This is a genomic window from Pontibacillus sp. ALD_SL1, assembly GCF_017355605.1.
The window spans coordinates 775,240-825,886 of the sequence record NZ_CP062975.1 but is presented as its reverse complement, the minus strand read 5'-3'; the positions used below and the strand labels follow the sequence as shown (position 1 = coordinate 825,886).

At 43.5% G+C, this 50,647-nt stretch carries 80 protein-coding genes (1 of these 80 cut by a window edge); 24 read left to right on the top strand and 56 right to left on the bottom strand.

Going from position 1 to position 50,647, the window contains the following annotated elements; genetic code table 11:
• A protein-coding gene (locus IMZ31_RS23815) for a DNA cytosine methyltransferase (protein WP_207530936.1) crosses the window boundary here: on the top strand, window positions 1-667 show its 3' portion. It extends 671 nt beyond the left edge of the window; the window shows 667 of its 1,338 coding nt (coding positions 672-1,338); its start codon lies beyond the left edge, outside the window; the stop codon is at window positions 665-667.
• Between the two features lie 47 nt (window positions 668-714).
• Here the strand turns inward: IMZ31_RS23815 and IMZ31_RS23810 are convergent, their stop codons facing one another.
• Window positions 715-870 (bottom strand): hypothetical protein, encoded by a 156-nt coding sequence (locus IMZ31_RS23810; RefSeq protein ID WP_207530935.1) that lies wholly within the window; start codon window positions 868-870, stop codon window positions 715-717.
• Between the two features lie 180 nt (window positions 871-1,050).
• Between IMZ31_RS23810 and IMZ31_RS23805 the strand changes: the two genes are divergently transcribed.
• Window positions 1,051-2,826 carry a LamG-like jellyroll fold domain-containing protein gene (locus IMZ31_RS23805; RefSeq protein ID WP_207530934.1) on the top strand — a complete coding sequence of 592 codons (1,776 nt, stop codon included), beginning with the start codon at window positions 1,051-1,053 and terminating at the stop codon, window positions 2,824-2,826.
• A gap of 31 nt (window positions 2,827-2,857) precedes the next feature.
• Here the strand turns inward: IMZ31_RS23805 and IMZ31_RS23800 are convergent, their stop codons facing one another.
• Entirely contained in the window at window positions 2,858-3,475 is a 618-nt protein-coding gene (locus IMZ31_RS23800) for a YczE/YyaS/YitT family protein (protein ID WP_207530933.1), read from the bottom strand.
• Between the two features lie 216 nt (window positions 3,476-3,691).
• On the opposite strand from IMZ31_RS23800, the gene IMZ31_RS23795 reads away from it, so the two are divergent.
• Window positions 3,692-4,039: a ParB N-terminal domain-containing protein gene (locus IMZ31_RS23795; RefSeq protein WP_207530932.1), complete on the top strand. Its 348-nt coding sequence runs from the start codon at window positions 3,692-3,694 to the stop codon at window positions 4,037-4,039.
• A 70-nt stretch (window positions 4,040-4,109) separates the two neighbouring features.
• Here the strand turns inward: IMZ31_RS23795 and IMZ31_RS23790 are convergent, their stop codons facing one another.
• The 3 genes from IMZ31_RS23790 to IMZ31_RS23780 all read right to left on the bottom strand — a co-directional run bounded on the left by IMZ31_RS23790 (window position 4,110) and on the right by IMZ31_RS23780 (window position 5,637).
• Entirely contained in the window at window positions 4,110-4,346 is a 237-nt protein-coding gene (locus IMZ31_RS23790) for a hypothetical protein (RefSeq protein ID WP_207530931.1), read from the bottom strand.
• 24 nt (window positions 4,347-4,370) lie between these two features.
• Window positions 4,371-4,748, bottom strand: coding sequence for a hypothetical protein (locus IMZ31_RS23785; protein ID WP_207530930.1), 378 nt, complete (start codon window positions 4,746-4,748; stop codon window positions 4,371-4,373).
• A gap of 103 nt (window positions 4,749-4,851) precedes the next feature.
• Window positions 4,852-5,637, bottom strand: coding sequence for a menaquinone biosynthesis protein (locus tag IMZ31_RS23780; RefSeq protein WP_207530929.1), 786 nt, complete (start codon window positions 5,635-5,637; stop codon window positions 4,852-4,854).
• Between the two features lie 78 nt (window positions 5,638-5,715).
• Between IMZ31_RS23780 and IMZ31_RS23775 the strand changes: the two genes are divergently transcribed.
• Entirely contained in the window at window positions 5,716-6,015 is a 300-nt protein-coding gene (locus tag IMZ31_RS23775) for a hypothetical protein (RefSeq protein WP_207530928.1), read from the top strand.
• Between the two features lie 30 nt (window positions 6,016-6,045).
• Window positions 6,046-6,258, top strand: coding sequence for a hypothetical protein (locus IMZ31_RS23770; protein ID WP_207530927.1), 213 nt, complete (start codon window positions 6,046-6,048; stop codon window positions 6,256-6,258).
• 345 nt (window positions 6,259-6,603) lie between these two features.
• Here the strand turns inward: IMZ31_RS23770 and IMZ31_RS23765 are convergent, their stop codons facing one another.
• The 16 genes from IMZ31_RS23765 to IMZ31_RS23690 all read right to left on the bottom strand — a co-directional run bounded on the left by IMZ31_RS23765 (window position 6,604) and on the right by IMZ31_RS23690 (window position 15,094).
• Window positions 6,604-7,542, bottom strand: a complete 939-nt coding sequence (locus IMZ31_RS23765) for a DUF2268 domain-containing putative Zn-dependent protease (protein ID WP_207530926.1) — start codon at window positions 7,540-7,542, stop codon at window positions 6,604-6,606.
• A 445-nt stretch (window positions 7,543-7,987) separates the two neighbouring features.
• Window positions 7,988-8,221, bottom strand: a complete 234-nt coding sequence (locus tag IMZ31_RS23760; RefSeq protein ID WP_207530925.1) for a hypothetical protein — start codon at window positions 8,219-8,221, stop codon at window positions 7,988-7,990.
• A gap of 146 nt (window positions 8,222-8,367) precedes the next feature.
• The gene (locus IMZ31_RS23755; RefSeq protein ID WP_207530924.1) at window positions 8,368-8,577 is read right to left on the bottom strand and encodes a hypothetical protein; all 210 of its coding nucleotides are present in this window, start codon (window positions 8,575-8,577) and stop codon (window positions 8,368-8,370) included.
• 53 nt (window positions 8,578-8,630) lie between these two features.
• Window positions 8,631-8,876 (bottom strand): hypothetical protein, encoded by a 246-nt coding sequence (locus IMZ31_RS23750; protein ID WP_207530923.1) that lies wholly within the window; start codon window positions 8,874-8,876, stop codon window positions 8,631-8,633.
• Between the two features lie 149 nt (window positions 8,877-9,025).
• Entirely contained in the window at window positions 9,026-10,351 is a 1,326-nt protein-coding gene (gene iscB, locus IMZ31_RS23745) for an RNA-guided endonuclease IscB (protein WP_207530922.1), read from the bottom strand.
• Window positions 10,352-10,629: 278 nt separating this feature from the next.
• Complete coding sequence (locus IMZ31_RS23740; protein ID WP_207530921.1) at window positions 10,630-10,824, bottom strand: hypothetical protein; 195 nt, start codon at window positions 10,822-10,824, stop codon at window positions 10,630-10,632.
• A 36-nt stretch (window positions 10,825-10,860) separates the two neighbouring features.
• Window positions 10,861-11,040, bottom strand: coding sequence for a hypothetical protein (locus tag IMZ31_RS23735; protein ID WP_207530920.1), 180 nt, complete (start codon window positions 11,038-11,040; stop codon window positions 10,861-10,863).
• 28 nt (window positions 11,041-11,068) lie between these two features.
• The gene (locus IMZ31_RS23730; RefSeq protein ID WP_207530919.1) at window positions 11,069-11,350 is read right to left on the bottom strand and encodes a hypothetical protein; all 282 of its coding nucleotides are present in this window, start codon (window positions 11,348-11,350) and stop codon (window positions 11,069-11,071) included.
• Between the two features lie 41 nt (window positions 11,351-11,391).
• Window positions 11,392-11,595: a hypothetical protein gene (locus IMZ31_RS23725; protein WP_207530918.1), complete on the bottom strand. Its 204-nt coding sequence runs from the start codon at window positions 11,593-11,595 to the stop codon at window positions 11,392-11,394.
• A 108-nt stretch (window positions 11,596-11,703) separates the two neighbouring features.
• On the bottom strand, window positions 11,704-12,129 hold the full coding sequence (locus IMZ31_RS23720; protein ID WP_207530917.1) for a hypothetical protein: 426 nt from the start codon (window positions 12,127-12,129) through the stop codon (window positions 11,704-11,706).
• 125 nt (window positions 12,130-12,254) lie between these two features.
• On the bottom strand, window positions 12,255-12,419 hold the full coding sequence (locus IMZ31_RS23715; RefSeq protein WP_207530916.1) for a hypothetical protein: 165 nt from the start codon (window positions 12,417-12,419) through the stop codon (window positions 12,255-12,257).
• The gene (locus tag IMZ31_RS23710) at window positions 12,416-12,736 is read right to left on the bottom strand and encodes a hypothetical protein (RefSeq protein WP_207530915.1); all 321 of its coding nucleotides are present in this window, start codon (window positions 12,734-12,736) and stop codon (window positions 12,416-12,418) included. Before IMZ31_RS23710 ends, IMZ31_RS23715 begins: the two co-directional genes overlap by 4 nt.
• A gap of 19 nt (window positions 12,737-12,755) precedes the next feature.
• Window positions 12,756-13,187, bottom strand: a complete 432-nt coding sequence (locus IMZ31_RS23705) for a hypothetical protein (RefSeq protein ID WP_207530914.1) — start codon at window positions 13,185-13,187, stop codon at window positions 12,756-12,758.
• Window positions 13,188-13,375: 188 nt separating this feature from the next.
• Window positions 13,376-14,113: a DUF4352 domain-containing protein gene (locus IMZ31_RS23700; RefSeq protein WP_207530913.1), complete on the bottom strand. Its 738-nt coding sequence runs from the start codon at window positions 14,111-14,113 to the stop codon at window positions 13,376-13,378.
• Between the two features lie 83 nt (window positions 14,114-14,196).
• Entirely contained in the window at window positions 14,197-14,436 is a 240-nt protein-coding gene (locus tag IMZ31_RS23695; protein ID WP_207530912.1) for a hypothetical protein, read from the bottom strand.
• A 250-nt stretch (window positions 14,437-14,686) separates the two neighbouring features.
• Window positions 14,687-15,094 (bottom strand): ParB N-terminal domain-containing protein, encoded by a 408-nt coding sequence (locus IMZ31_RS23690; protein ID WP_207530911.1) that lies wholly within the window; start codon window positions 15,092-15,094, stop codon window positions 14,687-14,689.
• Between the two features lie 561 nt (window positions 15,095-15,655).
• On the opposite strand from IMZ31_RS23690, the gene IMZ31_RS23685 reads away from it, so the two are divergent.
• On the top strand, window positions 15,656-15,910 hold the full coding sequence (locus tag IMZ31_RS23685; RefSeq protein WP_207530910.1) for a hypothetical protein: 255 nt from the start codon (window positions 15,656-15,658) through the stop codon (window positions 15,908-15,910).
• 80 nt (window positions 15,911-15,990) lie between these two features.
• Here IMZ31_RS23685 and IMZ31_RS23680 read toward each other — a convergent pair whose 3' ends face one another.
• The 4 genes from IMZ31_RS23680 to IMZ31_RS23665 all read right to left on the bottom strand — a co-directional run bounded on the left by IMZ31_RS23680 (window position 15,991) and on the right by IMZ31_RS23665 (window position 17,907).
• On the bottom strand, window positions 15,991-16,596 hold the full coding sequence (locus IMZ31_RS23680) for a PDDEXK family nuclease (RefSeq protein ID WP_207530909.1): 606 nt from the start codon (window positions 16,594-16,596) through the stop codon (window positions 15,991-15,993).
• A gap of 110 nt (window positions 16,597-16,706) precedes the next feature.
• The gene (locus IMZ31_RS23675; RefSeq protein WP_207530908.1) at window positions 16,707-16,961 is read right to left on the bottom strand and encodes a hypothetical protein; all 255 of its coding nucleotides are present in this window, start codon (window positions 16,959-16,961) and stop codon (window positions 16,707-16,709) included.
• Window positions 16,962-17,076: 115 nt separating this feature from the next.
• Window positions 17,077-17,592, bottom strand: coding sequence for a hypothetical protein (locus tag IMZ31_RS23670; RefSeq protein ID WP_207530907.1), 516 nt, complete (start codon window positions 17,590-17,592; stop codon window positions 17,077-17,079).
• Window positions 17,593-17,733: 141 nt separating this feature from the next.
• A complete protein-coding gene (locus IMZ31_RS23665) occupies window positions 17,734-17,907 on the bottom strand; it encodes a hypothetical protein (RefSeq protein WP_207530906.1) in 174 nt (57 codons plus the stop codon).
• A 150-nt stretch (window positions 17,908-18,057) separates the two neighbouring features.
• On the opposite strand from IMZ31_RS23665, the gene IMZ31_RS23660 reads away from it, so the two are divergent.
• Window positions 18,058-18,423: a hypothetical protein gene (locus IMZ31_RS23660; protein WP_207530905.1), complete on the top strand. Its 366-nt coding sequence runs from the start codon at window positions 18,058-18,060 to the stop codon at window positions 18,421-18,423.
• A 28-nt stretch (window positions 18,424-18,451) separates the two neighbouring features.
• Here the strand turns inward: IMZ31_RS23660 and IMZ31_RS23655 are convergent, their stop codons facing one another.
• Complete coding sequence (locus IMZ31_RS23655; RefSeq protein WP_207530904.1) at window positions 18,452-18,832, bottom strand: hypothetical protein; 381 nt, start codon at window positions 18,830-18,832, stop codon at window positions 18,452-18,454.
• 149 nt (window positions 18,833-18,981) lie between these two features.
• Between IMZ31_RS23655 and IMZ31_RS23650 the strand changes: the two genes are divergently transcribed.
• Complete coding sequence (locus IMZ31_RS23650; protein ID WP_207530903.1) at window positions 18,982-19,350, top strand: hypothetical protein; 369 nt, start codon at window positions 18,982-18,984, stop codon at window positions 19,348-19,350.
• A 61-nt stretch (window positions 19,351-19,411) separates the two neighbouring features.
• Here the strand turns inward: IMZ31_RS23650 and IMZ31_RS23645 are convergent, their stop codons facing one another.
• The 3 genes from IMZ31_RS23645 to cas9 all read right to left on the bottom strand — a co-directional run bounded on the left by IMZ31_RS23645 (window position 19,412) and on the right by cas9 (window position 23,594).
• Window positions 19,412-19,798 carry a hypothetical protein gene (locus IMZ31_RS23645; RefSeq protein ID WP_207530902.1) on the bottom strand — a complete coding sequence of 129 codons (387 nt, stop codon included), beginning with the start codon at window positions 19,796-19,798 and terminating at the stop codon, window positions 19,412-19,414.
• A 186-nt stretch (window positions 19,799-19,984) separates the two neighbouring features.
• Window positions 19,985-20,467, bottom strand: a complete 483-nt coding sequence (locus IMZ31_RS23640) for a hypothetical protein (RefSeq protein WP_207530901.1) — start codon at window positions 20,465-20,467, stop codon at window positions 19,985-19,987.
• 67 nt (window positions 20,468-20,534) lie between these two features.
• Window positions 20,535-23,594 (bottom strand): type II CRISPR RNA-guided endonuclease Cas9, encoded by a 3,060-nt coding sequence (cas9, locus tag IMZ31_RS23635; RefSeq protein ID WP_207530900.1) that lies wholly within the window; start codon window positions 23,592-23,594, stop codon window positions 20,535-20,537.
• 285 nt (window positions 23,595-23,879) lie between these two features.
• Here cas9 and IMZ31_RS23630 point away from each other — a divergent pair, with 285 nt between their 5' ends.
• Window positions 23,880-24,218 carry a hypothetical protein gene (locus IMZ31_RS23630; RefSeq protein WP_207530899.1) on the top strand — a complete coding sequence of 113 codons (339 nt, stop codon included), beginning with the start codon at window positions 23,880-23,882 and terminating at the stop codon, window positions 24,216-24,218.
• A 144-nt stretch (window positions 24,219-24,362) separates the two neighbouring features.
• Window positions 24,363-24,728, top strand: a complete 366-nt coding sequence (locus tag IMZ31_RS23625) for a hypothetical protein (RefSeq protein ID WP_207530898.1) — start codon at window positions 24,363-24,365, stop codon at window positions 24,726-24,728.
• Window positions 24,729-24,778: 50 nt separating this feature from the next.
• Here IMZ31_RS23625 and IMZ31_RS23620 read toward each other — a convergent pair whose 3' ends face one another.
• Both IMZ31_RS23620 and IMZ31_RS23615 read right to left on the bottom strand, forming a co-directional pair.
• A complete protein-coding gene (locus tag IMZ31_RS23620) occupies window positions 24,779-25,024 on the bottom strand; it encodes a hypothetical protein (RefSeq protein WP_207530897.1) in 246 nt (81 codons plus the stop codon).
• Between the two features lie 79 nt (window positions 25,025-25,103).
• Window positions 25,104-26,240, bottom strand: a complete 1,137-nt coding sequence (locus tag IMZ31_RS23615) for a DNA-methyltransferase (protein WP_207530896.1) — start codon at window positions 26,238-26,240, stop codon at window positions 25,104-25,106.
• A 144-nt stretch (window positions 26,241-26,384) separates the two neighbouring features.
• Here IMZ31_RS23615 and IMZ31_RS23610 point away from each other — a divergent pair, with 144 nt between their 5' ends.
• Window positions 26,385-26,717, top strand: a complete 333-nt coding sequence (locus tag IMZ31_RS23610) for a hypothetical protein (protein ID WP_207530895.1) — start codon at window positions 26,385-26,387, stop codon at window positions 26,715-26,717.
• Window positions 26,718-26,784: 67 nt separating this feature from the next.
• On the opposite strand, the gene IMZ31_RS23605 is transcribed toward IMZ31_RS23610, so the two are convergent.
• From IMZ31_RS23605 to IMZ31_RS23590, 4 genes are all read right to left on the bottom strand, one after another.
• Window positions 26,785-27,072: a hypothetical protein gene (locus IMZ31_RS23605; protein ID WP_207530894.1), complete on the bottom strand. Its 288-nt coding sequence runs from the start codon at window positions 27,070-27,072 to the stop codon at window positions 26,785-26,787.
• 77 nt (window positions 27,073-27,149) lie between these two features.
• On the bottom strand, window positions 27,150-27,569 hold the full coding sequence (locus tag IMZ31_RS23600; protein WP_207530893.1) for a helix-turn-helix domain-containing protein: 420 nt from the start codon (window positions 27,567-27,569) through the stop codon (window positions 27,150-27,152).
• Window positions 27,570-27,633: 64 nt separating this feature from the next.
• A complete protein-coding gene (locus IMZ31_RS23595; protein ID WP_207530892.1) occupies window positions 27,634-27,870 on the bottom strand; it encodes a hypothetical protein in 237 nt (78 codons plus the stop codon).
• Window positions 27,871-28,093: 223 nt separating this feature from the next.
• Window positions 28,094-28,264, bottom strand: coding sequence for a hypothetical protein (locus IMZ31_RS23590; protein WP_207530891.1), 171 nt, complete (start codon window positions 28,262-28,264; stop codon window positions 28,094-28,096).
• Window positions 28,265-28,356: 92 nt separating this feature from the next.
• Between IMZ31_RS23590 and IMZ31_RS23585 the strand changes: the two genes are divergently transcribed.
• On the top strand, window positions 28,357-28,629 hold the full coding sequence (locus IMZ31_RS23585) for a hypothetical protein (RefSeq protein ID WP_207530890.1): 273 nt from the start codon (window positions 28,357-28,359) through the stop codon (window positions 28,627-28,629).
• A gap of 44 nt (window positions 28,630-28,673) precedes the next feature.
• On the opposite strand, the gene IMZ31_RS23580 is transcribed toward IMZ31_RS23585, so the two are convergent.
• The 5 genes from IMZ31_RS23580 to IMZ31_RS23560 all read right to left on the bottom strand — a co-directional run bounded on the left by IMZ31_RS23580 (window position 28,674) and on the right by IMZ31_RS23560 (window position 33,250).
• The gene (locus IMZ31_RS23580; RefSeq protein ID WP_207530889.1) at window positions 28,674-29,159 is read right to left on the bottom strand and encodes a hypothetical protein; all 486 of its coding nucleotides are present in this window, start codon (window positions 29,157-29,159) and stop codon (window positions 28,674-28,676) included.
• Between the two features lie 107 nt (window positions 29,160-29,266).
• Entirely contained in the window at window positions 29,267-29,491 is a 225-nt protein-coding gene (locus IMZ31_RS23575) for an NINE protein (protein ID WP_207530888.1), read from the bottom strand.
• Between the two features lie 120 nt (window positions 29,492-29,611).
• Window positions 29,612-30,061, bottom strand: a complete 450-nt coding sequence (locus tag IMZ31_RS23570; RefSeq protein ID WP_207530887.1) for a Dps family protein — start codon at window positions 30,059-30,061, stop codon at window positions 29,612-29,614.
• A 1,456-nt stretch (window positions 30,062-31,517) separates the two neighbouring features.
• Window positions 31,518-32,108 (bottom strand): S-layer homology domain-containing protein, encoded by a 591-nt coding sequence (locus tag IMZ31_RS23565; protein ID WP_207530886.1) that lies wholly within the window; start codon window positions 32,106-32,108, stop codon window positions 31,518-31,520.
• A gap of 806 nt (window positions 32,109-32,914) precedes the next feature.
• Window positions 32,915-33,250, bottom strand: a complete 336-nt coding sequence (locus IMZ31_RS23560; RefSeq protein ID WP_207530885.1) for a hypothetical protein — start codon at window positions 33,248-33,250, stop codon at window positions 32,915-32,917.
• A gap of 1,291 nt (window positions 33,251-34,541) precedes the next feature.
• On the opposite strand from IMZ31_RS23560, the gene yyaC reads away from it, so the two are divergent.
• Window positions 34,542-35,126: a spore protease YyaC gene (gene yyaC / locus IMZ31_RS23555; protein WP_242705742.1), complete on the top strand. Its 585-nt coding sequence runs from the start codon at window positions 34,542-34,544 to the stop codon at window positions 35,124-35,126.
• Window positions 35,127-35,194: 68 nt separating this feature from the next.
• Here the strand turns inward: yyaC and IMZ31_RS23550 are convergent, their stop codons facing one another.
• The 3 genes from IMZ31_RS23550 to IMZ31_RS23540 form a co-directional block, all read right to left on the bottom strand.
• On the bottom strand, window positions 35,195-35,398 hold the full coding sequence (locus tag IMZ31_RS23550) for a hypothetical protein (protein ID WP_207530884.1): 204 nt from the start codon (window positions 35,396-35,398) through the stop codon (window positions 35,195-35,197).
• A gap of 64 nt (window positions 35,399-35,462) precedes the next feature.
• Entirely contained in the window at window positions 35,463-36,791 is a 1,329-nt protein-coding gene (iscB, locus tag IMZ31_RS23545; protein WP_207530883.1) for an RNA-guided endonuclease IscB, read from the bottom strand.
• A 259-nt stretch (window positions 36,792-37,050) separates the two neighbouring features.
• Entirely contained in the window at window positions 37,051-37,536 is a 486-nt protein-coding gene (locus IMZ31_RS23540) for a hypothetical protein (RefSeq protein WP_207530882.1), read from the bottom strand.
• Between the two features lie 90 nt (window positions 37,537-37,626).
• Between IMZ31_RS23540 and IMZ31_RS23535 the strand changes: the two genes are divergently transcribed.
• From IMZ31_RS23535 to IMZ31_RS23520, 4 genes are all read left to right on the top strand, one after another.
• Window positions 37,627-37,905 (top strand): hypothetical protein, encoded by a 279-nt coding sequence (locus IMZ31_RS23535; RefSeq protein WP_207530881.1) that lies wholly within the window; start codon window positions 37,627-37,629, stop codon window positions 37,903-37,905.
• An 87-nt stretch (window positions 37,906-37,992) separates the two neighbouring features.
• Window positions 37,993-38,232 (top strand): hypothetical protein, encoded by a 240-nt coding sequence (locus IMZ31_RS23530; RefSeq protein WP_207530880.1) that lies wholly within the window; start codon window positions 37,993-37,995, stop codon window positions 38,230-38,232.
• Window positions 38,233-38,328: 96 nt separating this feature from the next.
• Entirely contained in the window at window positions 38,329-38,529 is a 201-nt protein-coding gene (locus IMZ31_RS23525; RefSeq protein WP_207530879.1) for a hypothetical protein, read from the top strand.
• A 28-nt stretch (window positions 38,530-38,557) separates the two neighbouring features.
• Window positions 38,558-38,722, top strand: a complete 165-nt coding sequence (locus tag IMZ31_RS23520) for a hypothetical protein (protein WP_207530878.1) — start codon at window positions 38,558-38,560, stop codon at window positions 38,720-38,722.
• A 12-nt stretch (window positions 38,723-38,734) separates the two neighbouring features.
• Here IMZ31_RS23520 and IMZ31_RS23515 read toward each other — a convergent pair whose 3' ends face one another.
• From IMZ31_RS23515 to IMZ31_RS23480, 8 genes are all read right to left on the bottom strand, one after another.
• Window positions 38,735-39,130 carry a hypothetical protein gene (locus IMZ31_RS23515; RefSeq protein WP_207530877.1) on the bottom strand — a complete coding sequence of 132 codons (396 nt, stop codon included), beginning with the start codon at window positions 39,128-39,130 and terminating at the stop codon, window positions 38,735-38,737.
• A 472-nt stretch (window positions 39,131-39,602) separates the two neighbouring features.
• Window positions 39,603-39,794: a hypothetical protein gene (locus IMZ31_RS23510; protein ID WP_207530876.1), complete on the bottom strand. Its 192-nt coding sequence runs from the start codon at window positions 39,792-39,794 to the stop codon at window positions 39,603-39,605.
• Between the two features lie 150 nt (window positions 39,795-39,944).
• Window positions 39,945-40,241 (bottom strand): DUF6509 family protein, encoded by a 297-nt coding sequence (locus IMZ31_RS23505; RefSeq protein ID WP_207530875.1) that lies wholly within the window; start codon window positions 40,239-40,241, stop codon window positions 39,945-39,947.
• Between the two features lie 101 nt (window positions 40,242-40,342).
• Window positions 40,343-40,936 (bottom strand): hypothetical protein, encoded by a 594-nt coding sequence (locus IMZ31_RS23500; RefSeq protein ID WP_207530874.1) that lies wholly within the window; start codon window positions 40,934-40,936, stop codon window positions 40,343-40,345.
• Window positions 40,937-41,038: 102 nt separating this feature from the next.
• The gene (locus tag IMZ31_RS23495; RefSeq protein ID WP_371825516.1) at window positions 41,039-41,944 is read right to left on the bottom strand and encodes an SPFH domain-containing protein; all 906 of its coding nucleotides are present in this window, start codon (window positions 41,942-41,944) and stop codon (window positions 41,039-41,041) included.
• The gene (locus IMZ31_RS23490; protein WP_207530873.1) at window positions 41,941-42,402 is read right to left on the bottom strand and encodes an NfeD family protein; all 462 of its coding nucleotides are present in this window, start codon (window positions 42,400-42,402) and stop codon (window positions 41,941-41,943) included. Before IMZ31_RS23490 ends, IMZ31_RS23495 begins: the two co-directional genes overlap by 4 nt.
• Window positions 42,403-42,612: 210 nt before the next feature.
• Window positions 42,613-43,083, bottom strand: a complete 471-nt coding sequence (locus tag IMZ31_RS23485) for a hypothetical protein (protein ID WP_207530872.1) — start codon at window positions 43,081-43,083, stop codon at window positions 42,613-42,615.
• Between the two features lie 162 nt (window positions 43,084-43,245).
• Window positions 43,246-43,812, bottom strand: coding sequence for a nucleoside/nucleotide kinase family protein (locus IMZ31_RS23480; protein WP_207530871.1), 567 nt, complete (start codon window positions 43,810-43,812; stop codon window positions 43,246-43,248).
• A 158-nt stretch (window positions 43,813-43,970) separates the two neighbouring features.
• Between IMZ31_RS23480 and IMZ31_RS23475 the strand changes: the two genes are divergently transcribed.
• The 3 genes from IMZ31_RS23475 (at window position 43,971) to IMZ31_RS23465 (ending at window position 45,183) form a co-directional block, all read left to right on the top strand.
• The gene (locus IMZ31_RS23475; RefSeq protein WP_207530870.1) at window positions 43,971-44,300 is read left to right on the top strand and encodes a hypothetical protein; all 330 of its coding nucleotides are present in this window, start codon (window positions 43,971-43,973) and stop codon (window positions 44,298-44,300) included.
• Window positions 44,301-44,487: 187 nt separating this feature from the next.
• Window positions 44,488-44,850, top strand: a complete 363-nt coding sequence (locus tag IMZ31_RS23470) for a hypothetical protein (protein WP_207530869.1) — start codon at window positions 44,488-44,490, stop codon at window positions 44,848-44,850.
• 135 nt (window positions 44,851-44,985) lie between these two features.
• Window positions 44,986-45,183: a hypothetical protein gene (locus IMZ31_RS23465; RefSeq protein ID WP_207530868.1), complete on the top strand. Its 198-nt coding sequence runs from the start codon at window positions 44,986-44,988 to the stop codon at window positions 45,181-45,183.
• Between the two features lie 35 nt (window positions 45,184-45,218).
• Here IMZ31_RS23465 and IMZ31_RS23460 read toward each other — a convergent pair whose 3' ends face one another.
• A complete protein-coding gene (locus IMZ31_RS23460; protein ID WP_207530867.1) occupies window positions 45,219-46,037 on the bottom strand; it encodes a uracil-DNA glycosylase family protein in 819 nt (272 codons plus the stop codon).
• Window positions 46,038-46,212: 175 nt separating this feature from the next.
• On the opposite strand from IMZ31_RS23460, the gene IMZ31_RS23455 reads away from it, so the two are divergent.
• Complete coding sequence (locus IMZ31_RS23455; RefSeq protein ID WP_207530866.1) at window positions 46,213-46,794, top strand: hypothetical protein; 582 nt, start codon at window positions 46,213-46,215, stop codon at window positions 46,792-46,794.
• 152 nt (window positions 46,795-46,946) lie between these two features.
• The gene (locus IMZ31_RS23450) at window positions 46,947-47,243 is read left to right on the top strand and encodes a hypothetical protein (RefSeq protein ID WP_207530865.1); all 297 of its coding nucleotides are present in this window, start codon (window positions 46,947-46,949) and stop codon (window positions 47,241-47,243) included.
• Between the two features lie 49 nt (window positions 47,244-47,292).
• On the opposite strand, the gene IMZ31_RS23445 is transcribed toward IMZ31_RS23450, so the two are convergent.
• Together IMZ31_RS23445 and IMZ31_RS23440 are read right to left on the bottom strand one after the other, a co-directional pair.
• Complete coding sequence (locus IMZ31_RS23445) at window positions 47,293-48,081, bottom strand: hypothetical protein (protein ID WP_207530864.1); 789 nt, start codon at window positions 48,079-48,081, stop codon at window positions 47,293-47,295.
• A gap of 43 nt (window positions 48,082-48,124) precedes the next feature.
• The gene (locus IMZ31_RS23440; RefSeq protein WP_207530863.1) at window positions 48,125-48,652 is read right to left on the bottom strand and encodes a helix-turn-helix domain-containing protein; all 528 of its coding nucleotides are present in this window, start codon (window positions 48,650-48,652) and stop codon (window positions 48,125-48,127) included.
• Between the two features lie 158 nt (window positions 48,653-48,810).
• Here IMZ31_RS23440 and IMZ31_RS23435 point away from each other — a divergent pair, with 158 nt between their 5' ends.
• The gene (locus IMZ31_RS23435; RefSeq protein ID WP_207530862.1) at window positions 48,811-49,557 is read left to right on the top strand and encodes a metallophosphoesterase family protein; all 747 of its coding nucleotides are present in this window, start codon (window positions 48,811-48,813) and stop codon (window positions 49,555-49,557) included.
• 14 nt (window positions 49,558-49,571) lie between these two features.
• On the opposite strand, the gene IMZ31_RS23430 is transcribed toward IMZ31_RS23435, so the two are convergent.
• Window positions 49,572-49,862: a hypothetical protein gene (locus IMZ31_RS23430; RefSeq protein WP_207530861.1), complete on the bottom strand. Its 291-nt coding sequence runs from the start codon at window positions 49,860-49,862 to the stop codon at window positions 49,572-49,574.
• Between the two features lie 189 nt (window positions 49,863-50,051).
• On the opposite strand from IMZ31_RS23430, the gene IMZ31_RS23425 reads away from it, so the two are divergent.
• Complete coding sequence (locus IMZ31_RS23425; protein WP_207530860.1) at window positions 50,052-50,273, top strand: hypothetical protein; 222 nt, start codon at window positions 50,052-50,054, stop codon at window positions 50,271-50,273.
• A 152-nt stretch (window positions 50,274-50,425) separates the two neighbouring features.
• Here the strand turns inward: IMZ31_RS23425 and IMZ31_RS23420 are convergent, their stop codons facing one another.
• Window positions 50,426-50,617, bottom strand: coding sequence for a hypothetical protein (locus IMZ31_RS23420; RefSeq protein ID WP_207530859.1), 192 nt, complete (start codon window positions 50,615-50,617; stop codon window positions 50,426-50,428).
• Window positions 50,618-50,647 lie beyond the last annotated feature (30 nt).

Sequence of the window (50,647 nt, the reverse complement as noted above, 5' to 3'; positions counted from 1 at the left end):
GCGCCTGTTCTGGGAACGTCCGAAAGTCGACAGACCACAAGCTGTCCTGCTTGAAAATGTACCTGAATTTGAGAAAGTGGCAGGAAACGCGCTTAAGCTCTGTTTCGAGGAAGAAGGGTATACGGTTCAAACCGCCGTAATCGACAGCCTGGAGCACGGAAGCCGAACAAAACGGAAGCGGTTCTTCTTATCTGCCACGGTTCATGATGGGTTTCAGTTTCCTGAACCAACTGGTGTCCTGGCATCTCCGATTGCAATCGACGGTGAGGTGACAACAGAAACCCTCGAGTGGATCACGCCTGATGAGAGCAAAACGCTTCAGTATTTCAGGGAGCGCGAGAAAAAAGGGATGAAACACAATCACTATATGACGGTGTTTGACGTCACGCGTGATGCCTATGTCGGGACCATCACGAAAAGCCATCATAAAATCCAGCCTGAAAACTGGATCAAGCATCCATTCCTAGAAAACACCTTTGCCTACCTGAAAGCGGAACACATTCGCTCGATTCAGGGGGTTCCAAAACATTTATACCTTGGAGACAGCAACAAAAAGAAAGTCGAAAGTATGGGGCAGGCGGTGTGTTATACGTCGTTTAAACGTATTGCCCAGTCCCTTTACGCCTTTTTACGAGAAAACCAAGCTATGCACGCCTGTGCTTCCTGATGCAAAAAGCCACCTAGCAAGGTGGCTTTTCTTTTGGTCTCTTATTCCTATTTCCCCTTTGTAATCGTGGTCGATTCCAATAACCGTTTGACGAGCTTTTGGACGTCTAATTTCCCATACTCTCTGACCGTTCCAACACCCTCGATCCTTGTTTCTGACGTTAATTCTTTGCCATGTTTTTCGCCTTTTTGCCTATCACTCATGCTGGTCCCTCCTTTTATGGAATTCGTAGAGTAGTGCCAAGTATATCCTTTATCGTGATGTCCAACAACTTTGCTTCGTGGATAGGGTAACCCTTCTGTTAGACCTTCTTTATTGAAGGATGGGAGTTTCTTCCCGTTGAATAGCTTGATAAACGAGCTCCACGAAAAGGAGGCGAGGTGATGAAACGGTTATGGATCTTTGCGGTAGGAACGGTTTTCCTTCTGGCCCTTAGCGGTTGTTTACCTTTTGATAATGACGAGTACGCCGTCCTTCCTCATTCACCGCTCATCAATAAAGACGGACCATTCCTTGAAAAAACGGTTGAAATTGGGTTTAGATTTGGTTCAGGTACGAGCTCCACTAGTGTGCTCTATGAAGAAGGGGATGAAACAGTCGGATTTTCGATTTATATTAGAGATACGACCCTTTATGCGACAGCCTATTCTCTCTTGTCGGACGGAAGCCATACGCCGTGGGGGCCTGTAACCGTGAGCGCACCTGTTCCTATAAACGGGGATATTCGCCTGTCGCTGACGATGAGCGCCTTGACATCAGATATGAACCTCTATATCGATGGAACGTTAGCTGATAGCACTTCGGGTATCGGACCATTCCCTGAACATGACCACGGAGTACTGGCCGCTGCGCTTAATGGCACACGCATTGACACGGGCCCTTTTTATGGAAACCGTTTTACAGGCTTATATATAGCAGAAATGCGCTACTGGAATACCGTACGTGCGCAACCTGAAATTGCATCATATCAGAACAAATTTGACTTAAGCGGAGATGAGGAAGGCTTGGTTGGTCTTTGGAATTTCGATGATACAACGACTTTTCGTGTCTACGACCAAACCGATAACGGACACGACCTATTAGTATATCATTCACCCGAACATTATCAGCTAGGTCTTTCTGAAGCCAACGGTACGGAAAACAATGGTGTTATTACATTCGAACCAATTTTCTTTCCTCAGTCTATGGAAATGGATGATAGCGGTGCGTTCGTTCTTTTTCGAGATGGCTTAGAAACGTACAGAGGCTCCGCGCCATCTTTTCCTAAGGAAGCCCCTATCACTGCGCCAGACAGAATTTTATTCGACCTGATTTTAACAAGCTCTTACGGGATATCAAGACCCGTTACTCGTCCTTTTGATGCTTCAACTATCCCGTACATTCAAAAAGAAGCTTTTAATTTTTCTGCTACTGCCAATGAAACGTCTGTTGTGTTGTTTTGGGAATGGCCAGATTCAGATGAATACAGCGAATTTAAGGCATTACATGTATACAGAGATGGTGATTACATAGGAGAGTTCCCACTTCCAAACACTTCGTTGTATTATGATACAAAAGACACCAACCTCATCCCTTCCACTACCTACACCTACACCTTTGTATCAGAAAACACGGACGGAACCCTCTCCCCGCCAACCTCCATCGATGTGACCACGTGGGATGCGGACTATTCCGTTACCCCACCTGCTGTTAATCCGCCCGATGCCCCCGTGCTTGATGTACCGTCTGGCATTACTTTCCCAGAAGTCACCTATTCCTATGGCAACCCAGCAACCGCCTCGTTCGCATCTCCTATATCCATCACCCTGCCTTCTGCAACTGATTTCACTCTATCCGTCTCGGCCGAACCGTTTAGAGAGACAGGAGGGCTCGGATATAGTTTCCCTTCCTCCTCTCTAACCCTCACGCCGCCCTTGTTCACATCAGGGCCTCTAGCACCCGTGATTCCAACTGATTCTATCCCTGTTGACGACGGAGGAACGCATACAATCGCTTCGTTAACAGGAGGGGATACTGGAACGTACATCCTCACCTTCCCGCCAGACGCTCTGTCCCTTACGATTCCATTTGATCGTCCACTAGTGGATCACATTCATTACGACGGAGTCCCTACCCCCTACACCACCACACTGAACTGGGAGTTATCCGCAGGGCCGTAACAAAAAAGCTACCGTAAAGGGCAGCTTTTTCTTATGACACAATCGTGGCTGTATGATCTTTTTTTCTTCTTCCCTTCATCACCGTATCCACGATCTGGATCGTTGGCCCTGTTGCGAACAATAAAATGAGCGTGGCAACAGAAATCGGCCCACCGAGTAGGAGGGCAGCAAGGATCACGATTGTTTCGAAAAGGGTACGGGACCAGAGGTAATTCCACCCCCACCGCTTCATTACGCCGAGCATAAAATCATCAATCGGATGAACGCCGAACATAGCTTTCAAATAAAGGACAATGCCAATGGCTGAAAGAAGCAACCCCAGTGCAAACAAAAGATAAGCTACAATGCCTGTTGTAGGAATCGGCATGTGCTGGAGCATTCCGTACAAACTCACATCAACAAGCACTCCTGATAACAAAATCGTAAACACGATCGTCGGATCGGGCCATTTCCTGTGAAGAAGGCTATTGATGCCTGCCAAAACCACACACATCAGAATCATCCACACGCCTTCTGTCGCGCCAATCGTTTCACTTAATCCGACAAGCATCGCATACCACGGCGACGCTCCGAGATCGAGCTCAATATGAAGGGCGCACCCGAATGACAGAATCCATAACCCGCCCACGTAGATCAGTTGTCGTTTCACCTATTTTCCTCCTGTCCATTTCTGCTTGAAAACCTTTCTTATTGTAGCCTGCTTTTTTGGGATGGGTACCGTTCTTTCTGAGTTTTTTCATGGAAACGGGGACAGCGAGGTTCTCCCTCATTTTCTCCGCTTCTTTGAAAACGAGCGTATAATATTCACAGAGATAGCGAGAATGGAACATGATACCTGGACTAGAAAAGAATGGAGGAAACACTCATGATGTATACGTGGGATAGGATTGTCGCGGAAACGAAGAACGCAGGAGGCCGAATTTATTCCCTTCCTCATGGGAACTACGAAAACAAAACGTTCCTCCTGAAATCGGTTCGTTTAGAAGATTTGGGAGGAAAGGGTTTTTTCACGCTGAGAGAATGTGAGGAACTCGATTTAGACGAAGATTATTACGTGATTAAGAGGTTAATGAGGGCGTATCAAAACGGAGCGAACATTCCTCCTGTCATCCTGGATAGCAACTATGATGTGATCGATGGTTCTCATCGTCTTGGGGCGATGTTTGAGCTTGGTACAACGTTCTTCGGAGCTTATGTGATGAGAGGGGAATGAGATTCTTGAGGGCCCATGCTAGAAAATCGATGAAAAAAAGATCTGGAGCTATCCAGATCTTTTATAAATGTTATTTATGTTTTTCGTATTCTTCAAAATCACAGGTCAATCCAATATCATATTTCTCGTTATAGTTTTCGATGATTTCTTCTGCTTTCTCCATCTCACTCTCTGGAACAATGTGGACCATATCCCCCTCAAGTTCATGGGGAGTAAAGTGTTGATCGAACAGCGGCAACACTTGACTATGTTTCACCTCGAGTGCAAGCGGAATATCATATCCGACAAATACAGTATAATTTTTCATGGTTTCTCCTCCTACTTTCATTTTTTAACTCATCAGCGTATGGAGATAGGATTGTAGCGCTTTTTCCTCGCCAGAATCGTAATCCACAACATCAATCAATCCTTCTTTTTCGTGACGTTCCTCCACAGAATAACAGGACGTGAATCCGTTTTGTTCCTCGTCATACGTTCTCGTGAGAACCAGGGTGTGCGTCACGCGTCCCTCTCTTATTTCGAGAAGCGGAACCTCGTCGATTTCATTGAATACAGCATCGGCAAACCTATCGCCTGAAAAGTGCTTCTGCTGCTCAATGACAACGTTTTGCAGCTTACGATCATAGTCTAGCAGTTTTCCGTTCAATCGTTCCAAGTCCAATTCCTGGATATTGTCAACATCACGATCACAATACACGACGTGTTTCATTGTACATCGCCCTCTCTGCTTTTTCTTATTGTACAACGGAATGGAGGAGAAGAAGAGAAAAAGAATGGCCAAAAATAAAAACGTGCCAGGAGGCACGTTTGGTTCACATTTTTTCTTGTTTTGTTGGGAAAGCCGCGAAGGTTTTGTACAGGTTGATCGATTCGACATGTCGAGGCGTAAGTTCATAGGATAGCGCATTCTGGAAATAGTTTTCCCAGAATAAACGATCCAGGGAAGCATCCTCTATCTCGTTAATCAGCCTATGAAACGAATCTTTATAACACGCCGCCAAACTTTGTTCCATTTCCTGTACCAAAACGGGCGGAATGTTCACGTTTTTTTGTTTCGCAAGCACCGCAAACACCATGGGCAGTCCTGTTTGTTCTTTCCACAGGGACCCGAGGTCATACTGATAATAGTTCGTATCTTTACGATGTTTTATAGCGTCGTCGCCGATCAAGAGAGCTGCGTCATGATGTTTCATCATGGTCGGAAGGCATGGATCTGAAACGGTAAATGCGTTCTCGAATTGAAAAAACGTTTTCAATATGATTTTCAGCAGTCCGACGGATGTTGCTGATGTGTTGGTTACAGCTACCCTTTTATGATCAAGGGATCTTAAGGGGAACTTAGAGAACAGCGTGATCGACCCAACCCCCCCGTCACTTCCCACGCAAAAAGGAGAAATCAGTTCATATTGCTCTTCGTTTTCCAGATAGGCATATAAGGACATTCCGCTCACGTCCAATTGTTTCTCTTTCATTTTTTTATTCAAAACAGCTGGCACCCCTTTCACGAAGGAAATGCCGTGCTCTCTTTCTAGCTTCACTCTATTGACTCCGTGAAAGATCGGTAAAAAATTGGTATAGCTGATTTCGCCTACTTTCATCCAACATCTTCCTTTCCGATTTTTCCTATTATACAATGAGAGGGAGAAAGGTTGAGAAAAAAAGGGAGGATGGCAGATATGAAGCAAGGTACCATCACGTTTAAAGACGGAAGAACAGAAAAAGTAAACCTGAACTCGTTTTCTGATCTGGATAAACGGGTAGATAAAGAAAATATCCTAGAAATCAAGATAGGCTCCCCTTCCGCGCATCCCGACCATCCGAAGTACCAAACGGTATGCATAGCGGGAGACTGGTTCATTGAGGCGTATTCCGAGGATTTTGGGTATGTGTATTTGCTCCAAAAAGGTCATATGGTGCCCGTTTCTTTTCAAACGGAAAAAGAAGCGGTTCAATACGCGGAGGAAATCTTGTCTTAATATAAAAAATCGTAATAAAGGAGCGACGCGATGAGACCCCCTGTAACCCCAGAAGAGAAATGTCGGTTTTTTGATCAGATTCAAGAGTTGATTGAAACCGCTCACCCCTGTAATGAAACGCTCGGCAGAGATGTCGTTTCGTTATATTATGAAGTAACGTTAACCTCAAAAGAGAAAGAAGAAATCCGTGAGTTAATCAGGGAAAGCGACCCTCGCGAACTCCAGAAAACGATAAACGAATGATAAAAGGTTGCCCAATAGGGTAAGTAGTTCACTTGTGAAGTAGAAAACGCCAATTCACAAGTGAACTAACAAGGTAAATCGCATAACTTTGGACTGCAAAATGACACTAAAAACGCAGAGGAACGTAAACCTCTGCGTTTTTAGTGTTTTATTGACTTGTTATTCAACTAAAGCTACCCGTTTATTGAATAATGAATTACTTTCATCGGTATTGCCCCACTAAATTTCCAAACCATTAAATGACTACGCCTGTTCCAGATGGATTCACATGAAAAAGTAGTTCATTTTGTAGCACAACATAATGTTTTTTACTCCTACCGTACTACTTAGGTAACTCTCAGCTTGTTATTGGTAATTATCTATATAGTTGCCATCATTGAAAATCTCTAGGGCTTTAATAGGTGTCCACTCTTCTGGTGTAAGATCTGGGTGTAACTTGAGGTATGATTGGACCATCTTATACCCTTCGCTATATCCGTAAAGGTCAGGTAATCCTTTCCCTCCAGAAATTATTTCCATCGATCTATTGAAATCTGCTTTGTGAAAATCATTTTCAATACTATCCCAATGTTCTTGATGATATCTCTCGTCAATTGGTGTAAATGTGATATCAGGATAAGCTATTTTCTCGAACATAACAGCTTTACCTTCAAAAATTAAATTATCTAAAACTGTGGTACTCGCATTGTCGGTTAGGTATTTTTCAGTCCAAACACTATGATGATACTCATGAGCTATTCCCGCTTTAATAGAACTATCATCATAATACTTGCTATATAAAACAATGATTTTCCCAGCTCCAACTGTAAACATAGGTACAGTTTTGGTAGTCGGAAATACACACACTGTTGTTTCCTTATCAGATGGAAGAAGATTAGATGATTTGATTAACGCTTGCTTTATGGTTTCCTCAACTTGTTTTTCCTCAATTTCTTCACTTAGTGTAGGCAGAGGCGTGTAAACACTTGGTGTCGAATGAAGGATAGAATCCGCCATATACGGGTACTCCGCATTCGCAAAACAATCTTGATAAACAGGATCAATAACCACTTCTTTGTACACATCCAACTCGGAACGTTCGGTGTTATTTTCTATTTTTTCTCTTAAACCTTCAAAAAGCTTATCGGCTCTCACAATTTTAAACTCTTGATTTGTTTGAGGGTTTTCAAATGATAAAACAAGACTATCTTTCCCCTCTTCTTTTCCACCCGCTACTGCTTCTCCCTCATTCGTTTGTGAACAAGCACATAAAAATAGTAGCGTTAGTGCAGTAGCTAATCCCATAATTCTCTTATTTATTAAAAAAACCTCCCTTATTTAAATCCCTTCGCTTTAAAAATTCTATTATCAAGATGCACCTTAATTAAAAGGACAGTTCTTCTTTCACTAACCTGCCCCGTTAGTTTAAGTACAATGTTTCACAAAGTCTGCATATGTAGTTAATCATTAAGCCTTTCGATCCTACAAAATCTTACAATTAACTATACTAAATAACTTAGGTTTTGACCATGGTTTTAGCATCATTTTAACTTGTGGACAATAGCTGTTGTCCAGTTGCTAATCCTTGTGCTAAAACCGTTGTTATTTTAGACGTAAAACCACAATAACCCTGTTATATCAATAAAAAGAAACATGCGAATTCCTATGTGAATTCGCATGTTAAAAGCCTTGCTATTTTTATTTTTCTACCTCTAAACCGAACTACTTACCAATAGGGGCAACCTTTTGTTTATGTTACTGTTCTTTTTATTTCTTCCAATCGTTCCTCTGCTTCTCTTTCTGTTCGAAAACCATCCTCAAACAGTTCCGTACCGAAACAGAGCACCCATTCGTTTTCTTCGCCTGTTGGGTGCCCGTCCCCATCAAAAGGAACAGCATCAAGCCAGACGATTTCAACTTCCTGGCCTTCTTCTTCCAAATTTCTTAAAATATGGCACCATTCTTCTGTGTTCAATCGCTTCATGTACAACATCCTTTTATAGGGATATTCCTTTGTTTATGAAATTTTCCTTTTAAACGAGCCGTACCATTCCTTTAGCCCCGAACTGATTACGCTCCGTTCGAGATAGAGGAACGAAAAAAAGTTGCCCATTTTGGGGCAACTTTTGTTTATAGAAGGTTTTCCACCTGTTCCCTGACGCACGTTTCAAGTTCAGAATCATCCTCTGTTGAACACACTTTCAACCAATCAACATCGAGCAAATGCTGACAGTGATAATAAACTTCTTTTTCGTCCATATCAGGGTACATTTCTTTGATTTTGGCTTTGATGTCTTCCTCTTTATATTGGCATTCCATTTCACTGATATCTTTATTCATGGTAACCCACCCTTTCCTGTTTCTTCCTTTTATAAGCACTTCCCTGAATCACATCAACCAAACAACCCATGTAACGCTTTTCGCACCTCTCGGTAAGCAAATAGCGGAACTTCAACCGTTCGGTCTGTTTCCGTATCGGTCAGGATCATCCTCGGTGCATCCTTGTGAGCTTTCACCTTGAAACGAGCGGGCATGGCTTGCCTGTTTGCCTGGTCAACAATCCCGCCGCGTAGTTCGCCCAGTTCTTCTTGTAAGGCGCTGTTTGCTTTTTTGTCAGAAGAGATCTCGTGTTTTTTCATAGGGCTCACTCCTCATCGTTTTATTTTTGGAATACATAATCGTATTTGTCGTAATTCCTGCGATTCCATTCGACGACCTTCGGATTCTTCACCAACAATCAGGCAAGGAAGCCCCCAAATTCATGTGTGGGGAGGAATTGCCTTTCTTATCATGCTTTTCTTTCGATGGAATAAGAGTACCCATCGAATCGTTGCAGAACGCTTGCAAACTTCGAATCAATCCCTTGAGCAATTCGTTTCCCCTTCAAATCTTTAATATCAGCACGTCCCGTGGAACGCATCGCAATCGTGCCGAAATGTGTTCCTTTGTATTTTCCTCTTGGGACAAGCGCTTTAACCATATCTCCACTTTGAAATCCACAAATATATTTGGTTTTCGGCATGTAACGGATTGGGAAGCCATATTTGTTTGTTCCAGAACGGTAACGAGAACCTCTGCCTTTCGCTTTGATTTGCAACACGGTATTCGTTTTAAACATCCATTGTTCAGGTGTTGATTCTCCAACGCACGTGGCATCGTAATAATGTTCTTTCGGTAAAGAATGATTAATGCGCTGCATTTTGGTTCTAGCGCCACTACCACATTCAACCACTTTAAATACTTCTTTTAACTCATGGAATAGCTTCCACCTTGTCGCATTAACAACTGTTGCGTCTTTTAAGCTCTTTTTCAGTTGTGGTTCGAGCATTTTAATGTTTTCAATTATGAGTTTATTGCGTTTTGTTTTCTTTTTCGATAAATCCGCTATCCATTCATCAGGCAATAAATTGTCTTTTTCTTCGTTACAAGTACGACAAGCGAGTGTTAAATTACTTACACGGTTAGAACCACCTCTTGATTTAGGTTGAACGTGTTCTATTTCTAGTGGAACACCTTCGGTGTGACAATAGACACATCCCCTATTAAACTTCTCGAGCAGATATTCTCTAACTTCATAACCAAGGAGCTCCCCTTGTTGGTATTCCACGCCTGAAATCTCAGGATTTTGCATTTTATGAAGATCAAATTTAACGAGTTCCAGGCTAACATCTTGGATAGGAATCAGTTTTTTAAATCGATTTACCCATGAAAGAATATTATCCACTCGTGCCATCAAACTTGGCGCTAACCAGCCTTCTTGACGCTTGCGATTCGAAAATCGTGAGGGACGATAACGAGTTTTACGGGTACGTCTCCCCCGTCTAAAACTTCTTCTTGATTCTAATTTCTGTTTAGTGTCTGTTTTATGATGAATTTCTCCTAAGAAAACAACTTCTTTGTCTTTAACAATCGAAATACCCGTTGTTTTGCTTCCAGGGTCTACTTTCAATCGATACGATTGGTTATTGGTTTCTTGTGTTTTGAACTCTTTCAAACGAATCGTAAATGGGAACTTTTTGTGTACCACTGCTTTCCCTTGTTTTAATAACTTCCTTGCTTTCGCAGGAGAACAAGGATGGAGTGGTTTTTTATTTTTATTTAACACAAAGACCATAAAAACAGTCTCCTTTCCGCCACAAGGGGGAGATTTTAAATCTAACTCGTCATAAGACGGTAACGTGAGCGTATGCTCATCTCTCCTCGCACATGTTAAGAAGGGTTGAAAACAATATAGACACTGCTCGCTACACCCCTAGCTGGCTGTTTAATCTATATTCCATAGAGCCTGGAACTGGAGAAGCATTCCAGGGTATGCACCTTCCTAACGGAGTTCGCTTTAGCATTTCTGCATAAAGGAACCAATGCTGGTCAACTCAGAGCTTATAAAGAATTTTACAAGCCCCCGCTTTTAAGCGTGGGGTAGTTGACGTACCCAGCACTCGCTTCGCTGTGCTGGCCAATGGGGCAATATATCATTACACGTTCCACATGACCTGAAACCTTCTCAACCGCCACAAATACGTCTCCTGCATAGGTTGCCTCTCCGTCTCTGTCTACAAAGTAGCCGATAATGTTCGTTTGTTCCATATGACCATCTCCCGTGTTTTGATTTTGATTCTGTTACTACGATTTGACTTTTTTTAAGATGATTTCATACCCTTTTATCGTCACTTCGTGAACGAATACCTCATCCAGTCCTTTAGGGTCAAGGTCTTTCAGTGCCTCTTCTTTGTTTTCCCCTGCGACAAAGCCTTTCATGACGATTTCACCAGCGAATTCCCCTTCGACTTGAAACAGTTTCAAAGAATCCTCTCCTTACTGGGTTCCTGATTTATGATTCTTTCGCTAAACATTCATCCAAAAACACCTGATTTTCACTAAGATAACGAATTCTTCTGACAGCAGTCACCAACCCACGGTAATGCGCCTTCAAATCCCCTTTGATCAGACTCAGGCGCATAAGTCCCGCATGATGGTCAAATTTGGCTAGGTTTCGGTCAACTTGTTCTTGCAGTTCACGGCTCTCGACTGGGTACTTCTCTAATTGACGCCGTATCATTTCTCGCCCCATCGTGCGGTATTCCATCATTTCTTTTTTCGTTACATCCCTCATGAGAATCATCCTTTCTGTTTCCTTATTGCATTCCCCGTCTTTTAATCACAAAAGGATTCATAAATCCCTTCCACTCGGCTTTTGGTATAGGCTGTAAGTGGCTGATTCACCAACCACTTCTTAAAGGAACGGAGCTTCATGCCTGCTCCTTCCGCTCGTTCGAACATCGTCTCCACAACAGACGGGGTAACCCCATCCCAGGAATCAGCAGATTGCTCGAAAATTTCTTCATAACGATTGCTCATATGATGTTCCTCTCTTTCTATTTTTTTCTATTGTACTACGGTTCTCGGAGATCGGGCGTTTTTCCCTAACTAAAAAAGACCAAGGATAAACTTGGTCTTTGCGGTTTCTTATAGAGCGGTGTTTTTCACCAGAAAGATTTCTTCGATTTCTTCAACCTCTGAACGGAATCGGTCAAACGCTTCCTGGAACAGTCCGAGCACCTTTTCTTTTTCATCCTCTTCCAAGTTTCCGATTTCAGCACATTCCATTAAGGTTTCTTCTAATCCTTCGTCAGAGCTGATATCAGGGCGTTCGATTCCGTAATTGTATTGGATCACATCGATTATCATGCTATTTACATAATGCCAGTGAACGTTGCTGACAACCTTTGTTTTGAATCCAATCGATGATAACAGGTCGGCTTGTTCATCGCTGCATGCTCCTTCATCGATGAATTCCGAGAACTTGAATTCATTCTCAAAATTTAAGGCAAGGGCTCGATTTCCGTATTTCTCATAACTGTCCTCGTGAATGTTCAGGTCTTGAAATTTCATAATCATCGTCCTTTCTGTTTTTGGTTACTGCTTGATCGCACGAATCGTGATGGACCCTTCATCCGTTTTTTTTGGAGATGTACTCAATCCCTAATCCATCTAACGCGTCAGCAACTTAAGGACGGTTACTCATTCTTCTCTTCCAACAAATCCCCGTCTACGGCTATTCTTGTATCGTCTGACCAGCCGACTTCTTCAATGGATGCTTCGTTCCAATCCTCGCGTTCACAAACCTCGGACCAGATGCCGAGCTCTTTGCATCTTCCAATTGTGGTCGCTTTTCTATTCATCGCTTTTCCTCCTGTTCATACGAAAGAGCAGGATCCACATAAACAAGGATCGCTTTCTTCCAGGGCAATTTATTCATCTTGTTTAGAATCTCTTTCTCGTCCGCACTTTCGTCCCTCATGTTTTCAGCGAGCTCCTCGCCGTCCCAGTTCCTGAGCCATACGCGTCCACTCTCATCTGAATAGATCTGTTCGACGAGGATTTTCGTGATGTCTCCTATCGTGTAGGGGTGATCGCTTGCTTCGTTTGAGTACATCATGATTATCTCATGTTCAGGATAGTCTCTCAGGTATTTTGCCAGCTGTTCCCGTTTATTCATACAATTCTCCCTTCACGCATTACTCAAATTTGTACACGTAATAGCCATCTTGTCTGACCTCTTTTCCATGAACAGCACTAATATAGTATCCATACCCTCCGTTATGGCGCGCGCAGCATTCGGCAAAATAGCGAAGACCGACGGTTTTTTCGATGAGCCTCAACAACTGAGGCGTGTTTAAGGCTTCCCCGTCGCTGAACTCGACATCGCTCGCTTCTAGAATAGGTTTCGGAATCCCCACCGTATATACGAGAAAGGATTTTGAGAACACATACCCTTCCGTATTCTCTTTGAAATACGTTATGATCTCATCCAGACTCTCTTCTTTTGTGAACACGGCATACATCGTTCCGTCTTTTGAAAGATAGGAATGGTCTCGGAACCCCTTTTTGAAATCAAGCGGGTTCTCGTGAATGGCTTTGCATAATACAATCTCTCGTTCTTGTAGCATGGTCATCTTCCTCTCTTACCTCTTTCTCCCATTGTACTACGGGATGGGAATCAGCGAGTTTTTTCTCTTCCTTTTTTGGAGCGTCTTCGCACATAGCCTTCTGCTTGTTTTTGCCGTGTAAGGTCAGGACCAAAAAAACAAACAAGACGTCTTGTTTGTTTTTTGATCTCAAGTTGCCATTACAGGCATTATTTAATGTTTACTTTGTGTTCTCCATCAATAAGAACGAACCATTCACCTTGATCGAATAATTCTTTCGAAACTTCAAACACATACGCGCCGTTTGTCGTAATTCCAGGGTTCAGATCACTTAACATTTTTTCATTGTATTCTTCGTTCTCACCAGCGTAGTAGCCGCTTGCTTCGATATCGGCATCATACGCCACCCCTTTTTCATCCATCAATTGGATATCAGGATAAGACCAAGAGGTCATCGGCTCATCGGATGTATTCTTTACTTTATATTGGATGACCGCGAATACGCCCCCCTCACTCACCTCTTTGTTCAAAAGATCATTGCCGACCTTATCTTTCGTTTCAAATCCCGCAACCGTTACTTCAGCGCCGTCAGCAGGTACGGATTCGTTCACTTCGTAAAGAGATGCTTGAACGTCACCCTCTGCATCGGCAATAAGATCCGTCGTGTCAATATCCTCGATTTTTTCCAATTCCTCATCGACCGATGTAAAAAATGACACAAGGGCAAACGAAATGAGAATTTTCGTGATCCACGTTAAACTGAGCAGGATCACAGATGTAATCATAAACCCGCCCTTTTCTTTTTTTGTGAGAGCCACGATGTACAAAATCGTACCTGTTATAACAAGAAGCCACCCCACAAGAGGCACCAGCCCCATCAGGAACGCGATTAACGATACCACAAATGCGGCTATGACAATGCCACTGGTTTTTTTCTCTTCTGACATACGATCTCCTCCTTTGTCATTGTTAGACTACACCACAATTTAGTGATTACTTTTAAAAAATATGATTTTCTTAGCCACCTCCGTCAAAACAGCCCTTTGAAGAAGAGATACACCATTCCTTTCCACGTCCAGGCCAAGGTGAGCAAAACAAGAGACGCGGTCATAAACCCTCCCTTTTCCTCCTTGATCAAAGCAACAAGGTGAAGAACAGTTCCAGCTATAAGTAAAACCCAGCTCACATAAGGCACCAAGCCTAACAAAAATGCGCTAAGTGACACCGCGAACATCGTGACAACAAAACCGTTCCTTTCGTTTTCAGGCATAAGATCCCCCTCCTTTACGACAGCACTATCACATCCTCGCGAGAAAAAGAATGTTTTGCCACTCCTTCCCATAACGGTTTTTCCGAGTAAGGATGAAACCGACGGGCGGATTTTTATGGAAACCCTATGGGGTTGTACTTGTTTTGCACGGTAACGACAACGAGGGCCTTGTATGCGAAAGTTTATACGAATGAAATTTAAAAAAAAGCGAACCACTTTGGTTTCGCTTTTTTTGATTCTATACACACCCTTATTCACCGATCAGTGTAGGAATGCTTTTCAAACCGTGTCTAATGGCTATTGCAAAACGATGATACCCGTCTCCTACGACAAAAGACCCTTCCTGATCCACCATCAGAATGATCGGTTCTACCGAAGGATCTTCTAGCCAGTATGTTTCAATCATGCCTACACTGTCATATCCCCAGTACTGTGATCGCCCTTTTTGTTCATACTCAATCCAATCAATCCATTCGGATGGGGTTTGTGAAATCTTTTCTTTTTTTCGGACGACTTCCGTTTCCATATGCCGAAAGGTCCAATGCAGTTCGTCTGCTCCTTTATAGAAAGAACCGTCATCGCAAAACGATAAAGCGTGATACCTTAACTCATCCTGATTCATATCTTCAAACCGTTTCTCTTCAACGTTCCTTTTCATATCTCATCAGCCTCTCTTATGTTCTTTTTTTTATTATATCGGTTTTGATTGATCAGCCTTTAAAAAATCAAAAAAAGAGATGTGGACAAACCAGAGCTAGCTTCGTTTTTTTTGGTGCATTTATTTGGGACCCAGTGGCATACTATTCCATGCACAGATATTCTGTCAGTCTCTGCTATACTGTCCTCACCCACTATGCTTCAAGAACAGATCTCATGTTGCTTATTCCTCCCCTATACGTTTGACAGGAGATCATCCTTGTGGTATAGTACACCTATACAACCTTTAATCAGTAGGGCAGTATAGTAAGATGATTTACACCCCCCAGGTGTATCATCGTAACGTTAGGGATCGTAAACTCCCTCAGGAAACCATCGCACGTTGTGCGGTGGTTTTTTGTATGCTTTTTTCTCCCACCCCTGCCCTCTGCACCCTATCCTGAAGACAGGAAATCGCATCACAAAAAACTAAAAAAACAGGAGAAACAGGTTCGATCCATCTACTCGAACCTCTAAAAATGATGTATAACATATATAGTTCATTTCGGAGAGGGGACTACATATGGATATGAGGGAATATTTAAGTGATTTTTTGGAAGAAGCGATTTTTTATGACGGGTTGGATGAGGCCATCATCGGTTATGGTGAGAGATGCGGGTTGTCCGTTGTCTTATACGATGCCATCAAATGCATGGAATTGTTCGTGAAAAATGACGGGATGACGGAAGAAGAAGCGGTGGAACATTTCGAGTACAATATTTTGGGGGCTTACTTAGGGGAACATACACCTATTTGCTGTTACTTAGATACGGAATAATAAACAGAATGGACGCACCATTCTGTTTATTTCATCACGCTATACTTACCATCCCGATACCTTTTCGTAAACCTCGGGTGTTATTGAACGCGTATAACCGATCGGGGGTACTGATCAATGTTCCTTGTCAGTATTTCTTCCTCAATAAAACGCTTTACCTCGTTATGGGGAATCGAATGGTGAAAACGAACCAATTTGATTTCTTGCTCTTCACAATACGTATCTTTCAGCTGATCACGATATTTCCTTTCACGGAAGCCTTGTTCACCGCCCATATGTCCCACAACTCTCTCGTGCTGCTCTCCGTCAATTTCAATGTGACACAAAAAATCGTCCATTTCTTCGTTTTCAAACAAGGTAAAATCAAATGGAAGATGGCGTTCATGAACCAGCCCTTCCCATCTTGACTGATGCTCAAACGGAACTCCGTTCGTTTGAAGGAAATCATACACAGCTTTTTCGCGACTTGACATCGTACAATGCTGACAAAAAGCCCCATTTTTTCTTAAGTAATAGGTGAAATGATTGGGGTCCACATGATTCACTTTTCCGCAATCGTTATGAATGATATCAATCTTTACTCCTGTTTTCTGATAGGGCTCCATAAAGGTGTACTTCCCCTCAAATCCAAGCTCATTCACTTTCCTGACAAATGAATCATGATCCGTTACATCTTTTTTGGGCATTCGATTCGCCTCCCTTTCCCTTTCACTCTACCACTCTTGTATTTATTTTCCAAACAGAAAGGGTGAGGGGGGCAGCGCCAAAAAATCAGGATGGAAATTCCACCCTGTTCTTATTTCAATTTATCTCTCTTCTCGGCATAGTCGAGCCCGTCGACGAGCGCTTCTTTGAACGTATCATGAGACGCTGAGTAGTACAGGTCGTACATTGAGACATCGGTTACCTCAACCGTGAATGTAACAAGAGGGATTTCTCCCCTGTCTACCCGATCCCCCAATCCGTTACTGCGTTGATTCATTCCGATCACGCTCACCACATATCCTTTTTCCATAACCGCTTCATGGCGTTTGGTGTAGCTGTCTCCCATAGGTATTCCTCCGATCGCTTTTCTCCTATTCTAACACGCCCTAACCCTTTTTCGGGAAAATGAAAAAACAGAACGGCAGGAGCCATTCTGTTTATGGTGTAAGACTTTCTTTTATTTAATCCAAATAATCCAATTCAATCAAAGCGCAGATGAAATCTTCCCATCTTTTCCCGTCAAACGCTCTCTTAATCTCTTCTTCCTGTGTTTCAAATAAATTGATCGCGCAGGAGTCAGAAACCGAAAGATTCTCCACCATGGCGTGACGCTGATCCTCGCTGATCGTGATGCGGTAGTCATCTTCAAGGTTCCCGTCCTCAACTGTGAAACGAAGGTCATACCCTTTTGGATCACGGTATCGATCGAGTACATGCTCATTGAAATAGGACTCAACAGCTTCCTGTTCCTCTCCGTTAAGGGAACGCCCTAAAGCTTCTTCGACTCGTTCGATTTCAAGCGACGGATCATGCCCTGAATAAAGATCCATTGAAATTGAACCAATGCCGTTTACATCTTTTCCCTCATAACGGCTTCCCCAGTTTTCGATATGGGAATCGACCAGGTGTTCAACTTCTGAACGCAATACCTCCTGTAACTCGTGGGATACGTTTTCGATGTGTTTGTCATGTCTCATTAGAATCTCCCTCTCCTGTGCTTTTTTTCTAGTATAACGGACGATACCACGCCCGAGGAAAACTTTCCAGCGTTTTTGCAGACCGACCCATTATGAAGCACCTTCTTGTACCCCTATATTCCTGGGGAAGCATTACTCATATTATAGCTTGACCCCATACCCTTCAATGACAATATACTCATTATCTACGGTAATAGTTGTGATGCCTATAACCTTTATTTTAATGGTTTCCACTTGCTTTACTACAATGTTGTCGCCAATTGATATGGAAGAGCCCGTTTCTTCTTTTCTAAAAGACTTCTTGAACGTAATCATATCTTATCTCCCTCTCTAGCAGTTTTTTCTAGTATAACGGACGATGCCACGGACGAGGAAAACTTTCCATGGTTTCCTGAGATCGCCCGTACCATAAAGAAAATTATGGTACAATTCCCATATATCGATTGTAAAGGCAGGGATCTTCGTATGAAACGAACCATTGTATTGACCCTTCCTCTTGTCATTATGGCATTAGGGACTGTTTCATTATTTTTACCAGAAAACGCCCATCTGCTCACCCTGTCAGCGGGAATCCTGCTGGCGCTGGTCACGGTCGTATACCTTACCATCAAGGGCAAAAAGCGTTCTTATGCAGGCAAGAGCCTGTTCATTTTTTTCAAGAAAGAACCTGGCATTCTCAGCCTGAATCTGGCGATCTTGTGTCTTGGGATATACGTACTGTTTGAGTACGCGGAGGCTGATGGTAAGTCAGATGCTCTTCTCTTTATGTTTTGGGGATTCACTCTCTTTTTTCTAGCGGAACAGGCGAAGAATCGACGAAAAAAAGCTTAGAGATTCTAAGCTTTTTCTGTTTAATAGGTTACGAGATTCGCTTTTTGTTCTCTCCTGATCCTGTTAGCGATGAGTTTATCCGAACCGTAACAGACTCGTCACAGAACCATGACTCAAGAACCGCAGCTATCCATTGTTGCAGAACGTAACCTTCAGCACTAGCCGTTCCATCCTCTGTTGGGCATGTTTTTCCTCGATGGAATGCCCTCCTACTCACCTCAAACACTCCTCCTTTCTCACATACCCCTATTCTCACCCATTGCCCGATTCCTACCTGGCCCTCGTTCGTGAAATCAACGGAGAAATCACCAGGGCGAACCCTGTGGCCACTATACGAGAACCCATCGATGCCCTCATCCGACAGAGCCTTGAGGACGTGCATAAAAAGGTCGTGCGTGCTCTTATTCATCATCATCTCCCCCTCTGCTTCTTACTCTTATAGTAGCACGCTTTTAAGCACGGTCCCCTTTTTTGGCCCCCTATTTCGACCCGCCCCCTGCTCCGTAGCAAAATATGGTACAATGTCCGTAAACCATGAAAAAAGGCAGGGTCATACCTATGAAATTGAAAGTTGCACTCATCACATCGTTTATCCTTATGGGGATTGGGCTCTTGTCTCTGTTCCTGCCTGGGGAGACCCGCTTCCTCGCCTACTTCTCAGGCATTCTTATTGCCTCTGTCGGAGTGGCGCGTATGATCACAATGGTCAAAAAACGCAACTACGGAGACGTGAGCTACATTCATTTTTTCAAAAAGGAAAAAGGGTTCCTCAGCCTCGTTGCAGCCATTACTTGTCTCACGCTTCGCTTCTCCTTAGAATACGCAGGGTACGACCGAGCTTCAGACAGCTTTTTGCTGCTGTTTTGGGCCTTTATTCTCCTATCCCTCGCGGATAATCGGAGCAAGAGTAAAGAACGGGAAGAATAAAAGCTTAGGAGAAATGGTCTCCTAAGCTTTTTTGGTGTTTCCTCTGTCATATTTTTCAGAACTACAAGATTCTTCTTTCAATCAATCCTGATTCGAATGGGGTTGGGTTGCGGACCACTTCTACCCCTTCTCCCATTTGTTCTTTCAGGAGTCTTGCGATCACGCGTTGAGGAACTTTCCCTTCCGCAAAGGCTGACGGGTCATCCGTTAAGCGTGTTTCCCCTTTGTCGAAACTCCAAATGTCCAGTTCCAGAGTGTTCGGCTCTTTTTCAGAAACCGTGATTTTAATTTGCTGCCCGATCATTGGCCGATCCTCATTTTTGAAATAAAAAGATAAACCACTTCGCCCCTCGTAATAACCTTCATAAACATACCCGTCGAGGTTTTCTCCAATTAATCGTTCATTCAAAACGGCAGAAAGCTCCTGAAGTCTTTGGTTTTGTCCCATCCTCATCTTCCTCTCTTCTTCATTTTCCTTATTGTAGCACGGTTCTTGAAGGGATAACGGAAAGCACCAGCGTTCTTTTGTTCACGAACGTCCCCGAATGCTGGTTCATTCTCTGAATGGGATAACGAATTCTTTCTCTTAGGAAGAAAAAGACCAAATCACAGGTTGATTTGGTCTTTTGCAGTTTTATTGTCGGAGAGCTCCGTAGTCACTGATCCCGTGTTTTTGCACGATTCCAAAAACCGCTTTATCGATTTCTTTCATCGCCGTGATCGCTTCCCGATCGTCAAGAAGCGTTTCATCGCTTAAATAAAACCCTGACGATAATTCCTGACCGTTGTTTCCTGCTGCGATGAAATAGGAGATGATCCCATTCGCGACAGAGGTTTCGATGCGAAGAAGAAACGGAACCTCTTCTGTTTCCGCGACGCCGAAGCGATCCTCAAGCTCTTTTTTCAAAGCCGCCATTTTCGGATGAAGGCTAAAACCGAAACTGTCTTCCCCGTAACGGGCGGACAGGAGTTTCAGCCCGTATTCGTTTGTGGGGTTTCGATGAAGGACCCCCTTGTCAGTGAAGACGCCCCCTAATTCTGAAACGTGAAACTGAACGTTGAACAAGTGATCGAGTTCATCATCCGTTCGGTACATGCTGTTTTTCCAATGTCTCATAAGAATCTCCCTTTCTCTTATCCTTTTTTCTGATCCTACCACAGAAAAGAAGAGAGATGGGGATTCATTAGGATAAAGCTCTTCGTTTTTCGTTTTTCACTTCCCCGATGCGTCCAATCGGGTCGATCTGAAGCTTTTTGATCCTTGGCGGATTCCGCTTAAAGCTAAGTGTGAACACATCCGCATTGCTTCGGTCTGGGAAATGGAAACGAAGCGAAGCAGAAGACGTTAAAGTTGAATTGTACATCATCTTCACTTTTTCCCCAGGGTGAAGAATGCGCACGCCCCCTGATTTTAAAGGAATCTTTTTCTCCCCTGTCATCGTGACCTCAACGAGATCATTACGGTGCAGGCTGAACAGGAACTCATGGGTGTCATCGATCTCTGGCCACGATTCATACCCTTTTTTCGGAACAGCCGCGCGATTTGGCAGAACCCCGTTTGCCCAATCAATGACATAAACAGGAACGAGGCTGATCTTGCCGTCTTTTTCGAACAGATCGACCCGAAACATATCGCCGCTGTACACCACGCCACCATTTACATGACGGATACGTCCAGCGTTTTCGGTGACTTTGACCGATTTGACAGGAACCCCGTCAACGATGAGGGGGTCTCTGAATGGTTCAGGTTTCTGTAACCCTTTCTTTTCCCCTTTCGATAAGCTGTCATAGTGTTTTTTCTCCTCGAGATACGTCAGATACCGCTTCTTAATCGCCCCGTATACGGCTTCTCCGTCTTCTTTCCCGAGCATTGGGAAATCCCCGTTCCCATCAAACGTCAGGTCGGATAACGGTTTTCTTACGGCTGTTGTATAGAGCCCTGCTTCTGTTTTCCCGACAAGGGATCGCACCTTTGCCTCGTGCCCTTCTCCTTTAGCGGATCGGTCAGGCATGCGGGAAACCGTGATCCCGTCAAGATGACTCAAAAGATCTTCTATAAAGGTTTCCCATGGAAGCGGGAACGCGAGGTCACTTTCTTTCTTATTGTGTTTGTAGTAACGGGTCACAGCCTGGATCATGCCCCCGTCTGTGACAGCAATAATGGTCGCATCTAAGGCATGATGTATATCACTGTGCTCACGTTCTTTCGTGAGCTCCCATCGCTTACGAAGAAGACTTGTCATGCGTCCGTTTGTGGCGTGAACACTGCAATCGATATGATCACGCAGCAGACCTGTGAAGGCTTTTGCGATATAAGCCGTATCGTTCAGGTGACGCGCTTTCCATTCTTCTTCCTGTGCTCCTGTAAAGGAAGGTTTGAGGAGAAGTTCTTTCTTTTTGGATGAGAGGTGGGATAGTTCCCCCTCTACTCTCCTTTTCAAATCGTTCCACTGGGTTTCGTTCATGAACTCAGTTGGAATTTTGTTTCCCTTGTTCTGGTTCTCGCTCGAGAATACCAGGACAAGGTTGTGGTAACTGTCATCAAAGGATCGGCTGAACGGGATAATGTGGTCCACTTCCGTTTTGTCACTCAGCACCTCTTTCAGGCTGATGGGTTTCCCGCTGTACAGGCAGCGTTTCCCCTGTTCTTCCCACAGTTTCACTTTTTTGATGTCGTGGCCAGTGACGTTTTTCTTTCCGCTTTTTTCGATCGTAGAGACAATTCCTTCGTTCTTCGCCCTGTTTTGTTTGTTCCGCCTGCTTTCTTTCATCCGCTCCTGATCGGACTGTGACAGATCTCGGGCAAACTCAACCGTAATCCGATCGGGAACCCCGTACGTTTTGATGAGACTGTTTACGACTTTTCGGGCCTGCGTTAACGCACGCATCACAGCTCGATTCCCGATCGGGGGGACAGGAGGGAGACGATTCGGTTTTTCTTTTTGAACCTCTTTCTTAAAGCCTTCCTCTTCCATGGCACCACTTAAGTCATATCCCTTCTCCATATGCGGAATCAGGCGATTCATGGCCTTTAAGGAAAGATGACCGAATCCAGATGCCCGAAGCGGGATTAGATTTTCGGCCACTTCTTCTCCGTAGTCCCTGTTGCTGTGGTTGCGGATATATTCGCCCTCTTTTGACAGGTACTCGTTACGAAGATACGCATGGAGCTGGGAGGTTTCCTTGCAAACCGTAATCGCGAAGGCGAATGTATCAAGGTCCGTTTTGTCATACCCTTCACCGACCGCTTTTTTCAAGTCATGAAGGTCCTCCAGTTTCAGGAACACGTCACTCTCATTTTTCTTTAACGTGTGTTCAGGATCATAGGTGATTCCAGCAAACCGCCAATCTTTTTCATCACGGAACAGCGGAGTGAGATCCTTGCGGAGCTGATGATACGTGGTTTTCCGTCGTTTCATCAGCTTTGGGATCAGGGCTTCTCTTTCCGAGTCCGTAAGCCCCCGATATTCCTCCCCTTTTTCAATGCGCAGCGTATGGAGCTCCTGAAGCAGCCTGAAATACTGGAAGGTGTATGAAGCTTTTGGTGCCCGCAGCTCACCAGGAAGAAGGGAACACTCCCCTGCCATTTCCATCATGCCTTCGACGGTGGCAAACGGCAGCTGTTCGCCCCATATTTCTACAAATGACTCCTCGAACGTTTCCGTGGCTTTCCTGTTCCCGAGTTCGCGCTGACGCTTGAACAGGAAACGAATCTCTTCTTCTGTGTGGGAACGGTATACGTTCGTCAGGTAATGCCCAGGCTGGTTTCGTTTCTGCTCCCTGAACCGTTCATCACGATAGAACATCTCACCCATCGTTCGGTACCCTTTCTCCTCAAGGAGCTCGGCATTGGCTCTTATCGCTTCAAGGGTAACTTTCCCGTCCTCATCCGTTTCTTCCCGACGATTGGAACGGTATCCTCTTCGTTTCGAGAGATGAAAAAGAGCACTTCCGAACTCATGATCCTCTAACACCCGATCAAGTCCTTCCGCGCGGTAACGCCATACGTCAGGGTCGCCGCCTTCTGGCATGAGAATCCCCTGCTCGTTCATGAGACGTTTCAGCTTTTTCATGCGTTTCTTTTTTCTGTCGTTCAGTACTCTCGCACTTCGCTTCAGGCGTCTGTCTTCTGCGCCCTCGGCAACAGGAAAGGTGCGTACATTGCTTGCTATAATGGTTTCGTTTTCGGTGTCGACAAGTGACCAGCCGACAGATCCGATTCCGATATCTAGTCCTAGTTTCATCTTCTGGCTCCTTTTTTTCTTATTACTTTCCAACCTACCATACGCGTGTTCCCATTTCTACTAAAAGAAACATTTTACCCCTTTCTACTTGGTGTTTATGGGAATAATTCCATATATTTCTTATGGTATGCCATGAACCTCTGTGCATACGTGCATTCCTCCTATTTTTCGCATAGGAAACCTGCTTGCTTCCGTGGAAAGGACCTCGCCCCTCCCCTCTTCTTGCTAGGATAAGCAGGAGTGGTGTATCATGGGTAAACACCACGAACAGAGGAGGAACACCATATGGACAAAAGACAAGAGATTCGGCACCTAATCGAAACATACATTGTGAAGCCTTACGAAACGATCGGGCAGGTCGAGGAATACGAAGGGAAAGAGGCCGCCCGCCTTCGCGAAAAACTGGACGACTCCCTTCGTATGATCGTGCGGTCTGGCCTCGGGATTCCAAAGGACTCCGATTATCACGCTGTGGCCAAAAGTCTTATTTTGCTTCTGGCTCAGGAAGAGGAACCGTCCTTCGAATCGACACTTGACCTGCTTATAGAATGGAGCAAAAAATGCAAGGAGGAAGTGTCAGGCGGCGAACACCCTCAGAAGAAATCTCTGGCTTTCGGCTTGTAAAATGACTCTCGTCAAAAGAAGCTTTTCGAAGCTTCTTTTTTTGCGTTATTTCTCATGGCTGAAAGTGTCAGAAGTCTCGCTCTTTTTTCGTTCGTCCCCTGTAATCGTGCTAACATATAGGAAACAGCCAAGGGAGATGACAGCATGGAATACAAATGCGAATGGTGCGAGAAAGGATTTTACGAAGAGGAAAGGGTTTTGGTCCACGAACAGGGCATTTTCCACAAGGACAAAGGATGTTTCTCTCGTTTTCTCGACGAAACATACGGAATAACAAGCGAGATGACCATGAAGCAGTTCAGAGAAGAGGAACAAGAACTCGATCAGCTTCGAAAACAGGATGCTCTTTTGAACCCGCTTCGGTATTACACAGTTACGGTACGTGACTTCACATCCCGCGTACTCAGTGATGATTTAACGGATGCCATAAACACCGTCATCGATGCTTCTCCTTACAAGGATCAGGTCATCGACAGAAAGGATATCAGAGTGGAATCCACTCCGTTCTGATAACGTAAAAAACCACTCTGGCCAGAGTGGTTTTTGATTCCGCTTTATGTTTATCCTTCAGAAAAAGAAAACATCATATTTTTGTAACTGGCTCGGATCGCATCCTGCGCTTCATGGGAGTAATAATACTCCTGCTCTTTCGTGAGCCCCTGTACCTGCATGACACCAAGAAGTGTCGGGTAGTTCGTCTTGCAATCCTCGACACAATCGTATATTGTCGGGTATTCCATCAGGATTTCTTTTTTGTATACGCCAAGCTCGTTGTCTTCGATGTACGACACGATAAACTGATTCATCTGCTTTCCCTCCCATTTTTTGATCGTTCTTCCTCCATTATACACCCTTTTTCTTTCATGCCTAAAAAGAAAAACCACCCTAGGCAGAGTGGTTTCCATATCGTACTGGCTTGATCCCGTGTCTTTCTCCGATTTTCCCTGCAAATTCAGCATTGTACTCAATTCCAATCGCATGTCGTCCGATTGTTTTGGCAGCATCTAGGATATTCCCGCTTCCCGCATACTGATCGAGTACCACGTCGCCTGCACGCGTGAGCTTTTCAATCAGGTATTGGTATACGGAAACAGGTTTTTCTGATTGGTGCACTTTTTTCTTCGACTTCTCGTGAAACACGATCTGATCGAGGTTTCCGTTTGTCATATAAGGTTTCCCTTTTGGTGAGAGCCTTTTGGCCTTTCCTTTTGTGAAGACAAACAGTTTCATTGCCCGCTTCGTTGTTCGGCCTGTGTTGATTCTTGCTTTGTCCTCTCGGTCCCACACCCAGAGGATTTCTGAATAAAAATGAAATCCTGCATCGAACGCGAGCCGAATGACGTTCATCAGATAACGGATGTTGCTGTGAAGGAAGAACGGAAGCATCTCAACAAGGTAACCCCCTTGAGTCAGCACCCTGAATTTTTCCTTGAAATCCTCTTCATTGTAGGCGAACATCTCATCCTCGTAAGAATCATTGAAGTTGCTCTGATTCCCTGCTTTATGCGCTTTTTTATCGCTCCACGGATGATCGGTGATGATCGCATCCACCGTCTCATCTTCGAGGATAGAGAGATTTCGGCCATCCCCGTTTACAACATTCGCGCCTGCTTCAATCCCCAGTAAGACATACAGGCCGTTCTTGATTCGTTTGAAGAATTTCGTTTTCTTTCGGCCGTGTTCCTCTTCGTGATCAATCAGTATGCCCCGTATACTCGGTCGCTTTGGCGCTTTTAGGTTTTTCTTGTTGTAGAAGTACTCCACCACTTCGTAGATCACGGAAAGAATGCCAAGCCCTCCCGTTAATTCCATATAGCGTTTAACGACGTTTGCGATCGTAATCTCGTCGTTCACGGATGAAGCGAGCTCTTTCAGACGATCTTTTAGTTTCATTTTCTCGATGACTTCAGGAGTATAACGAACGGTTTTGTAACAAGATTTCTTCTCATCGGAAACCTCAACAAAACGGATGATGTGTTGGTTATAAGCGTGGATGGAATCGAAAAATTGGGTTGAGAACATAAGGATCCCTCTCTTTTTCGTTTTTCCTATTATATACGGGTTTTCACCCGTCCTCGTAAAAAAAAGGAAAGGATTGTGTTTTTCTTATGATTCTCCTTTTCTGCTGTACAATAAGGATACGAAAACGGAGAAAGGATGATGAACATGGGTGAAAGAGTACTTATCACAAACGGCATGCATAGAGGCGAAATAGGTACGATCAAAGGAGAAGAACGTTTGTTTAAAGAAACCGAGGGCGAAGGGTTTGCAGAAGATGGTCTTGTCACATTGGAGAGTTCGATCGAATCGATTTCCGTCCCTTATGAATTTGACGGGGAGGTTCTTCGTATTCACATGGAAGAACAGGATTACGGAGATTGGATCAAAAAAGCGCATACAAAAACCTCCCGCTACTGGAAGATGGGATACATCGTTAAGATCGATGAGAATTCTCACCTAACCCTCATTTCAGAAGATCAGCTGAAGATACTAGATTAAACGTACAACAGAAGCCCTTTGCTTCTGTTTTTTCTTACAAAAAAAGCCAGAGAAATATCTCTGACTTTCATAACCAGTACAATGTCTTAAAGAATTCATCAAGTGATACAGGGTAATGCCGATCCTCCCTGTATGAGAGATAATCAGCAAAAAGTTTCTCATAATCAGATGAAGACAAGTCCTCGAAGATTGATTTTTCCGTCTGTTTCTGAACCGCTTCGATACTCATCACAATTCCTGATACTTCCCCGCATACATAGCCGTGATTATAAGAAAACCGAACCTCGTGATTGACCTGTTCGTGACGCTCTTCTTTCAGGTTTTGCAGTGCTTCCAGCACCTTTTCTTTATTCATAGGATCAACCTTCCTTCTTCCGTTTCCCTCATTATAACCAGGAAACCCTGGGGGTGGTGGGGAAAGTAGCGGAGAATTCACGATATGATGGTTAACTCGGCTTCCATTCCAATCGCCTTCATCACGTTTACCATCTTTTCGATGCTTGCCCCGTAGTATTCATTTTTCTCATCTCTTGCTACCTGTGATTGCAATACGTTCAGTTTTGTTGCAAGCTCGCTTTGGTTGATTCCTTTGTAGATTCGGTAAGCGATGAGATAAACTCCGATCTCAGATAACTGGATTGTGGCTGGGAACTCCCCATTCGTGGCGCTTTCATAAAAGCTGATTTCTTCTTTGATCAGGTCCTTAAAACTATGCAGGGGTTCTAACGCTTGTTGAATTTGATCCTCCGTTAATCCGATATCTTCAAATCGTTTTCTTTCATTATGGATATGGTTCTGTTGCGTTTCGAGATCCTCTAACGCTCTTTTATATGCTCGTTCTGTTTTTATCATTTTAAGCCCCCCTTAACATATATGTTAACTACAATGATAGGTTAAGTGGATGCATGCGTCAAATTCAACAAGGGTACAGGAACCGCACCGTTCCGTCGCGGATTTCCCGTTTCAAATCCTTTTTGGAGCCCCTCCTTTGTTTGATGCCCACACCGCTGATGCACCCGAACAGGATCACCTGATCTTTTCTTGAAAACTGAAACAGGTCTACTGACTTTGTTCCTTCGTATCCCATCACGTACCATTCCCCAAGTTGAAGTTCGTCTACACCAAACCTCTTCGCTCGTATTTTGATCCTCACGCGTATCCTCCCCTTATGGTTTTTACATAGTGTATAAGATTGGGAGAAAGAAGACAAAAAAGAACAAAACCAGGGGTGGTTTTGTTCTGCGATCGATTGCGATATCCTTATTTTTTCTGAAGCCTTCGGGAATATATATAAATGCTGTAAAAGCGAAGATTTCAATCGGATTGTCTCTTTTTAACACGTTTTCTGTGTTCCTCGCAATGGGTGGACGCGGGCTTTATGATTCTTCTGGCGACGGAGTGCTGGCAATCTGGTTTCTCGTGTTTTTCGTTTCGCTTAATCTGGCGTTTGCAGAGAAAGATAAGGTGTGGAAACGGCGTGCGATTCTGCTCTCCGTCGTTCCCTTCGTTAGTGCGATCATCATTTTTCTCATCGCCTTTTTCATCATGATCGCCACTTTTTTCTGAATTTCACGCGGGAATTTCCTCACTTCTCCTCTGAGAAGGCTATACTAGTAAAAACGAAGAGAGGAAGATTAGGATGAGCGATACGTATTATTTCTACACAGGATTCCAGAAACCAAAGGAGATCACCTTTTCTGAAACAACGTTTTCCCATAACTATCGAGGAGATGTAACAGAGGAAGTGATCGAAGCCCATGAGGAATGGAAACATGAGAGTGATCGAGACTATAACGATACCATGTCTGAATACGGGGTTTACCGAAACCCGACACTCAAAGAATTGCAATCAGCCAATCAGTATTACGGATTGGATGGGGACACGTATCTAGAAGACTTTTTATCCGCGTAAATACAAAAAAAGACTCCATTTGGAGTCTTTTTTCTGTTCCCTATTCAGAGTCCCTTTTTCCTGTTCTCAGGAAAGACAATCAGGTTTTTCTTGCGCTTTTTGTGAGACGCACTACGGTCATACTCGGACAAAAGATCAGCTAGCGGCGTTGTGTCCCCGTTCATTATATCGCGCATTCGGTCGTGTGGGTAGAAGGAATCCACATGTTTCCCCTTCTTATAAATCGCCACATAGGGTTCCTTTTTATCGTATCTCCACTTTGCTCCTTTGATCGTGCGCACGGCGGTTTCCCCGAAATAAAACCCGTAGTGATTGATTGCAAATTTTCTTGTGTACTCTCTGATGGAAGGTTCCATGTTCATGGTAATCATCGAACACCCAATCGGTACCGAGAACTCGCCCAAACTTTCTCGGGTGTAGAGTTTATGGTTGGTGAGATGACCAGGGAAACTGAACTCATGCGTTTCCATAAACAATCCATTTCGTAGTTCCTTGTGATACCCAGGGTATTCTTGTTTTTGAAGTTCCATTTAGCATATCCCTCTCTTTGCATAGTTTCCCCATTATATGCCAGAGAAGCGGAGGATATGATCACCATTACTCAAACAAAAAAAGCGCTCCTTTTGAGCGCTTTTTCTTATGAAGCGGTTGTGATATTGTGTGTGGCTTGCTGCGATTCGATGATCATCTTCTTTAAACGGAATGCATCCACAATCGCCAGAATACCTAATGTGCAAGCGTTTGCCAGCCAAAACCATAATAAGACGGATACTTTCTCCTGAATGTACACGCGATGTCCCCCAAAACCGCCTAAGAAAAACCAAATCAAGAGCGCCATGCCAAACCCTTTTTGTTCTGTCATGTTTACCCCTCCAAAATCTATGATATCCAAATAATAGTGCAGGTACCATTATACTACAATTCTAGGAAAATAGTACCCTCTGAATCCAAAACGCATAAAAAAACCAGACGCCATGTCTGGTTATGCCGTGTGGCCAAGAAACGCTTCCCAGTGCCAGATGCGTTCCTCGATGTAGGTCAGCATGCCAATCAGGATGTCCTCTGTAACAGGATCACCCGCTTCCCCGAACTGTTCAATTCCTTCTTTCAACTCACCCTGGAGCTGTTTGAAATCCGCCACCAGCCCTTTCGCCATCTTCTGCGCGGTCGTGGCTTCACCCTGATTCTCAACAAGCGTCGTATCCCTCAGATATTCCTTTAACGAGGAAGACGGTTTGCCGCCCACAATAATTAAACGTTCAGCAAGATCATCCACGTATTGGGTCACCGTCTGATAATCATTCCGAAATTCACTGTGGATGGAGAAGAAAGGACCCCCTTTTACGTACCAATGATAGTGATGCACCTTCTCATGCAAAACACTAAAATTCGCAATCTGAACATTTAAAAACTTATGTAACGCTTCGCTCATTTTATCACTCCTTTGTGGTTAACGATCTCATACTACAAGATCATTCAGAGTTTTGGCGAAAAAACCTGATTTTTTTTGAGTGATATGGGTTCCAATGATTGCTTTTCCACACGAAAGAACCCCTGCCAACTTTGGTATGACAGGGGTTTTGGAATAGCCTGGTAGCACAACACTTTAATCAATAGGACAGTATAGCCTGTGCCATGTCCTGCGCTTTGCCTGCTAGGGTAGCACAACACTTTAATCAATAGGACAGTATAGCAGTCATCTGTTCGACATTCATACCCCTAACAGTATAACAACACTTTAATCAGCAGAACAGTATAGCATAGACGGCTACTTGGTTTACATTTGCAATCTTATTACAACCTATTATTCAGTAGGACAGTATAACTATCTCGCTTACCCTTACACTAGTAGTTTTAGCATTACAACAGCTCAATCATAGTCATATTAAGAAATACGGAAAATGAGGGCTGACCAGAGAATCAAATCCCATTTTTTCACCGAAACCACCCCCTGATCCTAACTGCTGTGGCAGGGGTTTTGGCATAGTCTTTTAGTACAACACCTTAATCAATAGGACAGTATAGCTGCTAATACACTATTGTTTCTCAAACGAAACACTAACAACCTTTTTTCAGTAAGACAGTATAGCTCAACAAGACTTATATTGATTATGTCATTCACATAAAAAAATACGGAAAATAAGGGTTAATCAGAGGATCAAACCCTATTTTTTTATCGGAATGAACCCCGATGATCCTCGTCATAATAAGGGTTTTGGTTTCACCCCATATAACAACACTTTAATTAGTAGGACAGTATAGTCTTGGGTGGTTTCTTTGCGAATCCAACGTTCATATAACAACACTTTAATGAGCAGGACAGTATAGCTGTGCCAGCAACTTCAACGATGGTAAATAAATTAGTGCAACACCTTAATCAGTAGGACAGTATAGTGAACCATTGGTGCTCGACGTTCGTCCTTCAACTTCACGAAAACATTAGAAATTCGTTTACCAGGGAGGTTAGCGTCCATCTCCCCATCATCCCCCCGTCATATTGTCATGACGGGGGTTTTTACTCAATGTAGTAGCACAACAACTTGATCAGTAGGGCAGTAAAGCTTATATTTGCTGATAATATCGACTATGACTAGTATAACAACCTTTTAATCAGCAGGACAGTATAGCTAGGATTCGAACCTACAATATGTGAGTAGACATATAACAACACCTTAATCAATAGGACAGCATAGCATATCCAAGGTTAGTGATTGTGATGGGTAACAACCGATCATGTAGCTTTTAGCCAATCAAACTTATCTGTATTTATCTTATCATCCCTCATTCTCCCCATCAAATACATGGTTTTTCCAACAAAAAAAGAAGCCTGATCCCCCCTATGATCAGACCCCTTTTTTATACAGTTCATGAACATGCATGCCTAACGGTCATCGTATCGATTCGACTACGGGTGTGACGGGCATGTTTTCATATACCCGCATCATGAATACCATGGCCTGGGCTCTTGTTAACGTTTTCTCTGGTGCGTAGCGTTCCATCATGGATCCCGTTGTGTAGAAACCGTCTGTGATGCCCTTTTCAAACAGGTAGTCGACCGCTTCTTCCAAGGTTTTAGGTTCTCTTTGGAGAGCCGAAACGAGAATCACAGCCATCTCCCCTCGTGTAACATGGTGATCACGGTTCTCGAAATCCCCGAGTGGCACCCCCTGGTCCCGCATCCACTGGTAATACTCATAAGAACTGGCGTCTTCCCCGTCTATCACCAAATGCCCATCATTAATGGCATTGGCTACGATCCGCACGATATGAACTTCTTCAAGCGGCTCCGTTGCCCGAAACGTTCCATCAGGATAGCCTCGGATCACCCCGTTTTCTGCTCCCCATTCAATCGGGACATACGCCCAATACGAAGGCGCCACGTCTTTAAATGTTTGTACGGTGGCAAACGCTTTTCCTCCACCAGTGATGACAAACAGGATCACCAATCCAACCATCCAATATTTTATGTTCCGCTTCACGAGCGTTCTCCCCTTCCTTTTCACCGACCCTCTGGCCTTATTTTACTCTATGAGGGATCGGGCTCAGATATTCCATCTTCGTGGAAATTGAATAAAGAGAAAGGCATTGGAACACAAAAAACCCTTATCATCGGTTGGATGATAAGGGTATCCGTGTTTCGTGATCTGACAACCTTTTAATCAGCAGGACAGTATAGCATCCAGGGATGGTCTTTTCTCGCCTTTCAATTATAACAACACTTTAATTAGTAGAACAGTATAGGCTTATCCATTACATCTTCGAAGAAGACGTTATTATAACAACACTTTAATTAGCAGGACAGTATAGCTACTGCTTCGTTAATAGCGTTACGAATTGCCATATAACAACACTTTAATCAGGAGGACAGTATAGCACTTTGAGTGCGAGAACTTGACATATAACAACACTTTAACCAGTAGGACAGTATAGCTATGATGAAGTCATGTCAGCTACGATTCCTCATATAACAACACTTTAATTAGTAGGACAGTATAGTTACACGCCTTTCACACCTATCCCTATTCTTATTCTAACATACTTGTACTCCATTTATCATTTCCGTCTATTCCGAATCAATCATTCGTTTCAACCCTGAGCGACAGATGTGGAACTTATATAATAAAACCATAGATGACACGGAAGATCGTAGAATCAAAACCCATTTTTATTAAAAAGACAGATTATCCCCTGGAAGACATATCTCTAGCTTGACCTTTTTAAACAACACCTTAATCAGCAGGACAGTATAGCATAAATACTAATCTGCCTTTTTCATAACAACACTTTAATCAATCGGATAGCATACCCTCTTGAACAAAGCCTGTTGCACAATCAGATCAGCCTCAGAGACACTTACCTGTTCGAAATCGAGCACCTTCTCTTTTTTTGCCCTTTTCATTTCGCGTAACAGAACTCTTTTCTTAAGAAGCGGTTCAGAGGTACTGCCATCCCTTAAATGAACCTGTAACACAGAGCCTTTTGAGATCGCTTCGTTCATCATAAGGTTCTCATTTGTTTTCGGAGGTTTCACCGTTTGGAATCCCGAGCACCAACGGCTAATCCCGTTAGCTTCCATCGCTTTTTCTAATAGTGAGTCGATTTCAGCATCCGTAACGCGCATCCTTTCACTTCCTATCGTAATGACCTCAAAAAGAGGACGTTTTGATAAAAAAACAGTAAAAATAAAACCTTATCGGAGGGCGGAAACCCATTTTTTTATCGGAATGAACCCCGATGATCCTCGTCATAATAAGGGTTTTGGCTCCACCCCATATAACAACACCTTAATCAGTAGGACAGTATAGTCTCTTAAAAGTAGCCCTTATTCTCCTCTTCCATATAACAACACCTTAATCAGTAGGACAGTATAGTCTACATCAAACCAGTTGAAGATCATGCTGCCATATAACAACACTTTAATCAGCAGGACAGTATAGCTAAAATATCTTTTAAGCGTACAGTGACCTCCGTATAACAACACTTTAATTAACAGGACAGTATAGCTACTTGCACACGCATTCGGCTTCTCTCCCTATTAATACAATACCTTAATCAGTACGACAGTATAGCCTCCCTAGCTGATTTAGCTTCAAGTCGGAGAGTAGTACAACACTTTAATCAGTAGAGCAGTGTAGCTACGCTGTATCGTATTATCAATTCTTGCAACACCCTCTAATTGATTGGGAGACGTACATGCGTTTCACATTTAACCAAGCTACAACTCCTTAATCAGTAGGACAGTATAGTCTAATCACATTAAACTGCACGTTACTTGATATTATAACAACACCTTAATCAGTACGACAGTATAACCGTCCAACACAACAACTCTAGAGTATCTGAAGTTTAACAATACTTTAATCAACAGGACCGTATAACATACACGGCTGCCTGGTTTACATTTGCGATCTTATTACAACCTATTTCAGTAAGACAGTATACCTCAACAAGACTTATATTGATTATGTCGTTCACATAAAAAATGCTGAAAATAAGGGTTAAACAGAGGAACAACCCCCATTTTTTTACCGAAACGAACTCCACTCATAACTACAATGGCAAGGGGGATGGTTCCGCCCCCATATAACAACACTTTAATTAGTAGGACAGTATAGCCAAGGGATACCAAAACGAAGAAGGACTATTTCATATACCAACACTTTAATCAATAGGAAAGTATAGCACTGTAAGGTATTTGTGAACTCGATCATAATCAATAACAACTTTCATTCAATTGAAAACATAAACACAAAATTTTTGGTCCTTTATTACTTCTCATCTTATCATTCCCCGTATCCCCTAATCAAATACACGTTTCCGCTTCCTACTCAAAAAAAGAATCCCGCCTTTCCTCTCCACTTTTCATTTATACCGACTACAATATATGAAAACAAATGACAGGAGCGATGTCCGTGTTCAAGAAAAAACCCTTTTTTAATGGATCAGGCCAAAACAGCTTCCCTTCCCGTATCCCGATGAAAGAACCGAATGCCCGAATCTCCATCACAAAAGCAATCGGAGACCGCCTCCCGTCTGATGGGGAAATCGTCATCGTCTGCATCGGAACCGACCGTTGCACAGGTGACTCTTTAGGCCCCCTGGTCGGAACCTTCCTCGAAAAAGAAAACCTGAAGCGGACAACCGTTTACGGGACGTTACATACCCCCGTACATGCCACGAACTTAGAAGAAACGGTGTATCGGTTAAAAACAGAACACAAGGACGCTTTCATCATCGGCATCGATGCCTGTCTCGGGAAAGTATCAAGCATCGGATCGGTTGTCGTTGACTCTTCTCCCGTGAAGCCTGGTGCTGCCGTAGCCAAAGAGCTTCCTGAAATAGGCGATATGTCGATCGGCGGCGTGGTCAATGCAGGCGGCTATATGGAATACTTCATTCTCCAAAACACCCGCTTAAGCATGGTGTATGACATGGCAAAACTCATATCCCGTTCTCTTAAACTCGCCCTAAACCAAGAAAAGAACAGTATTGCCTAAACCGTCGGAGCCTCCGATGGTTTTTTTGATAAGAAAAAAAGCAACAGGAGCTCCTGCTGCTTTTTGGATTAGCGGTTGCTCATCGTGAGCACCAATTCATTTCCTTCTTTTTCGAACGTGCAGAACGTATGAAGGTAGTGTTCCTCTTTTCCTTTATAGAGATAACCACCCTCTTCGATTTCCTTTTGCTTCTCCTCGAATGCCTCGCAGGCGTTCTCTTCCCATTCCTGAAAAACGAAATCGCCCTTTGTCTCATTGATATGAAGACCCATATTCCCAAACGACGAGGCAAGGAAGCCTCCACATTCATGTGTGAGGAGGAATTGCCCCTCATATTTAACTTGTTCTTTTTTGAAGAAAATAAGAGTACCCATCGAATCGTTGCAGAACGCTTGCGAATTTCGAATCAATCCCTTGAGCAATTCGATTTCCTTGCAAATCTTTAATATCAGCACGTCCTGTGGAACGCATGACGATCGTGCCGTAATGAGCCCCTTTATATTTACCTTTTGGAACAAGCGCTTTAACCATATCTCCGCTTTGAAACCCACAAATGTATTTGGTTTTCGGCATGTAACGGATTGGGAAGCCATATTTGTTTGTTCCAGAACGGTAACGAAAACCTCTGCCTTTCGCTTTGATTTGCAACACAGTATTCGTTTTAAACATCCATTGTTCAGGTGTTGATTCTCCAACACACGTGGCATCGTAATAATGTTCTTTTGGTAAAGAATGATGAATGCGTTGCATTTTAGATCTGGCGCCACTCCCGCATTCAACCACTTCAAATGCTTCTTTTAACTCATGGAATAGCTTCCATCTTGTTGCATTGACAGCCGTTGCGTCTTTTAAGCTCTTTTTCAGTTGTGGTTCGAGCATTTTAATGTTTTCAATAATGAGCTTGTTTCGCCGTGTTTTCTTTTTCTTTAATTTTTCAATCCATTCATTTAAAAGCATATTGTCTTTTTCTTCGTTACAAGAGCGACAAGCAAGCGTTAAATTGCTAACGCGGTTAGAACCACCTCTTGATTTAGGTTGAACGTGTTCTATTTCAAGCGGAACACCTTCGGTGTGACAATAGACACATCTTCTATTAAACTTTTCAAGTAGATACTCTCTAACTTCATAGCCGACAAGCTCCCCTTGTTGGTATTCCACACCTGATATTTCAGGATTTTGCATTTTATGAAGATCAAATTTAACGAGTTCCAGGCTAACATCTTGGATAGGAATCAGTTTTTTAAATCGATTTACCCATAAAAGGATATTATCCACTCGTGACATCAAACTTGGCGCTAACCAACCCTCTTGACGCTTACGATTTGAAAATCGTGCTGGACGGTAACGAGTTTTACGGTTACGTCTACCCCGTCTAAAACTTCTTCTTGATTCTAATTTCTGTTTAATATCTGTTTTATGATGAATTTCTCCTAAGAAAACAACTTCTTTGGTTTTAACAATCGAAATACCCGTTGTTTTGCTTCCAGGGTCTATTTTCAATCGATACGATTGGTTATTTGTTTCTTGTGTTTTTAACTCTTTCAAACGAATTGTAAATGGGTAGTTTTTGTGCACCACTGCTTTTCCTTGTTTTAATAACTTCCTAGCTTTCGCAGGAGAACAAGGATGGAGTGGTTTTTTATTTTTATTTAATACAAAGACCATAAAAATAGTCTCCTTTCCACCACAAGGGCGAGATTTTAAATCTAACTCATCTTTCGATGGTAACGTGAGCGCATGCTCATCTCTCCTCGCACACGTTAAGAAGGGTTGAGAACAATATAGACACGACTCGCTACACCCCTAGCTGGCTGTTTAATCTATATTCCATAGAGCCTAGAACTGGAGAAGCATTCCAGGGTATGCACCTTCTTAACGGAGTTCTCTTTAGCATTTCTGCATAAAGGAACCAATGCTGGTCAACTCAGAGCTCGTTATGAATTTCCCGACAAGCCCCCGCTTTTAAGCGTGGGGTAGTTGACTTCACCTCTTCTTGGAACCATCTTTTCTGATACGTTTCTTTATTCTCGCGCAAAAAGGCTTTCAGCGCTTCCATTTCTCCCTCGTCTGGAGGATCGAGCTTCCCTGAAGCCACCGCTTCCTCCCATTCTTTTATTGAAAGCTCCTGGAGCAGATAGCCTTCAAACTCGTAATCTTCTTTAATAACCGCTTCCGTCACGTTTCCTCTTGCATCCATCCAGGACCCGTCAGGCCAGACGCTTACCATATGGGTCAGAACAAGAGTCGGCTCATCCTCATCCTCGAAATAAAACTCATCATCCCATATTGCGAGCATCCTCGTTCCAAACATTTCGTGACAGGCACGTGCGAACAAATGACATCGGCCGTAGGCATATTCGAAAAGCTTATAAGGGGTATCTTTTACAGGCGCAGCTTCCCAGTCTTCCATCTTATAACCACCCTCTCTCCCTTTTTCTCCATCGTAGCATAGTTCATAGTACAATGAGGAAAACGAAAGCCTTAAGAAAGGATGATTCTAATGAAGGGCATCAAATTAAAAGACGATGTAAGCTTCAACATCTTAAAACAATACGGGTTCGAAGAAGACCCTGCCAATGTCGATGAGGGAGATACGTATTATGCGGATAACAATTATTATGTAGGGATCGGAGACTTTCGTATTACGGTCAGCACTCATGGGAAAACGATCGACGTCCTGTGCCTGGCGAAAGAGCCGAGGCTCTACAACATCGTCGACCTCACCCCGCTGTATCATCTGATCATGGATGGGCACACGGAAACATGGGAACGCCCATAATATAAACGACTTCCCTATTTCTGCCATATCTGAAAAAACGTGCTATCATACGGGGGATAACCCCTACAAAGAAGCGGAGGAGATTCTATGGATATTTATATCCTGAAAGAAATCAATGTATTAGGAAGTGGAGAGCAGGAGTATTATTGTGATGTTTACGAATCGAAAGAAAAAGCGATTGAGGCTATGAAAAACGATGCTGAAGAGCATATGGAAAATGGCGCTGAAATCACGGATGGGAAATTTGGAGAGGCCTATGTACGACTCGAAAACAAAGAATACGAGAACGTCTATACGTTTGAAATTGAGTATAGTGTCGTTAAATAATCCAGAAAAACACGCCAAATGGTGTGTTTTTTCTTGTTTCGGCTCCGAGAAAAAATATGGTACTATCAAAGATAACAGAATGAAGGAGGTCGTGAGATGAGTGTTATCAAAACGCTAGAAGAACACGGGGAAACCCCGTTTGAAGTGTTATCGGATCTAATCGGAGTGGACGATTACCTATCCTTTCAGGTCAAACTTGATCGCCTGATCGAGGAGGGGAAAATCACGAAACGCGAAAACGAAGACGGTCGCATCGTGTATGATGTCAACGGAAGAAGCGGAACCCCTATACGTTAACCAATAAACCTGCGGAAGGAAGATCTTTTTGAGCTACCCAGAACCGTCACCTGAGCAAAAACGCAAAATGGTCCAGTTTTTTAAACGCTTTACCCTCGATAAAGTGCTTGAGATGAAGCGGCAGGAAAAAGAGGAAGAAGCAAAACAGCAAAATGATTCGGAGCAAAATCCACGAGAAAAGCGCTACCCATAAGGGAAGCGCTTTTTATTGTGTTTTGGATCGGAATTGTTGCAGCAAGGCATAGGGCAACGCCCAATCACACAAGAGTGCCTCATCTTCGTCTTCGATAACGGTGAGTTCCGAACTCGGTACAGCTTCGATTTTTCGGTAATGCTCGTTATAAAACTTTTCCGAGAGAATCCCATTTTCGTAGCTTCCGAACTGTGAAACGGTGAAATCGATTGGCACACCCTCGACTTCCATCCAGCAGTGGCCACCACCATTTTCATGTGAGATGAAATCTCCGCGGACGATAACGGTATGGCATCCCAGTTCCCCAAACCCGATTACGAACGCCTCACTTACTTCTTCGCACGTATCGGTTAAGTCGGTATCTTCCAGGATGCTTTTTGCCGTTTCTACAAACGCTTTTGTCCTCATCCTTCATGCTCCTCTCTGTTTTTGCTTTTCTCCATTATAAGGCTCTAAACAGAATAAGAGGAAACCTTCCCTCGTCTTTTTGTGTTCAAAAGGACGTCCCTGAACAAAAAAATGTTTATAAATTCCATACATCATAACCTATCTTAAAGACCAGGGTATATGGGATCGGGATGAAAAAAAGCAGTCGTTTAAGCGGTCTGCTTTCTCACATTTTGGATCATTATGGTTTATTCACATAACAATTGGCCGCATTCCGTAATGTTTTATTTCTTTATGAATTGTGCTATAATAGGCATTCACCATCCATTCTTTCCCGATTGGATGGTGAACCCTAAATTGTGATTTTTGTGAGTGTCTCTCAATACTTACAGAGAAGCCCCTGTGCAGTTTCGTGCACAGGGGCTTTTTCGTGCGTGAAAAAAGAGAACTCGATGCCGAGTTCCCGATGGTAGAATGTTATAACATTAGAACTCTAATTGGTTGGACGCTTGAAATAGCAGACGTATTCAGAGACAGAAACCAACTCCCAGCCTTCCCGTCCCATTATGTTTAAGCCTGCTGTTTCCGCTTCGTTTCCAGACAACCTGTCCGTCCACGTTTGGTTTTCTTTAGCCATTTCTTCTAATTTCGACAGTTTTAATACAAGGTATTCGTATTGTTTCATTGCTCAACCTCCATCATTTTCATCTGATACCCATGCAGTTAAGCATCGGATCTTAATTTTTGTCGAGATCGATAGTCTTGAAAATGAGACGGTTCAACCCGACCATCATGAAAGGGAACAGGATATACGCCATGTTTTCCCTCCAGTCCCTTAAAAAACGTAGTACGGGACCACTTCATCTTCGATATAGTCGATGACGACCCTTTCTTCTCCTGGTTTCAGTCCGTAACGAATTTTACGGTCCGTCCCTTTTTCAAAGAAACGGTAACCGCGAAGTTCTTTTTCTCCCTTGATGTGTTCTACTTGGATCACAGTTCCAGAAGGCGTTTGTAAACTGTCTCCTCCAGGAACGTCAATCGTTAATTCGGCTTCGATTCGTTTGCGTTTTTCTCCATCGAATGGATAGTCCAGTTCTCTCGCTGCGATCACACCTGTAATCGTTAACATAATATCAGCCTCTCCATTTCATGATAGAACCAGTATAGCAAAGAACAGGGGGTTTCGGATGAAAAAAGAGAAGCAGAGGCTTCTCTTTTTGGTTCTCGTTTCTACGCTAACTTCTTTAATAAATCACGGTGTTCCTCTGTAAAATGGTGTTCCATCCCGTTTTCAAAAACATTGTCTCCGTAAAAACCCCAGCAACTGTCAATTTCTTCGTTTCCATCTTCTTTCTTTTCTTCGAGAATAAACCCGTACGTGTCATTTCGGAGGTACTGATCAAAGACCGAAACTTCGCCCACTAACCGTTCCAGCGCCTTTTCGCGGACGGCTTCTGTGACGCGTTTTACTCCAAACCATTCTCGCACTTTTTCTTTCGTGACATAAATCCAGCCAACTTGCCCTGAATCCCACTGACTGTGGAAACCAGTCGTGTTCATTGTGAGCCCAGAATGATCATAAAGATAAAGTGGCAAAAATAAGAGGTCGTTCACATTTCCACCTTCTCCTTTTAGCACTTCTTCAGCGCCTTCGTAGTCATCTTTTGAGATACCTCTGTCACCGAGAACATACCGAGGATGCCAGTGAATCATAGTGCCTAAGTTATCCCATTCTCTCGGGCTCTCCGCATCGACGTCTTGCTCAATTTTCAATATATACTTCTCATTTTCCGCTCTTTTAACAACCGTTTCATGCGCCATCATCCTCATCATCCTTTCTGGTTTTGTTCCTTATCAGTGTACTACCATTTTCAGGAATGATTGAAAAAAGATAAACAAAAAAGAAGCCCCGAGGCTCCTCTTTTTCTATTTTCCGATATCCTTCAGTGCCTTCACGCTACCCATAAGAGCTGATGCCTCATATGGAACAAGCATTTTGTTATCGCTCTCCGCCAGCTTTTCAAGGGCTTTGATCGATTCAAGGGTCAGGATGGATTGGTCTAACTCAGCCTTTTTAAGCGCTTCGTAAACGACCGTAATCCGTTCTTTCTCGGCTGATGCCAGGCGTTCAATGGCCTGCGCTTCCCCTTCAGCGCGACGGATTTGCGATTCCCGTTCGGCGTCAGCACGAAGGATTTCTGATTCCTTGTGTCCTTCCGCTTCTCGGATCTGTGCTTCTTTTAACCCTTCCGCATCGAGAATCTGAGCACGTTTGTTTCGCTCCGCTCTCATTTGTTTCTCCATCGCTTCACGGATATCAGCTGGTGGGTTAATGTTTTTCACTTCAACTCGTTCTACTTTCACACCCCATGCATCTGTTGCCTCGTCCAGTTCTTTACGGAGACGGGCATTAATGGCGTCACGGGATGTATACGTTTCATCAAGCTCAAGACCCCCGATCACGTCACGAAGCGTTGTAGCGGTGATGTTCATGATCGCATTTTCTAGATTCTCAATTTCATAGACCGCTTTAAACGGATCCGTGATCTTGTAGTAGGTTACCGTGTCGATGGTCATACCAACGTTATCTTTTGTGATTACAGGCTGCGGATCCGAATCAAGCACCTGCGTTTTCATATCGACGTTAATGCTGATACGGTCAAGAATCGGGACCACAATATGAAACCCAGCAGGAAGGGCGCGGTGAAATTTCCCGAACCGCTCCACCATTGCCACGCGAGACTGACGAATAATCTTGATCGACGAAACCCCTAACACAAACACCACAAACACTAAAATTCCGATTAACAGATAAGACATCTCTATCATCATTCCCCTTCACCTCCAACCTGTTTTTTACTCACAATAGCCGTTGCTCCTTCTATTTTCACGACAACGACAAGATCCCCCTCATTCAGGGTTCCGTCGTCTGCTGAAGACGTGGCCCATTCTTCCCCGCCTATTTTCGAGTATCCTTTTTCATGAGCCGTCGCCTTTTTGGTCATGATTCCTTCTTTTCCAATTAACGCATCCACGGTAGACGCCCTTGTTGTCCTATCAATGTGAAACCATTTTGCGAGAAGCGGTTTCCCGAAGAAAATCCCTATCAGTGAAAAAACGACAAAGCTTCCAAACAGGAGATACACATTCTCTGTTGCCAATGCCACAAACCCTGTCAGCAAGGCTGCAACCGCGATCAGGACCGCGAAAAACGTCCCTGCCACCGACAGCTCAAGCACAAAGAACACGCCTGCCACACAAAACCAGAATACAGGAGAAATCACACTCACCCTCATCACCTCTTCTTTTGATGTTCCTTTATCCTTTCGGCGCGAGGTGACGCTTTCCTCACAAAAAAAACATAACGCTCTACCAGCGTTATGTTTTATACGTGTATTTGTGATGGTTTGCTCCAAGACGACTAACCCGCTTGTTTTCACTTTCTCTAACGGAGGGAAAGTTGAGAGCGATGAACAAAAAAAAGGGGAGGATCCCCTTTTTTAAACTTCAGGATAGAGTTCTAATCTTGGTTCTGCTTCGGCTCCCCTTATAACAAATGCATCGTCAACACCGACATCTTCAAGATTCATTCGCAGAGCTGTATAAGGGTCGCATCCAGCATTATCCATGTCCTTCATAACCTTACGTTCCATAAAAGCAACCACTTCTTCTGTTGTGGTGAGATCATCACGATCATAAGCCTCTTGAACGTTTTGTATTACTTCCTCATTGTAACCATTCCCGACTTCAACGGACCAAGTCTCGTCGTCTTCCGATAAAGAATACACAAAATGTTCAGAGATAAAACCTTCGTATTCGCTATCTATCTCGTCATACGCCATTTGAGCATCTTCAAAATCATCCACAAATTCTCCGAACTCTTCGCTTAACGTGTCCATCATGTCATCAAACGTCTTTTCATTCTTTTGGAAACGGTCGTTAAATGCTTTTAAAATCTCAGTTTTATTCACATTCATCTTCCTTTCTTATTCCCTCTTTTCTTTATTATACTTGCTTTTTTGACCGCCGTGAAAAAAACCGCCATTTCCTTTTTGAGAAGAGAACGGGCCGACAATCTTTTCGTCATGTTGAGGCATCAAAACAAAAACACGCATCGCTGCGTGTTTTGAGTATCACTTCCTTGTTTCCGTTACGTCACAAGAGGGCCACGACATCAAAGCTTCAAGCTCTGAAACCGCTTCTTCTACCGTTCCGTTATTCGAGAGGATCGCGTCACACAGAGCGATTTCCCCGTCGCGGTGACTTTCTTCTATCCGCTCCTCTAATTCCGATAGGGTCTCGCCTGTTTCAGCACTTCTTTCGTGAAGACGTTTCACTCGGATGTCCTGATCTGTATGGACCCAGACCACCCTGACAGCGATTCCTTCCTCTTCCAAGATCTTTTTCATATTGGTCGCCCCTTCTCCGTTCATGACAGCCACAACGTGAGGGAGACTCTTAATCCGTTTTGCTTCTTTCTTCGTCACCCCGTAGGTGAATCCATTTGAGTACGTGTGGTGCTCGAGGATTTCCCCTTTTTCGAGGAGCTCTTCGAATTCCTCATGGCTATAAAAGTAGTAATCCACACCGCTCACTTCCCCTTTTCGCGGGGGTCTTGTTGTGAAGGAAATGACGCGCTCAAAATGGGATTCGATGCTTGATTTCCCGCATCCTGACTTTCCGATTAGAATGGTTACCATTCATCTTCACCTCTGTTTTTACTAAGTATAGCAGGGGTTCTGTGGAAAGGTGCGGAAAAAGTGAACCTGTGAGAAGTTCTTCTCTTTTTTGAACACACTCCCCCTGTCAGGGATACAATAAGAACAGCAGATAAAAACAATAAGAAAGGATGATCGATATGGAACGTCAAGAGTGGTTGGATGGATTGCAAGAGGGAGACAAGGTCGCAATAAAGTCTGACTCTGCCTTTATAGCTCGGTACCGTGTAGCCCCGATCAAACGAATCACACCAACGAGAATTATAAAAGTACTTGGCTCCCAATTCACCAGGGAAGGCACAGAAAAAGGTGTGGAATACAGACGCTCCTCCTTAGTACCGATTACAAAAGAAGTGTTAGAACATATTGAGCAAGAGAGACTGATAGGCAAAATGAGAAACCTGAAGTTCGAAGAATTGTCCCTCAATCAATTAAGAAACCTTGATCGAATCTTGCGCGAAGAAAAATAAAACATCAAAAAATCAGCTCCAAACCCGTAAGCAGAAGGAATCTCTATCCTTCTGCTTTTTATGTTCAATAGAGATCATACTTGATTTCCCGTACCCTCCATGTAAAAATGATATTTTTTCGCCCCTTCTTTTTCCATCGTTGATAAAATAGAAGAAACTTAAAGACAGCCCAGAAAGGATGATCGATATGGAACGTCAAGAGTGGTTGGAAGGATTAAAAGAAGGGGATAAAGTCGCGGTACAGACTCACACCGCCTTCGGGACTCGTTATGAGTTAAAACCTGTTACGAGAATCACACCAACGAGAATTATCAAAGTCGACGGCAAACAATATACAAGCGAGGGCAGGGAAAAAGGTGTCCGCAGCACCTGGGATATCCGCTCAACCTTACAACCGATTACAAAAGACGTCTTAGAACACAGGGAACGCGCGAAACTGATCGGCAAACTCGGAAACCTGAATGTTAAAGCATTGTCCCTCCAACAATTGAGAGGCATTGATCGAGCCTTGAACGAGGAAGAAAAAAAGGATAAGAAAACCATGTCCTAAACACATAGCAAAAGGAACCTGATTCCTTTTGCTTTTTTTGTTGGTCTTTGTTCCTGGTTTGCCAAGTCCCTCCTATGCCGATTAGTATGGGAATAAGAAGGATAATAAATGAACAAAACAAGGAGGGATAACGGGATGGAAAGTTTGAAGCGGCTCAATGACCTTCAGGAAGTCATTCATTTCATGCACAAGGATTTGACAGAGGAAGCGGAAGAGGCAGAAAAAGGAAGCGAAGAATGGATGGAGATGATGAGCGGGATCACCCCGCTTGTGAATGTGTACTGGGATATTGAAAGGGAAAAAGAACGTGTTCGAAACAAAAAGGGGGAGTAAGGACTCCCCCTTAGGTGAATGGACTTCGGATATGGCTATGGGAGGACGTCCCGTGAGTCTGTCCGATTTGGTATCCACAGTGTTCTCGTTTTCGTTTTTATAAAGCAGTTATTGTTTAAGAATGCTTTGTTCGTTTCGTACCCATCTTTCTCTTCGCACGGATAGGATGGATGATGACTCTGAAAAATCTGATCCTGGTTGACGCCAAGCTCCATTAAGCTCGGAGCAAAGTCTCTTGCTTTACCCCATAAGAAGTGCTTCATACCCCCGTTTTTCTTTACAATATAGCCTAACAGTTCATAAAAGAAATCGGTCCAAAGCTTTTCGTGTTTCCCTGACGCTCCCTTATGCTTTCCTACCTCACAGGTGAACGAGCGATTCAGGAACAAAACCCCTTGCGATTCCCAATAATCAAAAATTTTGTCGGGCGACGGCAGATTGAATGCTCCTGTCCGAATGTCTTTTTTCACGCGTTTAAAGGATGCGCTTCTTTTTTCATCAAGAGCGGATTTATGAAGAAGCTTGATCATGTTACGCAGGGAGGCGTTTCGTTTCAGTTCCTCCCACGACTTGATCCCATTGACTTCAAACGATCTGCCCGTGGCTACGAACTCTCCTTTTTTCTCTCCCCTTTCCACTAATTGAGGATAGGGGTCTCTGCCGTAGACGATGCACCCCAGGGTGTGTAAGTCTGTATTGGCAAAGCGAAGGACTTGAGAGGGAGCGGGGGTGAACAGGTCTCCTATGCTTTCTTCAATCGTCAGCAGCATGTTTTGGATCTGTGGCTGTTCAAAAAAAGGTCTCCAGGATTCATCGATGGTCAGGTTTTTTAAAAATAAGGGTTGTTTCTCCATTTTTTCCTCCTTTTCGTTCCTTATAATGATTCCAGCTCAGTAAAGATACCATAACGCAAAAACACAAAAAGTCAATGTGGGATCGAGTTCTCCTTTTCTTTTTATTCACTTCTTTTCCCATCTCTCTCTGGTGTCCTGTTATAATAGTCAAAATCAGAAAAGAGGAGTGTGGAACATGAAAAGAATACCAGCCTCGGAATATTATAATCTGTCATCAGAACAAAAAAAGGAATATTGCGAAGCTCGAAAAAAAGAGCTGGAACAGTCGGACGACCCTGTTTTCAAAAAGATGCATGAGATCAAAGAACGCATTGTTCGCCACTACGAAGCGGATTTCTATGTTCATGACCTCAACCTGCTGACGATTGAAAGACCTCAGTGGGGTAATCGATTCGCCTGGTTCGTCAGACGAAACGGAACACACATGGTACCGCTTGATCATTTCTTTAAAGAGGATAAGGAACGTTCTGAAGAAATGTTCAAAATGTATGAGGATTATGATGTGAATAAAGGAGATGCGGAAATGTTTCTCATTGATCTGAACAGAGAAACCGTGACACCCCTCCAAACAGCCGATTCCGATACGCTTTCCTTCTCCTATACGAGCAATGGGCGAGCGTCCTACTTTGAATCCCTGGAACATTCGCATAACCCTTCCATACGAGAGTCTTTTAAACAACTGATGCACGATTATGGCAACTATCCACCCAAATCTCATATTGATGCCTTATTCCAGGAACAAGCATCATCCAAATAAGACATAACAGACCCACAAGAGGCTGATTGGAGCCTCTTTTTTTCTGTTCCTGATCCCATTAGCACGGCTGTGCCTTTCGGGAGCCAAATCCTCTTTATCCCTTGCACTTGTAGTGCTACGATTAATCTTGTAAGAAAAAGGGAGGATTCCATATGGCTTGTAATTATTGCGGAGAATTCAAAAAAGATTTGGAACATCGCGAGTACCCTTATGAAAAAGGAAGGTATTGTGAGGAGTGTTGCAGGAAGTTAGATCGATGGACAATCGAGGATTGGGACGATTTTTATGATGACATGAAGCGTGCTTCTGAACTCCATGAGGAACATATTGAATTCGAACAACCTGCCGAATCCGCTGAGGAAAAGTGGCGGAGGCAGACAGAAGACGAAAACGGAACGTGCAACCTGTGCGGGAAGAGCCGCAGGTACGGACACTGCGTGCATGTATGAAAAAAGAGGCCTTTTGGCCTCTTTTCGTGCATGCTTTTTGTCGCGTTTTTTATCTTGAACAGGAAGCGGATGGAGTACCGAATCGTTTTTTCTTCCATTCCTCGATCGCTCTTACATCCTCTTCTACATCGGAAAGTGTAACCCCGTTTTTTGGTTTTAAGACAAGAGTAAGTGAGCCTGTCAGGTTATTCTGCTCCTTGATTTCTGTACTTCGTTCGATTCCCACAACGTTTGTTGACCGAAGAATCCCCTTTAACGCTTTTCGATCCGCTTTTGACAGAGAAGGAACGATAGATTCACACGCTTTCTTGTAATCTCCTATAAATAGGTTTCCTTCATGATCTTCTGAAAGGAAATCGTGGCTCTCTGCTCTTGCTGACTGTATTGTATAGTGGTTTACAAGAAAAGAAAATGTCCGATCCCGTTCATTATAGGATTCTATCCCTTTGATTTCTTTCATATCAAAATGGTGGGACGCTTCTCGTAGTTTTTCCTTGAAGGTGTGCGATCGAATATGCCCTTCATCCCATTCTTCTTTCACCTTTTTGAACGTCGCGTGCAGCTTTTCTTGTTTCTTCCTCGCCTTGTAGCATTCCGTCAAGCTCTTGCGAACCTCTTTTGGCAGCCTTGTTGGTCCCGTTTGGAATTCAGTGGTTTTTGTCACATAAAAGACTTCCCCTGATAGATTCAAAAACTCATAAACCGTATGGGTTTCCCCGCAGTATAACCCTACGAGGCCGTTATCGTCTATTCGGTCATATACGTTCAGACACGCGTTCAGGATAGTGGTTTCCTCGCCACTTCCTTTTATTTTATAAATGTTCCCAGGTTTCATCATAGTCCTCTCCCTTTCTTTATGGAGTTTCATTTGACCCTGATGACTAAGCGTGTTGACGTTCCTTTTCAATCCGTTGGCGAATCCGCTTCATTTCTTCGTCCTCTAAAATGTGGTGAGGGAAGACCTCCCCTAAATCATTCAGCTGCATCACAAATGGTGCGAACTCCTTTTGATTCTCTCGGATATAAGCTAGATGAGCCTCAACTTCTTTAGGTGTTAACGACTCAAGCTCATATTCGGGTGTCTCCCAAACGCCGAAATCCTCGTCCATATCCGCGAACATGATATTGTAAGACGGGTTTCCGTGTGGTTTGTGCAGGATTTCATAAGCGATCCCGAACCCATTCGTGTCTTCCCCTTTCCGCTTCACACATTGCATGCGTCTGAAGTACGGTTCTTTTCCAAATAGTTTCTCCATCCCTTTTCGGGTAATGAGCCCAACCTCTCCGCTTCGTTTCGTTTCATAGTGATCTAATTTCTTGTAACGAATAGCATCCTCGATATCCATGGTATGGTTTAATCCCCATATTTCTACTGCTTCTGTGAACGTGAATACATCCTGGATGTTCATCCTGTCATCTCCTTTATATCTTTCCATATTCTAGTGTAGGTTCTACCCTCCTAGTATAGCCTGATGTGGCGAAAAACGGGAAAATAACAGTGATGTTCTTCCTGCCATCATTGACTTTTTCGTTCAATCGACTATAAGAAAGGGCGGAGGTGGTGGGTTTGAAATTTGATCTGATATCGGATGTGCATCTCGATGAATGCGAACACTCGCCTGAACGGGCAGCGGATGAGGTCATCCCTGACGCCCCTTCTGATATTCTTGTTTTTGCTGGCGATTTCGGTTTTGACGATGTGCGGAACGAGCGTTTTATGAGACGGTTAGGGGAAACGTATGAAACCATCCTTACCGTTCACGGGAACAACGACAACGGTTCTCGATGGGAGGCTGCCAAAGCGCACTATGAACGGCTGGAGGGAATCCTTCACTCGATGGAAGGTGTCCACTCCCTTCACTATGCCCCCGTTACCGTAAACGGGATTACGTTTCTGGGCAGCCCGATCTTCTTTGATGGAGAAAGTCTGATGAAGCATCACGGCGCAACAGAAGGAGATATTTTAGCAGAGTGGGAGAAACGGGGGTTAGCCGACAAGCATGGGGGTGTGATCGATGATCCTATTACCTGGGCCAGAAGGGAAAAAGAACGGCTCCTTTCCCTTATAGGCGAAGCGGATGTGATTGTGACGCACGGACCACCTGATTACTTCTTAAAAAACAGTGTTCCTTCATTCGGATTCTTTCACTTTGACGGAGAATCTTTTAAAGAACGAATACAGGGGAAAGCTTGGTGTTATGGCCATCACCATAAACGATCCTTTGCCGAGAAATACGGATGCCGATTTTACAACGCCACCTACAAAGGGAGTGTCGAGAAGAAGGCTTTTACCATCGATGTGAATCCGTATTAAAAAATGCTGAGTCATCACTCAGCATTTTGTGAACATTGTTCCTTTTGGTTTTTATGTAATTGTTTTTGCAGCGCCTTTACCTCTTCTCGCAAGGTTCCACTCTTTTTCATTTCCTGAAGAATGGTTTTTCTCATCACAATCAAGGGGGTTAACATAAGAAGCCCAAAAGCCGTCTGGGATTCCACGCACTTATAAATGCCGACCACAACGGATAACGCAACGAGGAACGACCAGTTGTGCTCGTAAAAATAAATTTTCCATTTCATGTGCCGAATTTTCTTCTTTAATGCATGGTTTTCCTTCATAAGTTAACCTCCTTATTGTTTGATTTTGTTTTTTACCGTTCGGAGTTGCTACTTGGTATGTATGGGAACCCGATTATAGCCTACCCTTATCTTTTTATTATTTTTGCCCACTTCTCCTGCTTGGTGGTTATACTTAAAAAAAGAGAGAAGCACGCTTGTTTTCACAAAAATCAGAGAGGATGATAGCACATGCGTTATATTATGGTCTGGCAGCACGAAACGGAAACCTGGCACTTCTTTATCGGAGACTTTGATGAAAGACCGTTTCTTGATCAGGGTGGTTATGTGGATTACGAGGTTCATACACGTAATGGCTTGATCATTCAGGACACTTTTAACAAAGCGAACGAAAACCGACTATTCAGGGACGTGTATGATGAATCCTTGTGGAAACTGAAGAAAATTAGTTAAATTTTTATCATTTGAACCATAAAAAAACCCTTCTTTATAGAAGGGTTTTTCTCTTTATATTTCTTTATTTTTGAAGAGTGAAGACCGAGAAATCAGAGCGTTTCATTGTGACTTCCATGTCTTCTCCGATGCCGCCCTTATCTTTCAACTGATCAAGGATTTTCTGTTGTTTCTCCTGTTGGGCCAGTTTCATCTGTACCAAGGCGTTCTGAAATCCATTCGCTTCTTTTCGTTCCCTCAAACCCTTGCCCGCTGTACTGAGCAAAAATGCGGTACTCATTCTGCTCTTCAGGGTCCTTTCGAAGCTCAAACGTCGTTTCAGAATCAAACGCAACTATCATCACAAGATCCTCTCCTTGTTCCTTTTATGAACC

Excerpts from the sequence above, each read along its gene's own strand:
- IMZ31_RS23810 (WP_207530935.1), bottom strand. The coding sequence starts at position 870 with ATGAGTGATAGGCAAAAAGGCGAAAAACATGGCAAAGAATTAACGTCA.
- IMZ31_RS23805 (WP_207530934.1), top strand. The coding sequence starts at position 1,051 with ATGAAACGGTTATGGATCTTTGCGGTAGGAACGGTTTTCCTTCTGGCC.
- IMZ31_RS23795 (WP_207530932.1), top strand. The coding sequence starts at position 3,692 with ATGATGTATACGTGGGATAGGATTGTCGCGGAAACGAAGAACGCAGGA.
- IMZ31_RS23790 (WP_207530931.1), bottom strand. The coding sequence starts at position 4,346 with ATGAAAAATTATACTGTATTTGTCGGATATGATATTCCGCTTGCACTC.
- IMZ31_RS23785 (WP_207530930.1), bottom strand. The coding sequence starts at position 4,748 with ATGAAACACGTCGTGTATTGTGATCGTGATGTTGACAATATCCAGGAA.
- IMZ31_RS23780 (WP_207530929.1), bottom strand. The coding sequence starts at position 5,637 with ATGAAAGTAGGCGAAATCAGCTATACCAATTTTTTACCGATCTTTCAC.
- IMZ31_RS23775 (WP_207530928.1), top strand. The coding sequence starts at position 5,716 with ATGAAGCAAGGTACCATCACGTTTAAAGACGGAAGAACAGAAAAAGTA.
- IMZ31_RS23770 (WP_207530927.1), top strand. The coding sequence starts at position 6,046 with ATGAGACCCCCTGTAACCCCAGAAGAGAAATGTCGGTTTTTTGATCAG.
- IMZ31_RS23765 (WP_207530926.1), bottom strand. The coding sequence starts at position 7,542 with ATGGGATTAGCTACTGCACTAACGCTACTATTTTTATGTGCTTGTTCA.
- IMZ31_RS23760 (WP_207530925.1), bottom strand. The coding sequence starts at position 8,221 with ATGAAGCGATTGAACACAGAAGAATGGTGCCATATTTTAAGAAATTTG.
- IMZ31_RS23755 (WP_207530924.1), bottom strand. The coding sequence starts at position 8,577 with ATGAATAAAGATATCAGTGAAATGGAATGCCAATATAAAGAGGAAGAC.
- IMZ31_RS23750 (WP_207530923.1), bottom strand. The coding sequence starts at position 8,876 with ATGAAAAAACACGAGATCTCTTCTGACAAAAAAGCAAACAGCGCCTTA.
- iscB (WP_207530922.1), bottom strand. The coding sequence starts at position 10,351 with ATGGTCTTTGTGTTAAATAAAAATAAAAAACCACTCCATCCTTGTTCT.
- IMZ31_RS23740 (WP_207530921.1), bottom strand. The coding sequence starts at position 10,824 with ATGGAACAAACGAACATTATCGGCTACTTTGTAGACAGAGACGGAGAG.
- IMZ31_RS23730 (WP_207530919.1), bottom strand. The coding sequence starts at position 11,350 with ATGAGGGATGTAACGAAAAAAGAAATGATGGAATACCGCACGATGGGG.
- IMZ31_RS23725 (WP_207530918.1), bottom strand. The coding sequence starts at position 11,595 with ATGAGCAATCGTTATGAAGAAATTTTCGAGCAATCTGCTGATTCCTGG.
- IMZ31_RS23720 (WP_207530917.1), bottom strand. The coding sequence starts at position 12,129 with ATGAAATTTCAAGACCTGAACATTCACGAGGACAGTTATGAGAAATAC.
- IMZ31_RS23715 (WP_207530916.1), bottom strand. The coding sequence starts at position 12,419 with ATGAATAGAAAAGCGACCACAATTGGAAGATGCAAAGAGCTCGGCATC.
- IMZ31_RS23710 (WP_207530915.1), bottom strand. The coding sequence starts at position 12,736 with ATGAATAAACGGGAACAGCTGGCAAAATACCTGAGAGACTATCCTGAA.
- IMZ31_RS23705 (WP_207530914.1), bottom strand. The coding sequence starts at position 13,187 with ATGCTACAAGAACGAGAGATTGTATTATGCAAAGCCATTCACGAGAAC.
- IMZ31_RS23700 (WP_207530913.1), bottom strand. The coding sequence starts at position 14,113 with ATGTCAGAAGAGAAAAAAACCAGTGGCATTGTCATAGCCGCATTTGTG.
- IMZ31_RS23695 (WP_207530912.1), bottom strand. The coding sequence starts at position 14,436 with ATGCCTGAAAACGAAAGGAACGGTTTTGTTGTCACGATGTTCGCGGTG.
- IMZ31_RS23690 (WP_207530911.1), bottom strand. The coding sequence starts at position 15,094 with ATGAAAAGGAACGTTGAAGAGAAACGGTTTGAAGATATGAATCAGGAT.
- IMZ31_RS23685 (WP_207530910.1), top strand. The coding sequence starts at position 15,656 with ATGGATATGAGGGAATATTTAAGTGATTTTTTGGAAGAAGCGATTTTT.
- IMZ31_RS23680 (WP_207530909.1), bottom strand. The coding sequence starts at position 16,596 with ATGCCCAAAAAAGATGTAACGGATCATGATTCATTTGTCAGGAAAGTG.
- IMZ31_RS23675 (WP_207530908.1), bottom strand. The coding sequence starts at position 16,961 with ATGGGAGACAGCTACACCAAACGCCATGAAGCGGTTATGGAAAAAGGA.
- IMZ31_RS23670 (WP_207530907.1), bottom strand. The coding sequence starts at position 17,592 with ATGAGACATGACAAACACATCGAAAACGTATCCCACGAGTTACAGGAG.
- IMZ31_RS23665 (WP_207530906.1), bottom strand. The coding sequence starts at position 17,907 with ATGATTACGTTCAAGAAGTCTTTTAGAAAAGAAGAAACGGGCTCTTCC.
- IMZ31_RS23660 (WP_207530905.1), top strand. The coding sequence starts at position 18,058 with ATGAAACGAACCATTGTATTGACCCTTCCTCTTGTCATTATGGCATTA.
- IMZ31_RS23655 (WP_207530904.1), bottom strand. The coding sequence starts at position 18,832 with ATGAATAAGAGCACGCACGACCTTTTTATGCACGTCCTCAAGGCTCTG.
- IMZ31_RS23650 (WP_207530903.1), top strand. The coding sequence starts at position 18,982 with ATGAAATTGAAAGTTGCACTCATCACATCGTTTATCCTTATGGGGATT.
- IMZ31_RS23645 (WP_207530902.1), bottom strand. The coding sequence starts at position 19,798 with ATGGGACAAAACCAAAGACTTCAGGAGCTTTCTGCCGTTTTGAATGAA.
- IMZ31_RS23640 (WP_207530901.1), bottom strand. The coding sequence starts at position 20,467 with ATGAGACATTGGAAAAACAGCATGTACCGAACGGATGATGAACTCGAT.
- cas9 (WP_207530900.1), bottom strand. The coding sequence starts at position 23,594 with ATGAAACTAGGACTAGATATCGGAATCGGATCTGTCGGCTGGTCACTT.
- IMZ31_RS23630 (WP_207530899.1), top strand. The coding sequence starts at position 23,880 with ATGGACAAAAGACAAGAGATTCGGCACCTAATCGAAACATACATTGTG.
- IMZ31_RS23625 (WP_207530898.1), top strand. The coding sequence starts at position 24,363 with ATGGAATACAAATGCGAATGGTGCGAGAAAGGATTTTACGAAGAGGAA.
- IMZ31_RS23620 (WP_207530897.1), bottom strand. The coding sequence starts at position 25,024 with ATGAATCAGTTTATCGTGTCGTACATCGAAGACAACGAGCTTGGCGTA.
- IMZ31_RS23615 (WP_207530896.1), bottom strand. The coding sequence starts at position 26,240 with ATGTTCTCAACCCAATTTTTCGATTCCATCCACGCTTATAACCAACAC.
- IMZ31_RS23610 (WP_207530895.1), top strand. The coding sequence starts at position 26,385 with ATGGGTGAAAGAGTACTTATCACAAACGGCATGCATAGAGGCGAAATA.
- IMZ31_RS23605 (WP_207530894.1), bottom strand. The coding sequence starts at position 27,072 with ATGAATAAAGAAAAGGTGCTGGAAGCACTGCAAAACCTGAAAGAAGAG.
- IMZ31_RS23600 (WP_207530893.1), bottom strand. The coding sequence starts at position 27,569 with ATGATAAAAACAGAACGAGCATATAAAAGAGCGTTAGAGGATCTCGAA.
- IMZ31_RS23590 (WP_207530891.1), bottom strand. The coding sequence starts at position 28,264 with ATGATGAAAAAGGCGATGAGAAAAATGATGATCGCACTAACGAAGGGA.
- IMZ31_RS23585 (WP_207530890.1), top strand. The coding sequence starts at position 28,357 with ATGAGCGATACGTATTATTTCTACACAGGATTCCAGAAACCAAAGGAG.
- IMZ31_RS23580 (WP_207530889.1), bottom strand. The coding sequence starts at position 29,159 with ATGGAACTTCAAAAACAAGAATACCCTGGGTATCACAAGGAACTACGA.
- IMZ31_RS23575 (WP_207530888.1), bottom strand. The coding sequence starts at position 29,491 with ATGACAGAACAAAAAGGGTTTGGCATGGCGCTCTTGATTTGGTTTTTC.
- IMZ31_RS23570 (WP_207530887.1), bottom strand. The coding sequence starts at position 30,061 with ATGAGCGAAGCGTTACATAAGTTTTTAAATGTTCAGATTGCGAATTTT.
- IMZ31_RS23560 (WP_207530885.1), bottom strand. The coding sequence starts at position 33,250 with ATGCGCGTTACGGATGCTGAAATCGACTCACTATTAGAAAAAGCGATG.
- IMZ31_RS23550 (WP_207530884.1), bottom strand. The coding sequence starts at position 35,398 with ATGGGTCTTCATATCAATGAGACAAAGGGCGATTTCGTTTTTCAGGAA.
- iscB (WP_207530883.1), bottom strand. The coding sequence starts at position 36,791 with ATGGTCTTTGTATTAAATAAAAATAAAAAACCACTCCATCCTTGTTCT.
- IMZ31_RS23540 (WP_207530882.1), bottom strand. The coding sequence starts at position 37,536 with ATGGAAGACTGGGAAGCTGCGCCTGTAAAAGATACCCCTTATAAGCTT.
- IMZ31_RS23535 (WP_207530881.1), top strand. The coding sequence starts at position 37,627 with ATGAAGGGCATCAAATTAAAAGACGATGTAAGCTTCAACATCTTAAAA.
- IMZ31_RS23530 (WP_207530880.1), top strand. The coding sequence starts at position 37,993 with ATGGATATTTATATCCTGAAAGAAATCAATGTATTAGGAAGTGGAGAG.
- IMZ31_RS23525 (WP_207530879.1), top strand. The coding sequence starts at position 38,329 with ATGAGTGTTATCAAAACGCTAGAAGAACACGGGGAAACCCCGTTTGAA.
- IMZ31_RS23515 (WP_207530877.1), bottom strand. The coding sequence starts at position 39,130 with ATGAGGACAAAAGCGTTTGTAGAAACGGCAAAAAGCATCCTGGAAGAT.
- IMZ31_RS23510 (WP_207530876.1), bottom strand. The coding sequence starts at position 39,794 with ATGAAACAATACGAATACCTTGTATTAAAACTGTCGAAATTAGAAGAA.
- IMZ31_RS23505 (WP_207530875.1), bottom strand. The coding sequence starts at position 40,241 with ATGTTAACGATTACAGGTGTGATCGCAGCGAGAGAACTGGACTATCCA.
- IMZ31_RS23500 (WP_207530874.1), bottom strand. The coding sequence starts at position 40,936 with ATGATGGCGCATGAAACGGTTGTTAAAAGAGCGGAAAATGAGAAGTAT.
- IMZ31_RS23495 (WP_371825516.1), bottom strand. The coding sequence starts at position 41,944 with ATGATGATAGAGATGTCTTATCTGTTAATCGGAATTTTAGTGTTTGTG.
- IMZ31_RS23480 (WP_207530871.1), bottom strand. The coding sequence starts at position 43,812 with ATGGTAACCATTCTAATCGGAAAGTCAGGATGCGGGAAATCAAGCATC.
- IMZ31_RS23475 (WP_207530870.1), top strand. The coding sequence starts at position 43,971 with ATGGAACGTCAAGAGTGGTTGGATGGATTGCAAGAGGGAGACAAGGTC.
- IMZ31_RS23470 (WP_207530869.1), top strand. The coding sequence starts at position 44,488 with ATGGAACGTCAAGAGTGGTTGGAAGGATTAAAAGAAGGGGATAAAGTC.
- IMZ31_RS23465 (WP_207530868.1), top strand. The coding sequence starts at position 44,986 with ATGGAAAGTTTGAAGCGGCTCAATGACCTTCAGGAAGTCATTCATTTC.
- IMZ31_RS23460 (WP_207530867.1), bottom strand. The coding sequence starts at position 46,037 with ATGGAGAAACAACCCTTATTTTTAAAAAACCTGACCATCGATGAATCC.
- IMZ31_RS23455 (WP_207530866.1), top strand. The coding sequence starts at position 46,213 with ATGAAAAGAATACCAGCCTCGGAATATTATAATCTGTCATCAGAACAA.
- IMZ31_RS23450 (WP_207530865.1), top strand. The coding sequence starts at position 46,947 with ATGGCTTGTAATTATTGCGGAGAATTCAAAAAAGATTTGGAACATCGC.
- IMZ31_RS23445 (WP_207530864.1), bottom strand. The coding sequence starts at position 48,081 with ATGATGAAACCTGGGAACATTTATAAAATAAAAGGAAGTGGCGAGGAA.
- IMZ31_RS23440 (WP_207530863.1), bottom strand. The coding sequence starts at position 48,652 with ATGAACATCCAGGATGTATTCACGTTCACAGAAGCAGTAGAAATATGG.
- IMZ31_RS23430 (WP_207530861.1), bottom strand. The coding sequence starts at position 49,862 with ATGAAGGAAAACCATGCATTAAAGAAGAAAATTCGGCACATGAAATGG.
- IMZ31_RS23425 (WP_207530860.1), top strand. The coding sequence starts at position 50,052 with ATGCGTTATATTATGGTCTGGCAGCACGAAACGGAAACCTGGCACTTC.